The organism is Ectothiorhodospira marina, from assembly GCF_900109495.1.
GTDB classification, from domain to species: Bacteria; Pseudomonadota; Gammaproteobacteria; order Ectothiorhodospirales; family Ectothiorhodospiraceae; genus Ectothiorhodospira; species Ectothiorhodospira marina.
The window spans coordinates 114,146-171,816 of the sequence record NZ_FOAA01000001.1 but is presented as its reverse complement, the minus strand read 5'-3'; the positions used below and the strand labels follow the sequence as shown (position 1 = coordinate 171,816).

Annotated in this window: 48 protein-coding genes and 1 tRNA gene (2 of these 49 running past the window's edge); 18 read left to right on the top strand and 31 right to left on the bottom strand. The window is 61.6% G+C overall.

Annotated features, from left to right (window positions below):
• Positions 1-1,509, bottom strand: partial view of a chemotaxis protein CheB gene (locus tag BMY52_RS00825; protein ID WP_090249673.1) — the 5' portion only. It extends 1,506 nt beyond the left edge of the window; only the first 1,509 of its 3,015 coding nucleotides appear in the window; the start codon lies at positions 1,507-1,509; its stop codon lies off the left edge, out of view.
• A 98-nt stretch (positions 1,510-1,607) separates the two neighbouring features.
• Positions 1,608-3,896 carry a putative bifunctional diguanylate cyclase/phosphodiesterase gene (locus BMY52_RS00820; RefSeq protein WP_090249670.1) on the bottom strand — a complete coding sequence of 763 codons (2,289 nt, stop codon included), beginning with the start codon at positions 3,894-3,896 and terminating at the stop codon, positions 1,608-1,610.
• A gap of 153 nt (positions 3,897-4,049) precedes the next feature.
• On the opposite strand from BMY52_RS00820, the gene BMY52_RS00815 reads away from it, so the two are divergent.
• Both BMY52_RS00815 and BMY52_RS00810 read left to right on the top strand, forming a co-directional pair.
• On the top strand, positions 4,050-5,198 hold the full coding sequence (locus tag BMY52_RS00815; protein ID WP_090249666.1) for a cation diffusion facilitator family transporter: 1,149 nt from the start codon (positions 4,050-4,052) through the stop codon (positions 5,196-5,198).
• 99 nt (positions 5,199-5,297) lie between these two features.
• A complete protein-coding gene (locus BMY52_RS00810; RefSeq protein WP_090249663.1) occupies positions 5,298-7,169 on the top strand; it encodes a sensor domain-containing diguanylate cyclase in 1,872 nt (623 codons plus the stop codon).
• Between the two features lie 14 nt (positions 7,170-7,183).
• Here BMY52_RS00810 and BMY52_RS00805 read toward each other — a convergent pair whose 3' ends face one another.
• Genes BMY52_RS00805 through BMY52_RS00755 form a run of 11 tightly spaced genes read right to left on the bottom strand, consistent with a single transcriptional unit; the run spans position 7,184 to position 19,979 of the window.
• Positions 7,184-8,365 (bottom strand): EAL domain-containing response regulator, encoded by a 1,182-nt coding sequence (locus BMY52_RS00805; RefSeq protein WP_090249661.1) that lies wholly within the window; start codon positions 8,363-8,365, stop codon positions 7,184-7,186.
• Positions 8,343-11,207 carry a PAS domain S-box protein gene (locus tag BMY52_RS00800; protein WP_143050390.1) on the bottom strand — a complete coding sequence of 955 codons (2,865 nt, stop codon included), beginning with the start codon at positions 11,205-11,207 and terminating at the stop codon, positions 8,343-8,345. Before BMY52_RS00800 ends, BMY52_RS00805 begins: the two co-directional genes overlap by 23 nt.
• The gene (locus BMY52_RS00795) at positions 11,204-12,295 is read right to left on the bottom strand and encodes a protein-glutamate methylesterase/protein-glutamine glutaminase (RefSeq protein WP_090249655.1); all 1,092 of its coding nucleotides are present in this window, start codon (positions 12,293-12,295) and stop codon (positions 11,204-11,206) included. Before BMY52_RS00795 ends, BMY52_RS00800 begins: the two co-directional genes overlap by 4 nt.
• Positions 12,296-12,323: 28 nt before the next feature.
• The gene (locus BMY52_RS00790; protein WP_177169786.1) at positions 12,324-12,833 is read right to left on the bottom strand and encodes a chemotaxis protein CheD; all 510 of its coding nucleotides are present in this window, start codon (positions 12,831-12,833) and stop codon (positions 12,324-12,326) included.
• Positions 12,823-13,662 carry a CheR family methyltransferase gene (locus BMY52_RS00785; protein ID WP_090249651.1) on the bottom strand — a complete coding sequence of 280 codons (840 nt, stop codon included), beginning with the start codon at positions 13,660-13,662 and terminating at the stop codon, positions 12,823-12,825. The genes BMY52_RS00790 and BMY52_RS00785 overlap by 11 nt, the downstream gene beginning before the upstream one ends.
• A gap of 7 nt (positions 13,663-13,669) precedes the next feature.
• Positions 13,670-14,224: a chemotaxis protein CheW gene (locus BMY52_RS00780; protein ID WP_090249648.1), complete on the bottom strand. Its 555-nt coding sequence runs from the start codon at positions 14,222-14,224 to the stop codon at positions 13,670-13,672.
• A gap of 15 nt (positions 14,225-14,239) precedes the next feature.
• Positions 14,240-15,880 (bottom strand): methyl-accepting chemotaxis protein, encoded by a 1,641-nt coding sequence (locus BMY52_RS00775; RefSeq protein ID WP_090249645.1) that lies wholly within the window; start codon positions 15,878-15,880, stop codon positions 14,240-14,242.
• Between the two features lie 17 nt (positions 15,881-15,897).
• Positions 15,898-18,081: a chemotaxis protein CheA gene (locus tag BMY52_RS00770; RefSeq protein WP_090249642.1), complete on the bottom strand. Its 2,184-nt coding sequence runs from the start codon at positions 18,079-18,081 to the stop codon at positions 15,898-15,900.
• Entirely contained in the window at positions 18,078-18,416 is a 339-nt protein-coding gene (locus tag BMY52_RS00765; protein ID WP_090249639.1) for an STAS domain-containing protein, read from the bottom strand. Before BMY52_RS00765 ends, BMY52_RS00770 begins: the two co-directional genes overlap by 4 nt.
• A gap of 16 nt (positions 18,417-18,432) precedes the next feature.
• Positions 18,433-18,801 carry a response regulator gene (locus BMY52_RS00760; protein ID WP_090249637.1) on the bottom strand — a complete coding sequence of 123 codons (369 nt, stop codon included), beginning with the start codon at positions 18,799-18,801 and terminating at the stop codon, positions 18,433-18,435.
• An 11-nt stretch (positions 18,802-18,812) separates the two neighbouring features.
• Positions 18,813-19,979: a methyl-accepting chemotaxis protein gene (locus tag BMY52_RS00755; RefSeq protein ID WP_090249634.1), complete on the bottom strand. Its 1,167-nt coding sequence runs from the start codon at positions 19,977-19,979 to the stop codon at positions 18,813-18,815.
• A gap of 306 nt (positions 19,980-20,285) precedes the next feature.
• On the opposite strand from BMY52_RS00755, the gene BMY52_RS00750 reads away from it, so the two are divergent.
• Complete coding sequence (locus tag BMY52_RS00750) at positions 20,286-20,423, top strand: DUF3096 domain-containing protein (RefSeq protein ID WP_090249632.1); 138 nt, start codon at positions 20,286-20,288, stop codon at positions 20,421-20,423.
• Positions 20,424-20,532: 109 nt separating this feature from the next.
• On the opposite strand, the gene BMY52_RS00745 is transcribed toward BMY52_RS00750, so the two are convergent.
• Positions 20,533-20,622: transfer RNA gene (locus tag BMY52_RS00745), tRNA-Ser, on the bottom strand.
• Between the two features lie 57 nt (positions 20,623-20,679).
• On the opposite strand from BMY52_RS00745, the gene mltF reads away from it, so the two are divergent.
• Positions 20,680-22,143: a membrane-bound lytic murein transglycosylase MltF gene (gene mltF / locus BMY52_RS00740; protein ID WP_245740463.1), complete on the top strand. Its 1,464-nt coding sequence runs from the start codon at positions 20,680-20,682 to the stop codon at positions 22,141-22,143.
• Here the strand turns inward: mltF and tadA are convergent.
• Positions 22,138-22,602, bottom strand: coding sequence for a tRNA adenosine(34) deaminase TadA (tadA, locus tag BMY52_RS00735; protein ID WP_090249630.1), 465 nt, complete (start codon positions 22,600-22,602; stop codon positions 22,138-22,140). The two genes, mltF and tadA, sit on opposite strands and share 6 nt — an antisense overlap.
• 68 nt (positions 22,603-22,670) lie before the next feature.
• Here tadA and BMY52_RS00730 point away from each other — a divergent pair, with 68 nt between their 5' ends.
• On the top strand, positions 22,671-23,534 hold the full coding sequence (locus BMY52_RS00730; RefSeq protein ID WP_090249627.1) for an HDOD domain-containing protein: 864 nt from the start codon (positions 22,671-22,673) through the stop codon (positions 23,532-23,534).
• A 499-nt stretch (positions 23,535-24,033) separates the two neighbouring features.
• Here BMY52_RS00730 and BMY52_RS15965 read toward each other — a convergent pair whose 3' ends face one another.
• The 4 genes from BMY52_RS15965 to guaB form a co-directional block, all read right to left on the bottom strand.
• Positions 24,034-24,456 carry a nucleotidyl transferase AbiEii/AbiGii toxin family protein gene (locus BMY52_RS15965; protein ID WP_425429213.1) on the bottom strand — a complete coding sequence of 141 codons (423 nt, stop codon included), beginning with the start codon at positions 24,454-24,456 and terminating at the stop codon, positions 24,034-24,036.
• Positions 24,440-25,444, bottom strand: coding sequence for a type IV toxin-antitoxin system AbiEi family antitoxin domain-containing protein (locus BMY52_RS00720; protein WP_245740462.1), 1,005 nt, complete (start codon positions 25,442-25,444; stop codon positions 24,440-24,442). The genes BMY52_RS15965 and BMY52_RS00720 overlap by 17 nt, the downstream gene beginning before the upstream one ends.
• Before the next feature lie 395 nt (positions 25,445-25,839).
• On the bottom strand, positions 25,840-27,420 hold the full coding sequence (guaA, locus tag BMY52_RS00715) for a glutamine-hydrolyzing GMP synthase (RefSeq protein ID WP_090249623.1): 1,581 nt from the start codon (positions 27,418-27,420) through the stop codon (positions 25,840-25,842).
• A 3-nt stretch (positions 27,421-27,423) separates the two neighbouring features.
• Entirely contained in the window at positions 27,424-28,890 is a 1,467-nt protein-coding gene (guaB, locus tag BMY52_RS00710) for an IMP dehydrogenase (protein WP_090249621.1), read from the bottom strand.
• 96 nt (positions 28,891-28,986) lie between these two features.
• Between guaB and xseA the strand changes: the two genes are divergently transcribed.
• Positions 28,987-30,324 (top strand): exodeoxyribonuclease VII large subunit, encoded by a 1,338-nt coding sequence (gene xseA, locus BMY52_RS00705; protein WP_090249618.1) that lies wholly within the window; start codon positions 28,987-28,989, stop codon positions 30,322-30,324.
• Positions 30,325-30,919: 595 nt separating this feature from the next.
• Here the strand turns inward: xseA and BMY52_RS00700 are convergent.
• A complete protein-coding gene (locus tag BMY52_RS00700) occupies positions 30,920-31,699 on the bottom strand; it encodes an HAD family hydrolase (RefSeq protein ID WP_245740460.1) in 780 nt (259 codons plus the stop codon).
• A 186-nt stretch (positions 31,700-31,885) separates the two neighbouring features.
• Here BMY52_RS00700 and dksA point away from each other — a divergent pair, with 186 nt between their 5' ends.
• The 10 genes from dksA to acs all read left to right on the top strand — a co-directional run bounded on the left by dksA (position 31,886) and on the right by acs (position 45,632).
• The gene (dksA, locus tag BMY52_RS00695) at positions 31,886-32,341 is read left to right on the top strand and encodes an RNA polymerase-binding protein DksA (RefSeq protein WP_090249613.1); all 456 of its coding nucleotides are present in this window, start codon (positions 31,886-31,888) and stop codon (positions 32,339-32,341) included.
• 88 nt (positions 32,342-32,429) lie between these two features.
• Positions 32,430-33,332 carry a tRNA glutamyl-Q(34) synthetase GluQRS gene (gene gluQRS / locus BMY52_RS00690; RefSeq protein WP_245740458.1) on the top strand — a complete coding sequence of 301 codons (903 nt, stop codon included), beginning with the start codon at positions 32,430-32,432 and terminating at the stop codon, positions 33,330-33,332.
• A 33-nt stretch (positions 33,333-33,365) separates the two neighbouring features.
• Entirely contained in the window at positions 33,366-33,608 is a 243-nt protein-coding gene (locus tag BMY52_RS00685) for a hypothetical protein (protein WP_090249608.1), read from the top strand.
• Positions 33,598-36,558, top strand: coding sequence for an ATP-binding protein (locus tag BMY52_RS00680; RefSeq protein ID WP_090249606.1), 2,961 nt, complete (start codon positions 33,598-33,600; stop codon positions 36,556-36,558). Before BMY52_RS00685 ends, BMY52_RS00680 begins: the two co-directional genes overlap by 11 nt.
• Positions 36,555-37,877 (top strand): sigma-54-dependent transcriptional regulator, encoded by a 1,323-nt coding sequence (locus BMY52_RS00675; protein ID WP_090249605.1) that lies wholly within the window; start codon positions 36,555-36,557, stop codon positions 37,875-37,877. The genes BMY52_RS00680 and BMY52_RS00675 overlap by 4 nt, the downstream gene beginning before the upstream one ends.
• 165 nt (positions 37,878-38,042) lie before the next feature.
• Positions 38,043-39,968: a putative nucleotidyltransferase substrate binding domain-containing protein gene (locus tag BMY52_RS00670; protein WP_245740456.1), complete on the top strand. Its 1,926-nt coding sequence runs from the start codon at positions 38,043-38,045 to the stop codon at positions 39,966-39,968.
• A gap of 137 nt (positions 39,969-40,105) precedes the next feature.
• A complete protein-coding gene (locus tag BMY52_RS00665; RefSeq protein ID WP_090249602.1) occupies positions 40,106-40,372 on the top strand; it encodes a DUF4212 domain-containing protein in 267 nt (88 codons plus the stop codon).
• 18 nt (positions 40,373-40,390) lie between these two features.
• A complete protein-coding gene (locus BMY52_RS00660; RefSeq protein WP_090249600.1) occupies positions 40,391-42,163 on the top strand; it encodes a sodium:solute symporter family protein in 1,773 nt (590 codons plus the stop codon).
• A 210-nt stretch (positions 42,164-42,373) separates the two neighbouring features.
• Positions 42,374-43,441, top strand: coding sequence for a DUF294 nucleotidyltransferase-like domain-containing protein (locus BMY52_RS00655; protein ID WP_090249597.1), 1,068 nt, complete (start codon positions 42,374-42,376; stop codon positions 43,439-43,441).
• A 247-nt stretch (positions 43,442-43,688) separates the two neighbouring features.
• Complete coding sequence (acs, locus tag BMY52_RS00650; RefSeq protein WP_090249593.1) at positions 43,689-45,632, top strand: acetate--CoA ligase; 1,944 nt, start codon at positions 43,689-43,691, stop codon at positions 45,630-45,632.
• A gap of 68 nt (positions 45,633-45,700) precedes the next feature.
• Here acs and BMY52_RS00645 read toward each other — a convergent pair whose 3' ends face one another.
• On the bottom strand, positions 45,701-46,300 hold the full coding sequence (locus BMY52_RS00645; protein WP_090249591.1) for an NUDIX domain-containing protein: 600 nt from the start codon (positions 46,298-46,300) through the stop codon (positions 45,701-45,703).
• Positions 46,301-46,550: 250 nt separating this feature from the next.
• On the opposite strand from BMY52_RS00645, the gene BMY52_RS00640 reads away from it, so the two are divergent.
• Positions 46,551-46,835, top strand: coding sequence for a hypothetical protein (locus BMY52_RS00640; RefSeq protein WP_245740454.1), 285 nt, complete (start codon positions 46,551-46,553; stop codon positions 46,833-46,835).
• Positions 46,836-47,227: 392 nt separating this feature from the next.
• Here the strand turns inward: BMY52_RS00640 and kdsB are convergent, their stop codons facing one another.
• The 8 genes from kdsB to BMY52_RS00600 form a co-directional block, all read right to left on the bottom strand.
• Positions 47,228-47,992: a 3-deoxy-manno-octulosonate cytidylyltransferase gene (gene kdsB / locus BMY52_RS00635; RefSeq protein ID WP_090249588.1), complete on the bottom strand. Its 765-nt coding sequence runs from the start codon at positions 47,990-47,992 to the stop codon at positions 47,228-47,230.
• A gap of 31 nt (positions 47,993-48,023) precedes the next feature.
• Positions 48,024-48,221 (bottom strand): Trm112 family protein, encoded by a 198-nt coding sequence (locus BMY52_RS00630; RefSeq protein ID WP_090249585.1) that lies wholly within the window; start codon positions 48,219-48,221, stop codon positions 48,024-48,026.
• 5 nt (positions 48,222-48,226) lie between these two features.
• The gene (gene lpxK / locus BMY52_RS00625; protein WP_090249582.1) at positions 48,227-49,228 is read right to left on the bottom strand and encodes a tetraacyldisaccharide 4'-kinase; all 1,002 of its coding nucleotides are present in this window, start codon (positions 49,226-49,228) and stop codon (positions 48,227-48,229) included.
• Positions 49,225-50,373: a hypothetical protein gene (locus tag BMY52_RS00620; protein ID WP_143050389.1), complete on the bottom strand. Its 1,149-nt coding sequence runs from the start codon at positions 50,371-50,373 to the stop codon at positions 49,225-49,227. The genes lpxK and BMY52_RS00620 overlap by 4 nt, the downstream gene beginning before the upstream one ends.
• Positions 50,354-52,138, bottom strand: a complete 1,785-nt coding sequence (msbA, locus tag BMY52_RS00615) for a lipid A export permease/ATP-binding protein MsbA (protein ID WP_090249577.1) — start codon at positions 52,136-52,138, stop codon at positions 50,354-50,356. The genes BMY52_RS00620 and msbA overlap by 20 nt, the downstream gene beginning before the upstream one ends.
• The gene (locus BMY52_RS00610) at positions 52,135-52,554 is read right to left on the bottom strand and encodes an ExbD/TolR family protein (RefSeq protein WP_090249574.1); all 420 of its coding nucleotides are present in this window, start codon (positions 52,552-52,554) and stop codon (positions 52,135-52,137) included. The genes msbA and BMY52_RS00610 overlap by 4 nt, the downstream gene beginning before the upstream one ends.
• The gene (locus BMY52_RS00605) at positions 52,551-53,183 is read right to left on the bottom strand and encodes a MotA/TolQ/ExbB proton channel family protein (protein WP_090249572.1); all 633 of its coding nucleotides are present in this window, start codon (positions 53,181-53,183) and stop codon (positions 52,551-52,553) included. The genes BMY52_RS00610 and BMY52_RS00605 overlap by 4 nt, the downstream gene beginning before the upstream one ends.
• An 80-nt stretch (positions 53,184-53,263) precedes the next feature.
• Positions 53,264-55,555 carry a DNA internalization-related competence protein ComEC/Rec2 gene (locus BMY52_RS00600; protein ID WP_245740451.1) on the bottom strand — a complete coding sequence of 764 codons (2,292 nt, stop codon included), beginning with the start codon at positions 55,553-55,555 and terminating at the stop codon, positions 53,264-53,266.
• A gap of 82 nt (positions 55,556-55,637) precedes the next feature.
• Between BMY52_RS00600 and BMY52_RS00595 the strand changes: the two genes are divergently transcribed.
• Positions 55,638-56,171 carry a DUF2062 domain-containing protein gene (locus tag BMY52_RS00595; RefSeq protein WP_090249569.1) on the top strand — a complete coding sequence of 178 codons (534 nt, stop codon included), beginning with the start codon at positions 55,638-55,640 and terminating at the stop codon, positions 56,169-56,171.
• 30 nt (positions 56,172-56,201) lie between these two features.
• On the opposite strand, the gene lolD is transcribed toward BMY52_RS00595, so the two are convergent.
• Entirely contained in the window at positions 56,202-56,921 is a 720-nt protein-coding gene (gene lolD / locus BMY52_RS00590; RefSeq protein ID WP_090249566.1) for a lipoprotein-releasing ABC transporter ATP-binding protein LolD, read from the bottom strand.
• An 11-nt stretch (positions 56,922-56,932) separates the two neighbouring features.
• Positions 56,933-57,671 carry the 3' portion of a lipoprotein-releasing ABC transporter permease subunit gene (locus BMY52_RS00585; protein ID WP_090249564.1) on the bottom strand. 509 nt of this gene lie beyond the right edge of the window, so the window shows 739 of its 1,248 coding nt (coding positions 510-1,248); its start codon lies off the right edge, out of view; it ends in the stop codon at positions 56,933-56,935.

The following is a 57,671-nucleotide window of genomic DNA, read 5'->3' as shown; positions in this document are numbered from 1 at the left end:
CTTGTACTTGCTGCTCACCGGCGTGAAATCGGGACTGAGTTCGCCCAGGGATTCACTGCTGCCCAGGAACATGTAGCCGCCCGGAGCCAGGGCATATTGCAGCCGTCGCAGGGCTCGCTCCTGGGTGGCGGGCAGGAAATAGATCAGCACGTTGCGGCAGGACACCATGTCCATGCGGGTGAAGGGTGGATCCTCCACCAGATTGTGACGGGCGAAGACCAGGGTCTGACGCAGTTCCGGCTTGACCACGAAATGACTGCCCCGCTTGATGAAGAAACGCTCCAGCCGTTCCGGGGAAACCTCTGCCATGATGGCCTCGGAGAACGTGCCTGCACTGGCGGCATCCACATTCTTCTGCTCCACATCGGTGGCAAAGATCTTCAGGTCAGGCCAGCGGTGGGCGCGCTCGAAGGCCTCGGCAAACAGGATGGCAATGGAGTAGGCCTCCTCCCCGGTGGACATGCCCGCCACCCACACCCGGATGGCATGGTTGTTGGAGGACTGGCGCACGATGTTCTCCACCGCCTTGCTGGCCAGGGTATCGAAGGCCTCCGGGTCGCGGAAGAAATTGGTCACCGGGATGAGGATCTCCCGGCGCAGCACCGACACCTCCCCGGAATCCCCCTCGAGCAATTCCAGATAATGCTCGAAATCCGGCACATGCCGCACCTGCATGCGCCGCTCGATCCGGCGGAGCACCGTCGCCGGTTTGTAATCCCGGAAATTCACGCCGCCATGGTTGTGCAGCAGGTGGAAGATGCCTTCCAGGGCCGAGCCGGTATCCAGATCAGAGGTGGTCTTGGGGGGCGGCGTGACCTGGGTATCGGGCTTTTGCAGGATGTGATCATGGATACGCTCGCCCAGGGTATCCGGGGGCAGCACCTCGTCCACCAGACCGGTGGCGATGATGCTGCGCGGCATGCCGTCGAACTTGGCACTCTCCGGGTCCTGAGCCAGCAGTAGACCGCCGGCATCATTGATGGCGACCGAGCCTCGGGTACCGTCGGATCCCGTGCCCGAGAGGATCACACCAATGGCGCGGTGACCAAATTCCTTGGCCAGGGAAGAGAAGAACAGATCAATGGGCAGGGAGAGCGCGCGCGGGTTTTTGGGGCTGAGGCGCAATTGACCGTCGGAGACGGTCATCAGGTTACCGGGCGGGATCAGGTAGATGCTCTCCGCCTCCAGTTCCATGGCATCACGCACCGTGATCACCGGCATGCGGGTGTGGCGGGCCAGCAGGTTGGCCATCAGACTCTTATGATCCGGGGAGAGGTGCTGGACCACCACAAAGGCCGCACCGGTCCCCTCGGGCATGGACTCAAACAACCGCTCCAGAGCCTCCAGCCCGCCCGCCGAAGCGCCAACACCCACCACGTGACCTGCAAATTCGTGGAGCCCGTCAGCCTTGACCCCATGACCGGTCACTTCCTCGGAGGCATCCTGTGGTGCGTCCGGAGAGGCGTCCTGGAGTTCGCTGCTGTCTTGTGGGGTCTGGTCGGATGACATGGTGGGCTTACCGTGTGGGCCGGGATGAATTTTCGGTTCCACTATAAGGCCATGACCGACTCACTACCAGAAGCCGGCCCCTTGATCGTTTGCCTTGGCTATTCCCCGATGCGCTTCGACTCTTCCGGGATCAGGCTCGGACGGCGCAGGATCCCGGGGATCGCCTTGGCGTCCACCGGATGGCTGAAGCGATAGCCCTGAGCCCGGTGGCAGTCCAGCGCCAGCAGTGCCTCCTGCTGCTCAAGGGTTTCCACACCCTCGGCCAGCACTTCCATGTTCAGATGCCTGCCCAGGGTGGTGATGGCGCTGGCAATGGCCGCATCGTGGGGATCGAGAGAGATGCCGCGAATAAAGCTCTGATCGATCTTCAGGGCATCAAACGGCAGGGACTTGAGATAAGACAGGGAGGAATACCCGGTGCCGAAATCGTCCACGGCCAGGGTGACACCCAGGGACTTGAGCTGGCGCAAGAGTGCCTCCGAGCCCCGGCGGCGGTCCATGACGAAGCTCTCGGTGATCTCCAGCTCCAGCAGGGCCGGATTCACCCCCGTCTCCCGCAACACGGCGGCCACGGTCTCCACCAGATCGCTGCGCTGCACCTGCACGCCCGACACATTCACCGCTACCGTGCCAAAATGAAGCCCGGCCTCTTGCCAGGCCTTCGCCTGCACACAGGCCTGGCGCAATACCCAGCGCCCCAGGGGAAGGATCAGGCCGGTGTCCTCCGCCATCGGGATGAACCGCCCCGGCGAGATCATGCCCCGGGTGGGATGCTCCCAACGAACCAGGGCCTCCAGACCCACCACCACACCGCTGATCAGGTCCACCTGGGGCTGGTAATGCAGGACCAGTTCGTTGCGTTCCAGGGCCTGACGCAGGTCCGCCGCCAGGAGCACACGGTCCCGGGCATAATCGGTGAGATCCTGAGTGTAGTGGGCGTAGGTGTTGCCACCCGCCTGCTTGGCATGATGCATGGCCGCATCGCTATGCTGCAGCAGTTGATCCTGCTCGCGCCCGTCCTGGGGAAAGCGGGCAATGCCGATGCTGACGGTGATGAATACGTCGTTATTGCGTATCGTGATGGGGGTCTGCACCGTCTGGATGATGGCCTCCGCCAATTGTTCCACCCGGGCTGCCTCATCGGCGCTCTGCTCCACCAGGATGGCGAATTCGTCCCCGCCCATCCGCGCCAGGGTCTCACCCCGCTGCAGGATCGTGGTCAACCGCTCGGCCAGGCTGGAGAGCAGTTGATCCCCCATGCGGATGCCCAGGCTGTCATTGATATGCTTGAAGCCATCCAGGTCCAGCAGCAGCACCGATACCTGTGCCGCATGAGATCGGGCCCTCAACAGAGCCTGTTCCAGGCGGGTACGGAACAACAGGCGATTGGGCAGATTGGTCAGGGGATCCCGGTGGGCCAGACGTTCGATCTGTTCCTGGGAGCTCTTGAGGTCGGAGATATCGGAGAAGACGCTGACGAAGTGGGTCAACCGGCCCTCGGCATCGCGCACGGCGTTGATGGTGGTCCATTGTGGATAGAGCTCGCCGTTCTTGCGGCGATTCCACAACTCGCCTCGCCAGCCGCCTGTCAGGCTGATCCTATCCCACAGGCGACGATAAAACAGCCGAGTGTGGCGACCGGAACCGAGCAGACCGGGATTACGCCTCAAGACCTCCTCACGGCCATAACCGGTGATTCGGGTAAAGGCCGCGTTCACCGTCAGGATGCGGGCCCGTTGATCGGTGATGATCATGCCCTCGCCGCTGGATTCGAACACCGTGGCCCATTGGCGCAATTTTGCCTCATCGCGCTTACGCGAGCTGATATCCTGAAAGGCCCCCTGGACCTGGGTGATGCGCCCATGCTCATCGCGCACGGCACGACCGATGATGCGTACCCACACGGAGGTACCCTGGCGCGTGAGGATCTGCATCTCCTCGTCGAAGGGAATGCCGTCCTCGGCACATGCCCGGAACACCTCGCGAATCCTCTCCCGGTGGGCCGGGGCATAGAACTTGATGCCCTCTTCCAGCTTGACCGTGGTGCCAGGGGGCATGTCGTGGATGCGGCAGACCTCCTGAGACCAGCGCACCACACCCTTGTGCAGATCCACCTGCCAGCCGCCCACATGAGCCAGGCTGGCAGCCATGTTCATGAGGCGCTCACTGTCCTCAAGGCGATGGGCCCAGGTTCGCAGCAGCCCATAGAGCAGCGTGGACGTGACCAGCACGAACAACAGGCCCTTGGCGATCTCCAGACGCACCTGGGCCGTACCATTCTCCAAGGCCCATTCCAGTAGCCAGCCCGACGCGATGATCCACACGCCGGCGATCAGGGCGTAGATCAACACCACGTGGCCGGCACTTGGATGGAGACGTTTTCGCATGACGTGAACCTCCAATGTCTCCAGGACCGGGAAATATCGTCGTTTGGCGTATTCGGGTTATCATGATCGCACCTGTCACCCGGGATATCCACCGGGGCCGTGCGGGTTGGCGGAGCCTGCCAATCGCGGCCGATGATGTCCCACGGAGCCCCTATGTCAGACACCCAACCCAGCGAGCAAAGGTACCAGATCACGCGCCGGGTCACGCTCGTGGGTGCCGCCACCAATGCCAGCCTGGCCATGGCGCAATTGGTGGGGGGGGTTCTTGCCCAGTCTCAGGCGCTCATCGCCGACGGGGTACACACCCTGTCAGACCTGCTCAGTGACTTCATGGTGCTGTTCGCTGCGGGCAAGGCGAATGCCCCGGCGGATGACAACCACCCCTACGGCCATGCCCGTATCGAGACCCTGGCCACCGTGATCGTCGGACTCGCCCTGATCGGTGTGGCCCTGGGCATTGCCCTGGATGCCTTCCGGCGCCTGCAGTCGCCGGAAGAGTTGCTCAGCCCGGCCCCTGCAGCCCTGGTCCTGGCGGCGTTGGCCATCGTCTCCAAGGAAGGGCTTTACCACTACACCGTGCGGGCAGCCCGACGTATAGACTCCAGCCTGCTCCACGCCAACGCCTGGCACCATCGTTCCGACGTGGTTTCATCGCTGGTGGTACTGGTGGGCATTGGGGCCACCCTGGCGGGCTTCACCTTCATGGATGCCGTGGCCGCCGTACTGGTGGCTCTACTGATCAGTTTCATGGGCGCCAAGCTGATCTGGAACAGTGTCAGTGAGCTGATCGACACCGGCGTGGGCCCGGAAGGGCAGCGGGAGATGCTGGATGCAGTCAGACATCTGGACGGCATTCGTGGTGTTCACGAACTGCGTACCCGGCGCATGGGCAGCACGCTGCTGGCCGATGTGCACATCCTCGTAGGCCCACGGATCAGCGTCTCGGAAGGGCATCGCATCAGCGAATTCGTGGCCAAGACGCTACGGCAGTCACGCCCTGAGTTGCGCGAGGTGCTGGTGCATGTGGATCCGGAAGACGACCGGACACACGCCCCCAGCAGCCACCTGCCCTGCCGATCCGAATTGATGCGGCAACTGAACCTGCAATGGCAGTCTGTCCCGGGTGCCCTACCGATGGAAAACGTGGTGCTCCATTACCTGGATGGCCGCATTCACCTGGACCTGCACCTCTCACCCGGAAGCTTCGAAACCCTGGAAGGGGCACGGGCGCTGGCACGACAACTCACCCGCGTCACCCAGGAGGTCAAGGGGGTGGGGGAAGTCATGGTGTACTTCAGGTGATCGGCCTTTAGCGCCAATAGCGAAAACTGATCAACCTCGCCCAGGAGGGATGGCGTACAATCGTGGATTTACCCCGTTCGCGGGGTCGCGAGGTTTTCTGTGATCATCAGTCGCCTGCAAACCAAGACCATGGGCGCCCTGCTCGTGGTCATGCTTGCCATGATGCTGGTCATTGGCCTGTCCAGCATGGCGCTGATCCGGGACTTTTCCGTGCGCTCGGCCACCGAGCATACCCGCACGGCGGCGGAGATGATCCGTGTCTCCCTCACCGAGGCCATGCTCAATGACACCATTGACCGCCGGGCCTCCATGCTGCGTCGACTGGCTCAGGTGAACAGCCTCAACGAGGTGCGGGTCATCCGCGGGGAACAGGTGATCGCGCAGCACGGCGAGGGATTGCCGATGGAATCTCCGAGTGACGACATCGACCGCCAGGTACTGGAAAGCGGGGAGCCCTATTTCGGGTTGATTGGCGGGCTGTTCGGCACAGAGTTCCGCGCCACCATCCCCTATATCGCCTCATCCAACGAAGACATCAACTGCCTGGCTTGCCACCAGGCCCCCGAGGGTGCGGCCCTGGGCGCGGTGACCCTGACCGCCTCCGTGGATCACATGAAGCACGCAGGTATTGCCACGGCCCTGTTCCTGGTGGTCATCATGGGTCTATTCGCCGTGCTGTCCATGTTCTTTATGGGTCGCCTGCTGCGCCCCCTGGTCAAGACCACCCAGGAAATTCGCAAGGCCGCCAGCCTGGCCAGCGGTGGTGATTTCAGCCAACGGGTGCGCAGTCGCAGCCGTGACGAGATCGGGCAGATAGCTGTCCATTTCAACCAGATGGCCGACGCCATCACGCACAAGCTGACCGAGATCCGTGACCATGTGGCTCAACTGGTCAACACGGTACCAGACCCCCGAGCCAATCTGCTGGAGGAAACCGCCAGTACCGTCTCGGGGCTGGTGAAGGTGGCCCAATTCAAGCAGGCCATCGAGGAAGACCAAACCACCGAGGAGGTCTTCTTCCGCCTGAGCGAGGTCCTGCGCGCCGAATTCGGCCTGGCGCATTTCACCATCTACCAGGTGGACCCGGACAAGCGTCTGATGGAGACGGTGATCGTGGATGGGGTGCTGCACGATGCAATCCGCTGGTGCCATCCCGACATCCTGGAACACTGCACCACCTGCCGGGCCGTGCGCACCGGCCATGCCATCGATGGCCTGGAAAACCGCAACCTGTGCCGCGCCTTCGATGAGGAGGCCCTGGCCGATGGCCGCAGCTATCTGTGCCTGCCCATCATCCAGTCCGGTGGCGTGGGCAGTGTGGTGCAACTGGTGGTTGCGCCTCAGAACATCCCCGCGCTCATCCGCGCCCGCCCCTTGATCAGTGCCTATCTGCGAGAGGCGGCACCGGTGCTTCAGGCCAAGGGCCTGATGGCCAGCCTGCGCGAATCCAGCCTCAAGGACGCCATGACCGGCCTGCACAATCGCCGCTTTCTGGAGGAGTATTCCGAAAGCCTGGTCGCCCAGTGCAAGCGCCGTCAAACGCCCATGACGCTGATGATGCTGGACCTGGACTATTTCAAGACGGTGAATGACACCCACGGGCATGATGTGGGCGATGAGATCCTTCGGGAGCTGGCCAGCATCTTCCAGGCCCACTTGCGCGAATCAGACCTGGTCATTCGCTACGGAGGGGAAGAGTTCATCATCATCCTCCTGGATACCGGCGCCGAGGCGGCGATGGCAGTGGCCAACAAGATCCGCCTGGCCGTGGAGGCGCACCCCTTCAAGGTGGCCGGCAGCGACCTGCACAAAACCCTCTCCATCGGCCTGGCCGCCTATCCGGACGATGCTCAGGCCTTTTGGCAAGTGCTCAAATACGCTGACGTGGCGCTATACGCGGCCAAAGAGAACGGCCGCAACCAGGTGGTCCGCTTCACGGCGGAGATGTGGCCCTCGGGTGGGGAGTATTAGGCAGTCCTCATCCGTCAACTTCCCTGATCCTGCCACTGCGCTCGCCAGTGCAGTAGCTGATCAGCAGGCATTGGCCTTGAGACAAAGTACCCCTGAACCAAATCGCATCCAAGGGCCTTCATCAGATCCCAATCCTTACGAGTTTCAACGCCCTCGGCCACAGATCGCATACCCAGTTTCTTGGCCATCCGTAGACTCGCCTCCAGAATGGCACGTTTGGACATATCCTCGCTGGCTCCCGTCACAAACGAGCGATCCAGCTTCAACTCATTGAAGGGGGCCTGCAGTAATTGACCCAAAGATGAGTGGCCCGTGCCGAAATCATCGATCGACAGCCCAGCCCCCTTGAGCCTGAGCCGCGTCAGGATATCCAAGGAGACCATCAGATCCTTCGCCAACATGCTCTCGGTCAATTCCAGACATAGACTCCCCACCTCCACACCCGCCTCGCGAGCCAAGTGTTGCACAACATCCGGAAAACCCAGCACATTCAGGTTTGAAGCCGAAATATTGACGGCCACGGACACATCCAGCCCCTCGTCATGCCACTTGTGGCAGTCGCGTAGCGCTGTGCGCAACACACGCATGGTCAATTCATCCATGAGCCCACAGGACTCTGCCGGCTCGATAAACCGGTCAGGGTAAACCAATCCTTGTTCGGGGTGCATCCAACGCACCAAGGCCTCCACGCCCACCAACGATCCATGATGGATATCAACCTTGGGCTGATAGTGCACCACCAACTCATCTCCATAGATCGCCTGCCACAATTCATCCGGTCCAAAGCTCATCGCCAGGGGTGGGCGAGTGGCTTGTTCCATTGGCGCGGCAGCAGCAAGTATCTCCTTGAGCCGTTCCTGCTCGATGGGTTTTCGGAGTACGTCCGTCACGTGGAGGCCTCGAGAGTTTGCAACTCTGTTGGCGGTTCGGAGGATTCGGTCCTCCGTGCCACTCATCAGGATCAAGCGGCCAGCATAATTCAGGCTCGCCAAGTTACGTAATACCTCAACGCCATCCATCCCCGGCATCTGCAAATCCAGGAACACCAGATCAGGCCATTGTGCGCGGTTTTCCATAGCCTGAAGAGCGAATTGTGGTTGATCAAAAACCGCCCAATCAATAAATCCCAAATCCGTGAGTTGATGCCCCAGTAGACGCAGAAAAAAAGGATCGTCATCTACGATATGTATTCTCATTAAACACCTTAACACACCCAGATGGGTGATGGACCGAAAATTGGTTAATTACCTCGTTCAACTGCCTCGTTTCTCGCTCCAGCCTCAGCGACAATTCCAGCCATTCGGATAGATCACCAGACCGGCTTTTCGTCTCCAGTTCCTGACAGACTTCACTCACCCGCATTCCGCCAATCGCACGCGCGGCAGACTTCAACTGATGAGCCGATGTTGCAAGAGCAGAAGCATCCTCCAACGCAAGGCCTTCATGAACTTTTTCAAGGTGTTTCTTAGCTGCGTGTTTGAACAACGAGAGAAACTCATGGACTGCCTCTGGATCTTCTCCAACGACAGCATGAAGGACGTCTGGATCAAAAACCTTAACGTCATTGACATCAGTCGCTTCGGCGACCGTCGACTTCAACGGTGCGCGGATAACCGTCTCCCGACAGGCCAACACACTGACCAATGTATCGCGCAATTCATTAAGGGTGAGGGGCTTCGGGATATAACCATCAATATCGCTTTCCCAGTTACCCCAGTCCTGAGCCATGAGGACATCCGCTGTAATGAAGACCACGGGCGTGCGCGCCAGTTGACACTGTCTCTCTTCCTGTCGGATCGCGCGAACCAACCCATGACCATCCATATCGGGCATATGGAGATCCGACAACACCATGTCATAGCACCGCTCACGCCACCGGCAAAAGGCAGCAATTCCATCACTGGTCACATCCACATCATATCCCAGCAGACTCAACTGATACCTGATGACTCGTTGATTGATCGGATCATCCTCAGCAACCAGGATCCGCGCAACCGTCGCACTGCCAGGATTGACTGAAGGCTGGTGAATGTCCAATTGAGATTCGGACTTGTCCACATGGTCATTTGGACTTTCCAAGGCGATGCGCCCCGCCGCCATGGCCACCGCCCGGAGTAATGTCTCACGACGGGCAATTGGCAGCTCTGCGATCAGCAGTTCCATGTTGTGTCTACGCACTTTCAGACCCGCCCCAGGGAGCACGGTTACCGAACTGATCTGCACTTCATTCAACTCATCTTGATCACCGTGGGTTGTGGACATCGAAGCCGGCGCCAATGAGTGAACCAATACCCAATCAGGGTTCTTCTGGCATCGAGCGATCCCCGCCAATAACGAAGGCTCACGATACACTTGGGCTTCGGCTTGAGTCAGGCTGAGCTCGATCATATCCGGCTCTTCTCCAGACTTAGCCACTATCACGCAGTTGAGTTTTCCAAGCGGTGCCACACGGATGGACGCCTCACCCTCATTGACTGATTTCAAGGGTAAATAAACGCGAAATTCGGAACCCCACCCCAACCGACTTTCAACGTTGATGTACCCTTGCATCAAGCGGGTCAGTCGGTCACAGATCGAGAGGCCAAGACCGGTCCCTCCATATCGACGCTTAGTGGATGAATCAGCCTGACTGAACTGCTCGAAAATCCGGCTCAGTTGATCATCAGAGATCCCAATGCCGTTATCCCGGATGGAGAATTCCACCCCAGTACGGCCATCATCGGCTATCATGGGGCCCACGATGACCTCGACCTTTCCACGCTTACCCGCGAGCTGCCCACTGAATTTGATGGCATTACCCAAGAGGTTGTACAGGATCTGTCGCAAACGGACTGGATCAGACCATACATAATCCGGCACCCGAGGGTCGATTTGCAGCGTCAAATCCACCTTTTGCCCCTGTGCCATTACCGCCATGGATACACAGGTTTCTTCCACAAGTTCAACCAATGGCACGGGCAATGACTCCAATTCCAAATGCCCAGCTTCTGCCTTTGAAAAATCCAGCACATCATCGATGATTCGCATCAGATTGAAGGCTGATTGGCGGGCCGTGTGAATCATGTCCCGTTGTTTTGCATCCAGCCGGTCGTGCTGAAGGACCTCAAGCATGCCGATGACACCGTTCATTGGTGTGCGTATTTCATGGCTCATGGTGGCAAGAAAAGCCGACTTGGCCTGATTTGCTCGTTCCGCTTCCTGAATGGCCTGTTCCAACTGTAAGTTACGGTTTTCCAGAATCGACGCAAATTCATTGAGCGTATCTTCTGCGCGCTTTCGCGCCGTCACATCCAGAATAAATCCATCCAGATAGCGATCTCCCGTATGCACATCCCGAACCAGGCTACCTTTCTCATACGCCCAGACAATGCTACCGTCACGATGCCGTACACGATATTCCACCTCCCAAACACTATTATTGAGGATGGCTGTATCGACCACATCCCGGACATAGTCACGATCCATCTCATGAATCACGCTAGTGTAAGTGCGTATGCGATTCCAGATGAAGTCACGGCTTGAATATCCAGTGAATGAGAGGATATTGGAGGTCACGAACATCATCGTCCAATGTTCGTCATAACGGCAGCGGTAGGTGATTCCGGGAATGTGTCTGACGAGTGACTCAAATTGGTCACGGCTTTCCTGAAGCGCCTTTTGCAATTCCTTTGTTTCAGTGATATCCACTCCTACTGCCTGAATGTATTCAAGATCCCCCTGCTCGGAGAAAAACGCGCGCTTGGTCCACAGGATCCATTTCAAACACCCATCACGATCACGAATTGGACTTTCAAAAGACGCCACGGGTGATTCCGGCGAAAGGCCCGCCAGGAGCTTGCTGGCCGCTGAATTCTCGGCCTCCGGCAACATCTCGGGCCAATTGCGCCCCAGCAATTGTTCGGCCTCAACACCGACAAATTCCGCCAGGGATTGGTTTACAAACAGCAACTCACCACTTCTGGTATAGCGGGTAACCAGTTGGGGATGATTTTCCACCAATTCCTTGTACATTTGTTCTTTTTGCCCGCGAGCAGTCACACGCGCCCCCCCTTTGAACTACGCACCTTATCGGCAGCGAAGGTCATCAAACGTGCAGGCAGATTTTGCAAGGATAGAGATTCGTCCACGCACTGCAGCCTGACCGCCTCCCGTGGCATCCCGTAAACCACGCAGCTGGCCTCATCCTGAGCCAGCGTGACAGCCCCGGCCTTGCGCATTTCGCCAAGCCCTCGTGCCCCGTCGTCCCCCATTCCGGTCATGATCACCCCCATGGCGTTGGACCCGGCACAGCGAGCTACTGAGCGAAACAGAACGTCCACCGATGGCCGATGCCGATTCACCACGGGGCCGGACTCGACCCGCACACGATACTGCGCGCCACTACGATAGACCTGCATATGGAACCCCCCCGGGGCAATCAGGGCCAGACCGGGGATCACCCGATCTCCTTCTCTCGCCTCTCGCACCTGTAATTCGCATAACGAATCGAGACGAGCAGCAAAGGCGGCAGTGAATTTCTCAGGCATATGCTGCACGATCACGAGGCCTGGCACCGTACGAGGTAATCGGGTTAGCAGGAACTCCAGGGCCTGAGTCCCCCCGGTAGAAGTTCCCAGGGCAATGAGCTTGTCGGTGGTGTGCTCCAGACCTGTCACTGATGGTGTGGCCAGGGGCTCCACCGCCAGCGCGGGTATTGTTCTTGCCCCGGCGACCATCGACCGCAGTCTCGCTTGCGCGGCCGCTCGAACCGCTCGAACAAGATCATCACCGGCACCGATCAGAAACTGCTTGAGCCCCACCCGGGGCTTGGTCACCACCTCCACCGCACCTGCCGCCATGGCATCGATCGTAATCCGTGCTCCCTTTTCGGTCAGAGAAGAGCAGACCACCACAGGCGTCGGATGCTCCGCCATGAGTTTTTTGAGGAAGGTGATGCCATCCATGCGCGGCATTTCCAGATCCAGCACGATGACGTCAGGCCATTCACGATTCATTTTCGCCAGGGCGAATAAGGGGTCTGGTGCGGTGGCGATCACTTCCATATCCGGTGGCCTGGACAGCACCTCCGTGAGCACCTGACGAACGGTGGCCGAGTCATCCACCACCATGACACGAATGGCTTTCATGAGCCGTACCTCCCCGTGAGATCCATGGTCAACTCACCATCAAGGGTACGTGCTTCACCCACACATCACCGGTCGCAATATCAAAGATGATCTGTCGATAACCCGCGCCACCTACATGCTCAGCAACCACCGCAATTTCATGCCTTGCCAACCAGGCCTGAGCGGCACTGAGATTATTTGACTGCACAAGCAGGCTACCTTTACAACGTCGCCGCCCACTGTCCCAGAACATGCATCCCCCTCCGAACACCTTTGCGATCAACCTTCCTCTTTGACCTCCCGCAGTCAGGATCCGTTTCAAAAGAAGATCGAGTGCCGTTTCGGAATACCAGCCATCCATCGCTGAACCAGAGGCACTGGGTTTTTGACGGGTGGAATTCATGTAATGACACATGCCACCAATGCGCACGAGGGGATCCCACAAGGTCACGGCGATACAGGAACCCAGCCCGGTTTTCAGACGTCGGCCGGCCGCGGCGACCTTGACTTCACCCGCCACCAACTCAATCTCGCATCGAGCAAGGGAATCAGTCTCCATAAGCGTTCTCCGGCTTGCGATAGACCGATGGGGCATATTGCTCAAGGCCATGGGCAATGCCATTGAGACTCTCCGAGTGGCCCATGAACAACCACCCACCGGCACGCAGGCGGCCAACCACGCGTTGCAACACCTGAGATTTGGTGGGTTGTTCAAAATAAATCATCACATTGCGCATGAAAATCACATCGAAACGACCGATATCAGGCAAAGTGACGTTAAGATTGACCTGATGGAAATGCACTTTTTTCTTCAACGAACGATCCATCAGAATCCGGCCCGACTGCGGGCCAATGCCTTTCAAGCAATAGGCCTTCAGATAGTTAACAGGTATGCCATCGATGCGGGTCATGTCATAAAGCCCCTGGCGGGCCCGTTCCAGAATGCGTGTACTGATATCCGAACCCAGAACCTCCCAACTGCTGGATGGCCCCAACACCTCAGCACAAGTCATCGCCAGACTATAGGCCTCCTCTCCACTGGAAGAGGCAGCGCTCCATAAGCGAAGTGGATCCATGCCGACATGACGACGGGAGGCTTTCAGTTCGGCTAGAACGTGGGTTCTGAGGAAATCGAAATGCTTGGGTTCACGAAAAAAATAGGTCTCATTGGTGGTCAGAAGATCCACTGCCACCTGTCGCTCAACCGAATCCTTCTCCAGATGTTTGCAGTACTCATGAAAGCCATCAAACCGCAGGCGTTGTACCCGCGACGAAAGACGCCCACATACCATGGCCTTCTTGCTATCGGCCAGACTGATACCAGCCACGTCGGCCATCATCCTCTGCAACCAGAGGAACTCACTTTGCGGCAAGGTCAACTCGCTCATACGGCGATCAGTTGGCGTCAGCTTTCAAAGCTGAATGGTCCAGCTGATTCACCCACTCCATATCTCCCCGAGACAGGATTCGCGGCACGTTCAGGACAATGATGAAATCATCCGCGAGCTTTCCCATTCCAAGAATGAAGTCGCTACGAATACGTGAACCAAATGCCGGAGGAGGTAGCACTGCCTCCGGCGGGATATCCACAACTTCGTTTACCGTATCCACCAGGAGCCCGAGAAGTTGAGTTTCATTCTCGCCACCCTCATTAGGCAATTCAATCAATACAACGCAGGTCCGACGATTGATCTGGGTGGCTGACTTCCCAAAACGTCGGGCCAAATCAATCACCGGAACCACCGCACCCCTCAGATTGATCACACCATGAATAAAGTCCGGCATCATTGGCACAGAAGTCACACGACCATACTGGATAATTTCTCTGATGGAGAGTATGCCGATGGCATAGCTCTCTCCCTTGATCTGAAACGAGAGATACTGGCTCAGGGCATCAGCATTGTCTTCCCCTGATTCTTGGTGGGTATCGTGAGACTTGACCAGGTTCATCCCTCGGCCCCCTTCCTAGAAACGCACGAAGTCTTTTTCATCGACACTGCCGGACAGGCCCACCGCGGATGTCTGCCGGGGTTGATTTTTCACCTCAGCAGCGTTCCGGGGGGACACGCTCTTGCGGCTACCCTGTACGCCCTCATGCAATTGAAAGAAGCCCATGCTATTTTGCAGTTGTTCGGCCTGCGCACTCATTTCCTCAGCGGTAGCCGCCAATTGCTCGGAGGCCGCGGCATTCTGCTGTGATACCGTGCTCAGCTGAGTCATGGAGGTATTGATCTGTGCGACACCCGTGGCCTGCTCCTCGGAAGCTGAAGTAATCTCCTGCACCAGATCAGAAGTGCGCGTGATGGAGGGAACCATTTCTTCCAGAAGGTGCCCGGCACGTTCCGCCAGTTCCACCGAATGGCCGGCCAGATCGCCGATCTCACGTGCAGCCACCTGACTGCGCTCGGCAAGCTTGCGCACTTCTGTCGCCACGACCGCGAAGCCCTTACCATGCTCTCCGGCTCGAGCGGCTTCGATGGCCGCATTCAAGGCCAGCAGGTTGGTCTGATAGGCGATATCATCAATGATACTGATCTTGTCGGCGATGCTTTTCATGGCTGTCACTGTTTGCTGAACAGCCTGTCCTCCATCTGTTGCCTCTCGCGCGGCCTTGGCTGCCATACCATCGGTCACTTTGGCGTTCTCGGTGTTCTGATCGATGGATGCACTCATCTCTTCGACCGCCGCGCTGGTCTCTTCAACGTTACTGGCCTGCTCCGTGGCCCCCTGACTCATAGACTGAGAGGTACTGCTCACCTGCTCCGAAGCACCCGCCAACGAATCGGCGGCCGTACGCACCTCATAAATAATTTGAGATAGTCGATCCACCATATTGCGCATGGCATTGAGCACCTGCCCCGTTTCATCACGGGTGGCGTTATCTATCTGGACACGCATATCGCCCTGTGCCAGCTGATTGGCCACACCCGCAGCCCGCTTGAGAGGTCTTGAAATGGAATTGGCAATCATCAGGCCAAGCCCCATTCCGGCGAGAACACTGATGATCACCAATGCGCTCATCTGAAACATGCCTCGCTGATAGACCTGCGATGCCTCCTCTGCCAAATCGGCGGCATTGGACTCCTTGAGACGACTGAGCTCTGTCATCAAGTTGTCCAGCGCATCGCCAACGGGGCGCAATTCAGCATTTACAAAGTTCACTGTCTGCCGGTTTGCCTCCAGGGCCTCCTCCCGCACCATGGCAATCAGCTGATTTGTCAAACGGTCACGCTCGGTGGTCATTGCCTCATAGCGGGTGAACAGTTGTTGAGCTTCGCGACTGTCAAATTGCTCCCGGGCGCGTTGGACATGCTCCGATTCCGCCGTCGTATAATGCGCGATCTGCTGAACCAGAGCTTGTCGTTCCTCCGGTGAACCTGCCAGTAGAAGATTGCGAATGGCCCGACTGCCATTGAGCATTTGCACGTTGGCCTCCTTGATTTCGGACAGCCCGGTCAGCTCGCGCTGATACATCTCACCCGCCAGTGTGTCCACACGAGCCGTGTTGGCGATACCCACCCAACCCACGATGGCGGTGATCAGCGCCATCAATGCGAAGGCCACGAGCAATCTGACGCCCACCCTGAGGTTGTTGATCCAAGCCATGCTTATGCTCCTGCTCTTTATTGAAGGTACGACGCGGAGTCGACACTGACCACGCGTTCCAATAGACCCGGCACATCCAGAACGAGGGCCACTTCCCCTGAACCCAGGATGGTGGAACCGGAAATCCCGGGTAGCCCCTTGAAGAGTGGCCCAAGAGGTTTGATCACCGCCTGGAGTTGCCCCTGAAGCTCATCCACCAGCAGGCCGGCGGATCGCCCTCCCCATTGCACCACAACGATATTGCGCCGGGTCACGGATGCTTTGGGCAGGCCGAAAAACGCCCCCAAGGGCAAAAGAGGAAGGACATCGCCACGTAGATTGAGGTGTGGTGTCTCGCCTTCTGTCAGATCGCGAGGCATTTCCATGCATTCCAACACCATATCCAACGGCACAACATATTCATTGCCGGAAACAGACACCCGGAAGCCGTCAATGATGGCTAACGAAAGGGGAAGACGTATTCGAAAAGTACTGCCCTGTCCCGGCGAACTCTCGATCTCGATGCCGCCCCGCAGGGCATCGATGGCCTGTTTGACCACATCCATGCCGACACCACGGCCAGACAGATTGCTGACACTCTGAGCCGTGGAAAATCCTGGCTCGAAGATCAGGTTCCAGACCTCTGCATCGTCAGGTTCAGCATCGGAGGGCAATAGACCTCGCTCCTTTGCCTTGGCCAGGATACGTTCCCTGTCCAGCCCCCCCCCGTCATCCATGATTTCAATGACCACACTGCCAGCCTCGTGACGCGCCCCCAGATGCAATTGTCCCTGGGATGGCTTGGAGCGAGCCTGGCGGATCTCGGGCGATTCAATTCCGTGATCAATGGCATTACGAACCAGATGCGTCAGTGGGTCGGCAAGACGTTCGACGACGGTCTTGTCCAGTTCCGTTTCCGCCCCTTCGATCCTTAATGCAATGTCCTTGCCGGTCTCACGAGAGACATCGCGCACCACGCGTCCAAATCGGCTGAATGTTTCACCAATTTCCACCAAGCGCAGATTCATGGCACCATCCCTGATGCCATCCACCAGTCGTGCGATTTCTTGAGCAGACTCGTGTAGCGCCGTATCCCCTTGGCCCTGGACCTGTGCCTGCAACCCAGCGCCGGCAATCACCAACTCCCCCACCAGGTCAATCAGCGAATCCAGTTTATCCGCGCGAACCCGTAGCAGGCGTGATTCCTGGGCTTGGCGTCGGCGCACTTCCTGCTGTCGCCGCAGGGCCGCCCCCACGAGTTCAGGCTGGATGCGCTCTTCCTGAACCAGCGCTTCTCCCAAACGAGGCGCGGAGGTGGGGGATGCGTCGGACTTTTGCCGGGCCTGGGCGTCAAGCATGTGCTCAAGCTCTCGCTCGGTGATTGCACCGCATCCCACCAGGATCTCGCCAAGCCGGTGATTGTCCTCCGGCACCGCCTGCATGAGAGCCAGGAACTGCGGGAAGTGCGCACCAGGAGGCAGAATGCGAATCTGGCTTTCCTCTCGCACGAAGTCGAACACATCCTCGATGCACTGCTTGTCGGCCTCGCTGTGCAAGCGGATCTCGAATCCCAGATAGCAGCTTTCCGGGTCCATTTCCTCGGCTGGCGGCAGGGCATCGGTGACGGTGTAGACTTGGCGCACTTCCCCCAGGGTGTTCAGATAGTGGATAAAAGACAGGGGATCCATGCCATGACGAAGCACATCGCGCCCGAAACGCAGCGAAAGGTGCCAGAGCGTGTCACCCTCGGTTGGATCCGAACCCAGATTCCGCACAGGATCGTCCCCTGTGACGGGCGCCCAGTGAATGGGATCCGATGGGGAAGCGGCGCTGGCAGGCAGATCCTGGCGGAGCCGTGCCGTGAGTTCTTCCCCTTGCGTCAATAAGGCCTCATCGGGTTCGGAGCCAATTTCCACCACTTCCAGCAAACGATCGATATGGTCGCGACACAACAGCATCAATTCGATCCGAGAGGAATTCAGGGACAGGGCACCGTCCCTCACCCGGTCCAGGACACTCTCCATCTCGTGGGTGAAATCGACGATGTGATCCAGGCCAAAGAGACCAGCCGAGCCCTTGATGGTGTGGGCGGCCCGAAACAGGGAATTGATGGCCCCAGTATCGTTGGGATTCCCATCAAGGACTCCCAAGGCCGTCTCCATTGCCTCCAGCAACCCCCGGGCCTCGGCAAGGAAGGTGGGCAGGGCATCGGACAGGCTCATGGATGATCTCCGTCGGCGGCCTCGCCAGGGATCAGCATCGGATCACCAAGGGTACCCGCGAGTTGCATCGTCTCCACCACGGTGCGAACCGCGCTGGTGTGATCCTTGAGTCGCAATGCCACCCCCTGCTCTTCTGCCGCGCGCTTGATCATCAGGAGTAGTTGAGCACCCGCTGTATCCATTTCTGTCACACCGGCAAGGCTGATCTCGATCGATTCACTTTGCGCAAGCACCGATAGCAAGGCCTGTTTCATGTCCAGGGCATGATGGATCGTCAACTCCCCCTCCAGGACAAACGATCCTCGGCGATCTTGCTGGATCAGTCTGCATTCCATACTCGTGACCCCCGCATCATGGCCCAACCAGTTTGCTGACGGCCTCCAACAACTGTGCCGGCTGAAAGGGTTTAACAATCCAGGCCCGCGCGCCCGCTTCCTTGCCGGCTTGTTTGCGCGAGTCCCCGCTCTCGGTGGTCAACATGATGACCGGGGTGAACTTATTCGCCGGTCGGGCCTTCATTTCCTTGAGAAAGGAGATGCCATCCATACCCGGCATATTGACGTCGCTGATAACCAGGTTCACGCGGCTATCGCCAAGCTTGCCCAGAGCATCCCGTCCATCACTGGCCTCCAGCACGGTGTAACCGGCCCCTCTCAACGTCATGCCAACCACCTGCCGAACGGACGCGGAATCATCAACGATCAAAACACTCTTCCCCATATCTGTCTCCTTCAGAAATACTCAATGCCGGAAGGCGCCGGTTCGCGACTGGATCGGGCCTGATGGTTGGCGTGTTCTTCCAGCGTGGTGTAGCCCCGCTCCAGATTCTTGAGCCAGCGGCGAGGGTCGATCTGCGAGGCATCACCAGCGCGCAGGTGCGTAGTCAATTGATCGATATCCTGGGTGACATGTTCAAGCACCTGGGAGACACGATCCTGGAATTGAAGGGACACGATCACCCGGGAGACTTCATCGCGCACATCGGAACTCTCCTTCCGAAGCAACTCCGTAGAGGCCTCCAGGTTCTGTGCAAGATCACGGTAGCGCTCCATCACCTGGTGAATCGTCTGCTCTGCGTCTTGAGCGAGGGAACGATCTCGATTGGCGAAGGCCTCAGCAGCATCACGAGTGCCATTGATTGCATCATTGACTGCATGCACGTGGGCGGCAATTTCCTTGCCGGCTTTGTCCGATTGACTGGAAAGTGCACGCACCTCGGAGGCCACCACCGCGAAACCCCGGCCCGCTTCACCGGCGCGAGCCGCTTCAATAGCGGCATTGAGTGCCAGCAGGTTGGTCTGGGATGCCACAGCGGACACCGAGGTCGCCATGTTCTGCATCTCATGGGTGAACTTTGCCAACTCCCCGATACGAGAAAGGAGTTCTTCCTTGACACTCAGTGCGTCTTGCATCCCTCGCAAAACCTGCTCCAGCTGAGCGCCGCACTCACGCAAGGCCGTGGGAACATCTTCACGACTGTTCGGCTCCACCGTTGAAGAAGTCAACGCTTGCTCCAGCCGCGTATTGATATATTCAAAACGTTGCGCAAGGTCAGCCACTGAACCCTCAGTGTGCTGTCTCGCCGACGCCACCTGACGACTCCATATGGGTGCCACGGCGATGCAAAGATCCTTGAGTTGTCCTTCAGCCGGATCATTGTCTCGTTGGATGGGTTGGTCAGTGCTCTCTGGCCTTTCCTGAGTCCGTTTGGGGGGGAGGCCCTGCAAACCCCAAACAGCTCCGAGGACACCCAGTCCCGTGACGCCAAACGCAGCTATCCAGGTCATGCCCTCCGACAGGGGCAACACGAGCAAAACGGCGCCTACGATGCCCGTGATCAAAGGGGTGAGGAACTGTAATTCCTGGCTGATGAAGCCGAAGCCAGCCGATGTCGCCATGCAGAACCCTCTCCCTAACACCAAGACTGACAACCTGGATTGCCCGAGGTCAATAATTCACGGGAACAAGGATAGAGTGACAACATCAGTCACTGAAAGAGCGCTTGTCGGCATTTTTGGCGTGTTTTACAGAAATCCTTGTAGGGATTTTCCTACAGCCCGTCGTCTGGACCTGGCCAGGGACCAAATACTGGAGGGGGCATCGGGCACATGGCGCCCAAGCGAGTCTTACCCACAAAGCGCTCGCTTCATGTCAGAGGACGGTTCTGCTAGTGTGTTCCGACACGAGGACCAAGGGCAAAACCGATGACCATACATCTTGAAATCGTTCCCATCCTGTCACTGATTGCCGGCATTGCCATCCTGATCGTGCCCAGATTGCTCAGCTACATCGTGGCCATCTACCTGATCGTGGTTGGCGTGACGGGTCTCTTCAACCTGTAATCGCTCCTCGGCCTCGAATGGAAGACCTTTCCCATTCGCGAGGGGGGGGGAGTGGGGTGGAGTAAAGACACAAAAAAGCCCCTGATGGCAGGGGCTTTTTTGCTGATCATGGCGGAGAGGGAGGGATTCGAACCCTCGGTACGCTCGCGCGTACAACGGTTTTCGAGACCGCCCCGTTCGACCGCTCCGGCACCTCTCCTGACGGTCTGGGCTAAGTCAGGCATTATAGCCTATCCGCCCCTGTCTTTTTAAGCCCTTGAAACGCCGACGCCCCCTATTGACCCTGGCCCAGCGCATGGAGATTGTTGCCTTCCTCCTGCTGGTGACCATGACCCTGCTGTTTCTCTTCCTGCGCCCCGTGACCGAACTGGAGCGGGTGCGAGCCAAGGGCGAACTGGTGGTGGCCACGCGCATCGGCAACACCACTTACCAACCCTGGGGTAACGGCACCAGCGGCTTTGAATATGACCTGGCCTCGGCATTTGCCGAGCATCTGGGGGTGGAACTGCGCATCCTGGTGCCCGATCGCTTTGAGGCGATCCTGCCTCTGGTGAGCGCCGGGCGGGCCGACATGGCTGCCGCAGGGATCACCATCACCCGGCCACGACTCAGCCAGGTGCGCTTCGGGCCCCGTTACATGCAGGTGACCGAGCAGTTGATCTACCGCAGCGGTGGGCACCGACCGGAATCCCTGGCCGATCTGGACGGTCGCCGTATTCTGGTGGTGGCCGGTAGCAGTCATGCGGCCACGCTGGCGCAGTTACAACCGCTCTACCCAGGGCTGCAATGGGAAGCAGTGGTGGACGCCACTCCGGAGGATCTACTACGCCAGGTATGGGAGGGCGAGGCCGAACTCACGGTGGTGGACTCCATGGAACTGGCAGCCACATTGCGTTTTTTCCCGGAACTGCGGGTGGCGCTGGAACTGTCGGAGCCCCGGCCACTGGCCTGGGCCTTCAAGCGCAACGCGGACTCCACACTATTAAAGGAAGCGGAGGTCTTCTTCGAGCAGATCAGGGAGGACGGTCGTCTGGAACAGATTCTGGAGCGTTATTTCGGCCATGTGGAGGTGCTGGATTACGCTGGTATCCTCACCTTCATGCGTCGCATCCAGGATCGACTGGGACGTTTTGAGCCCCTCTTTCGCGAGGCGGCAGAGGCTCATGATATGGACTGGCGCCTGCTGGCCGCAATCAGTTACCAGGAATCCCACTGGGATCCCCGGGCCATTTCCCACACGGGGGTCCGGGGCCTCATGATGCTCACCCGGGCCACCGCCGGACAACTGGGCATTCAGGACCGCACGGACCCCCGCAAGTCCGTATTCGGCGGGGCGGAGTATTTCACCCACCTGCGCGAGCGCTTGCCCGACGACATTCAGGAGCCCGATCGAACCTGGATGGCCCTGGCCGCCTACAACGTGGGGCTGGGCCACTTTTACGATGCCCGTCGGATCACCCGAGCCCAGGGGGGGGATCCCGATCGCTGGGTGGACGTGATGGACCATCTGCCCCTGCTCAGCCAGCCTCAGTGGCACCGACAAACCCGCTATGGGTACGCCCGCGGATGGGAGCCAGTGCATTATGTGCAAAACATACGCAGTTTCTACGACATTCTCACCTGGCTCAATGGCAGTCATGAAACGCCCGATGAAGCCCCCCCTCCTCCTCCTCCCCGCCGGGGCATAGCCCCGCTGGAAATCCTGCCCCCGGGCCTATGAGCGCCGCCCACGCCGTGTGCGAAAGAAATCCCGCAGCAAATCACCGCAGGCTTCAGCCAGCACACCGCCGGTGACCTGCAACCGGTGGTTATGCATGGGCAGGTTGACCAGATCGGCGGCGCTGCCAGCGGCGCCGGTCTTGGGGTCATGGGCGCCAAATACCACCCGCGCCACACGGGCATGGATCATGGCCCCGATGCACATGCCGCAAGGCTCCAGGGTGACGTAAACCGTGGTGCCCGGCAGCCGGTAGTTGCCTTCCCGCCGGGCGGCCTCGCGCAACGCCAGGATCTCCGCATGGGCCGTGGGGTCGGCCAGACCAATGGGCTGATTGCCGCCCTGCCCCAGGCATTCTCCCTCACGAACCACCACGGCCCCCACGGGCACCTCGCCATGTTCAGCCGCCTGCCGGGCCAGTTCCAGGGCCTGATGCATCCAGTGGATGTCCTGCGGATCCATGTCTGCGCTCCTTAGTCTCGATCTGATATGTCATACTGCAGCCACTCATTCACTCGTTCACATCCCCCGTGAAAAGAAATCTCGATTCCAAAGAGATCGTCGACGAATTTGTGGCGGATCTTCGCGCAGATCTTCAGGGAAAGGGCATCCAGATTCCGACCCTGCCGGATGTCTCTATCCAGGCCCTGTTTACCATCAATCGCGAGGACAGCTCCATTGATGATGTCACCTCCGTGGTGGCCCGCGACACCGCCATGGCGGCGCGGCTGATCCGCTACGCCAACAGCCCCGTTTACCGGGGCCTGACCCGTTGCGCCACCATCAAGTCTTCCATCACCCGACTGGGGCTGGAGAAGACCAAGAATGTGCTGCTGTCGCTGGCCATGCGGGATGTATTCAGCACCGGTCACCGAGGCATCCGCCAACGCATGGAAACCCTCTGGGAGCACAGCGTGGAGGTGGCCGTGATCAGCACCCTATTGGCCCGTCGCCACCGCCACCTGGACCAGGAGGAAGCCATGCTGGCCGGCCTGATCCACGACGTGGGTGTGATCCCCATCCTGAACAAGGCCAAGAACGTGGATGTGATTGTCCAGAACGAGAAGCATCTGAACCTGATCATCGCCTCGCTGCACATGGCGGTGGGCAAGGCGGTGCTCAAGGCCTGGAACTTCGAGCAGGAACTGATCGACGTGGCCGCGGAACATGACAACCTGGGTCGGGATCCGGGGGATGAGGCTCCCATCGACTACGTGGACATCGTCCAGGCAGCCAACATCGAGAGCTATCAGTCCACCCGCCACCGGCTGGCTTCGGTGGACCGAATGAAGGTCGCCTCCCTGCGCCGCCTGGGGGCCACGCCAGAGGACCCGACACTGCCCTGGGACGAAGATCCGACCGCCATGCAGCAGATCAGCCGGATCTTTGTGTGATGAGCGGGTAATCATCCCCTCTCAATCATCAACGAAGGCTTTACCCCATTGAAGGTAAAGTTTTCATTAAAGGCTGATTTTGGACTTTACCGTCGCTTTTACCGTCAGAATCACCAGCTCTTTGTTTACGCGGGTGATGCAGCGATTTTTCCGGCAGCGGTGCTTTTTCACACCATGATCAACCAGAAAGTATGATATCAGAGCCGCGCATACAGCACGACGGCTCTACCTCTGCGCGGCACGCCTCCCACCGGCGCACCAACTGGAAGCAGTCTACCTGTCTAGGGCTGCCCTGTACCCACATCTTCCGCTGGACAAACGCCTGCCGGGGCAGCGTGTCGAGCGGCGACTGGGTGAGCCGGTGGCGGCGCCGGTGGGCAAGTCACCGAGTTGGTGGATCTGGCCCTGGTGCGCGTGGACGATGCCGCGCATCGGGCCATCTGGAACGAGTTGATGGCGTGCGACACTTGTGGGTAAAGGGCAGGCTTAGCTTGCAATCCTAAACGGTCGATATTTGTTCTTCGGCCAATTTTACGCTCATACTCCCCACAACTCGCCCCAGCGGGTTGGCGCAATTGCCCTCGATAGTCATCATAACTTCACTGTCATAAAACCGCTTTACAGCACCGGAGTTATGCATGGAAGTCCAGCAACGACCGTCTTTGCCGCGGCCAGGAACGGCAGAATATGAGGAGCTGCCACAATATGCGGAGAAGCCCCCACTGCCCTTCCGCAGGACCATTCGCCGACAGGAGCTGCACCAGGTCAGGTCGATATCGACCGACAGCCTCGGAAGATCGTGCTCGAACAAGTTGATGGCCGTCCCGCCTTTCAGGGCAAAGCGGGTTTCCTTTGCCAGCACCGGCAGGATATCCACCAGCAACTGCACCCGATCGCTGTAGCGTTTATCCCAACTGTTCATCGAGGTCTCCCGGCAGGGTGATCTGATATCGGGGATGCAGATGACCACCGGAAACCAGGGACCGTTTACCACGTCCGAGGTCTACACCATCGAGCGATAGATGCGAAAACCAGGCATGCCCATGGCGTTCGGCCAGGGCAAGAAACAAGCGCTTGGCCTTGATGCTGCGGCAATAGCTCAGCAACATTTCAAGCCGTTGTGGACGCAGAGTGGCCACGCCCTGCATCAATGCGTCGACCTCATAGACTCCACTGGCATCAGACGCCTCGTCACACAATTCCAACATGGCCCGCTCCGGTGTCGAACATACCAGCATCCCGCTCGGCGCTGCTTCACGCCGCTCCAGGCCTTGGTCCAGCAACGCCTGATCCGATGTCTCATCGGTAAGAGGAAGCACTGGCAGATCAAAAGGCCCCTTGCCGCAGTACTCGACACCTTCCACCAACGGCAACTTGCCCACCCACCCGGGCACACGATCCGGCCCGTAGAGGGTGATCACGGCAGCTTCGCCCAAGCGCAGGTAGTGCTCATGTCCCAACCAGGCCAAGGCAAAGCGTCCGCCGACATGCAGTGACAAACCCTCCATCCATTGCAGCGTCCGCACCACGCCTTCCCACCGCAGGGAGCCGCCTTTGCGCATGTACACGCCACGAGCCGGTGATACCAGCCAACCGCTGTCCACATAGCGGACCACCAGGCTGCTGGAATAGCCCTGCGCTCTTAACCACCGGCTGGAAACCACGCCGGTATCGCTGAGTCCAGCCAGCAGACGGTTTAGTTTACTCTCATTTCGGTCACTCATAGTGACTAAAATACACTTTTTATAAACCCACGCCAATACCTGGTAGTTTAAATTATCCAATAAAGACTCACTTATAGTGACTTTATCAGGATTTTTATAAACTGTGCGGGCAGGTTCCTCACCTGCCCACCAGGGAATCGGGGCTTGCGTATTCTCCCCTACATGCGCTGTATAGGACGTATTCATACCGACGCCCTCAACGACGGCACCGACATGCTCGATGGCAGCAGCGTTGGCGTGGCTTTGGGCTTGAGTTTGCGTAGTGCTGTATCGGTCAACATATCAGGTTTCTCCTGTGTTTTTGCGGTTTGTTACCGTCAAGGGTCAGGAGCCCTGATGATGTCCCTAAGTTCTTGATTTCAAAAGAAGTCAGGGCGTAGTTTTACCGTCATGCCGAAAAAAGGCGTGACGGTAATTGGGAGAGTCTTAATTCCGGGAATTTGCGATACCGTCGCTTTTACCGACAAATGTTTCTGCTTGCCGCCGATAGCCACCGACAGGTAATGAGACGTAAATTTATATAAATCATGAAGTTACGCCACATTTCCGATAACCGCCGATAGTCCCCGAAAGACCTTATTTCACTCCCACTCGATGGTCGCCGGCGGCTTGCCGGAGATGTCGTAGGTGACCCGGGAGATGCCCTTGATCTCGTTGATGATGCGGCGGGAGACCTTATCGAGGAACTCATAGGGCAGGTGAGCCCAACGGGCGGTCATGAAGTCGATGGTCTCCACGGCGCGCAGGGCCACCACGTAGTCATAGCGGCGACCGTCGCCCATCACGCCCACCGACTTCACCGGCAGGAACACCGCAAAGGCCTGGGAGACCTGGTCGTACAGACCGGCGGCGCGCAGCTCTTCGATGAAGATGTGGTCGGCACGACGCAGCAGGTCCGCATATTCCTTTTTCACCTGCCCCAGGATGCGCACCCCAAGCCCCGGCCCCGGGAAGGGATGGCGGTAGACCATCTCCGTGGGCAGACCCAGTTCCACGCCGATGCGGCGCACCTCATCCTTGAACAACTCCCGCAGGGGCTCCACCAGGCCCAGCTTCATGGTCTCGGGCAGTCCGCCCACGTTGTGGTGAGACTTGATCACATGCGCCTTGCCGGTCTTGGAGCCGGCGGACTCGATCACGTCCGGGTAGATGGTGCCCTGAGCCAGCCAACGGGCATTGGTCAGCTTACTGGCCTCCTCGTCGAAGACTTCCACGAACAGGCGGCCGATGATGCGGCGTTTTTCTTCCGGGTCCGCCTCTCCTTCCAGGGCCGACAGGAAGCGATCCTCGGCATCCACGCGGATCACGCGCACGCCCATGTGGCGGGCGAAGGTGGCCATCACCTGGTCACCCTCCTGGTGTCGGAGCAGGCCGGTATCCACGAACACGCAAGTGAGCTGGTCACCAATGGCCTTGTGCAGCAGGGCGCCCACCACGGAGGAATCCACCCCACCGGAGAGACCCAGCACCACGTGGTCATCTCCCACCTGCTCACGCACGCGGGCAGTCATGTCGTCGATGATGTTGCCCGCAGTCCAGAGGTTTTCGCAGCCACAGATATCGTGCACGAAGCGGGACAGGATGCGCTGCCCCTGGGTGGTGTGAGTGACCTCCGGGTGGAACTGCACGCCATAGAAGCCCCGGACCTCGTCGGCCATACCGGCGATGGGAGCCGACTCGGTGGAGGCCATGAGCTTGAAGCCCTCGGGCATCTGCGTGACCCGGTCACCATGAGACATCCACACATCCAGCATGCCGAAGCCTTCCGGCGTGGTGTGGTCCTCGATATGGGTCAGCAGCGGTGTATGGCCGTGGGCGCGCACCTGGGCATACCCGAACTCCCGGTGATCCGAACCCTCCACGCGCCCCCCCAACTGGGCGGCCATGGTCTGCATGCCGTAGCAGATGCCGAGCACCGGCACGCCCAGCTCGAACACGCACTGGGGCACGCCGGGCGGATCGCTTTCGTGCACCGACTCGGGGCCACCGGAGAGGATGATCCCCGTGGGGGCGAAGCCCCGAATGGCGGCCTCATCCATGTCCCAGGGATGAATCTCCGAATACACCCCGGCTTCGCGGATGCGCCGCGCAATGAGCTGGGTGTACTGGGAACCGAAATCGATAATCAGAATGCGGTAGGCGTGGATATCGGCAACGGTCATGGATCAGTCCATCCGGTAGTTGGGGGCTTCCTTGGTGATAGCCACGTCGTGCACGTGGCTCTCACGCATCCCCGCCGCGGTCACCCGCACAAAACCAGGGCGCGTGCGCATCTCTTCGATGCTGGCGCAGCCCACGTAACCCATGGAGGAGCGCAGCCCACCCACCAGTTGATGGATGATGGCGACAATGGTGCCCTTGTAGGGTACCCGCCCCTCGATCCCTTCCGGCACCAGCTTGTCCACGTTGGCATTGCCTTCGTTGTCCTGGAAGTAGCGATCCGAGGACCCTTGCTGCATGGCGCCCAGCGAGCCCATCCCCCGGTAAGACTTGTAGGAGCGGCCCTGGTAGAGTTCCACTTCCCCGGGGGCCTCCTCGGTACCGGCAAAAAGACTGCCCAACATCACTGAATGGGCACCGGAGGCCATGGCCTTGGCAAAGTCTCCAGAGAACCGCACGCCCCCGTCGGCAATCAGCGGTACGTCCGTGTCCTTGAGGGCCTGGCGTACATTATCGATGGCCGTGACCTGGGGCACACCCACACCGGCCACGACGCGCGTGGTGCAGATGGACCCGGGGCCAATCCCCACCTTGACCGCATCGGCGCCCGCATCCACCAGCGCACGGGCGGCTTCGCCGGTGGCGATGTTGCCCCCCACCACCTGCACATCCGGGAAGTGCTTCTTCACCCAGGCCACACGATCCAGCACGCCCTGGGAATGCCCATGGGCGGTGTCCACGATCACCGCGTCCACGCCCGCGTCCACCAGCGCCTCGCAACGCTCCTCGGTGCCGGCCCCCACGCCCAGGGCCGCCCCCACTCGCAGACGTCCCTGGGCGTCCTTGCAGGCAATGGGGAAGTCGGTGGATTTCTGGATGTCCTTCACGGTGATCATGCCGCGCAGGTGAAAGTCGTCGTTCACCACCAGCACCTTTTCGATCCGGTGTTCATGCAGCAGATGCTGCACCTCCTCACGATCGGCCCCCTCACGCACGGTGACGAGGCGCTCCTTGGGCGTCATGATCTGAGAGACCGGCGCATCCATCCGGGTCTCGAAACGCAGGTCGCGACTGGTGACGATGCCCACCAGATCCTTGCCATTGACCACGGGCACGCCGGAGATGTCATTGGCACGGGTAATGGCCAGCACATCGCGAATGCTGGTATCGGGGGTTACGATAATGGGATCGACAATCACCCCGGTCTCGTATTTCTTGACGATGCGCACCTGCTGCGCCTGCGCCTGAATGCTCATGTTCTTGTGAACGATGCCGATACCGCCCTCTTGGGCGATGGCAATGGCCAGGCGGGCTTCGGTGACCGTGTCCATGGCGGCCGACACCAGGGGAATGTTCAGAGTGATGCCGCGGGTGAACCGCGTGCTGAGGTCGACTTCCTTGGGCAATACCCTTGAGTGAGCGGGTAGCAGAAGGACGTCGTCGAAGGTGAGGGCTTCCTGGACGATGCGCATGACGATTCTCGGGAGGGACACGGTGATTAATCTTCCCATTATAAGGATGCGACGGGGGGTGGTAAACCTGAGTGCTGTGGTTGTATCTTCACGCGCATGCCCCCGACCCTTACCGTCTCTGCCCTGAACGAAGCCGTCCGCGCCGAACTGGAAGGCAGCTTTCCGCTGATCTGGGTGGAGGGGGAGCTCTCCAACCTGGCCCGCCCCGCCTCCGGGCACCTGTATTTCTCGCTCAAGGACAGCGGTGCTCAGGTTCGCTGCGCCCTGTTCCGCAATCGCGCCCGCCTGCTGGGATTCCGCCCCACCGATGGCACCCAGGTGCTGGCTCGGGCCCGGGTGAGCCTGTATGCGCCCCGCGGCGACTACCAGTTGATCGTCGAGCACATGGAGACATCCGGCGACGGCGCCCTGCGCCAGGCCTTCGAGGCCCTGCGGCGCCAACTGGAGGCCGAAGGGCTGTTTGACCCGGCGGCGCGACGCCCCCTGCCCGCCTTCCCCCGGCGCGTGGGTGTGGTTACCTCCCCCTCCGGCGCTGCCATCCGTGACATCCTTTCGGTGCTCCGGCGCCGTTTCCCCGCCCTGCCGGTGCTGATATTCCCCGTGCCAGTGCAGGGCACCGAGGCCGCCCCGGCCATGGTGCGGGCCCTGGAGCAGGCCGCGCATCAGGGCAACTGTGATGTGCTCATCCTGGCCCGAGGTGGCGGCTCACTGGAGGATCTGTGGGCCTTCAACGAGGAATCGGTGGCCCGCGCCATCCGCGCCTGCCCGGTGCCGGTGGTCAGCGGTGTGGGCCATGAAACCGACGTGACCATTGCCGATTTTGCCGCCGACCTGCGCGCCGCCACCCCCTCAGCCGCCGCCGAACTGGTGAGCCCCAATGGCCAGGACCTGATTCAGCGCGTGGCGCATCAGCAGGCGCTGCTCCAGGAGCGCATGAATCGTCGGCTCCACGCGCTTCGTTTGCAGCTTCAGACCCTGGAACGCCACCTGCGTCAGCAGCATCCCGAACGACGACTGCAGGATCGCAGCCAGCGCCTGGACGAGCTGGAACAGCGTCTGCGTCAGGCCATGGTGCGTCGACAGCAGGACCAGCGCGCCCGGCTGCAGGTGCTCTGGTCCCGCCTGCAACGCACCTCGCCGGCGGCCCGCGTGCTGACCGGACAGGAACGCTGCGAGCAGTTCTCGCAACGTCTGCACCGGGCCATGGACCTGCGCCTGGAACGCCTGAACACCCGCCTCACCGGCAATGCCCGCACCCTCCACACCGTCAGCCCCCTGGCCACCCTGGGCCGGGGCTACAGCATCCTGGCGGATGAATCCGGCCAGGTGATCCGCACGGCCAGCCAGGTTCAGCCAAATCAACGCCTGCAGGCCCGCCTGGGCGAGGGTGAAATCCACTGCCGGGTGGAAAAGCTCCGGGAACCTTCACCATGATCAAGCCCCTCTCCCCCTCGGGGGAGAGGGGTTGGGGTGAGGGGCGAGGATCGGCACGGTGCCTGCCCCAACCCCCTCATCCCCAACCCTTCTCCCCCGAGGGGGAGAAGGGAGTGTTTGTCGCTGAACCTTGCTCCTTTCACGTCAAGTGGAAGAGACCCAGGAACCTTCACCATGATCAAGCCCCTCTCCCCCAAGGGGGAGAGGGGTTGGGGTGAGGGGCGAGGATCGGCACGGTGCCTGCCCCAACCCCCCTCATCCCCAACCCTTCTCCCCCGAGGGGGAGAAGGGAGTGTTTGTCGCTGAACCTTGCTCCTTTCACGTCAGCCTCCGTGGGACTGACCCCGTCTACCGGGAGGCCTCTCGAAAAAGACTCCGATGCGTCCGGACCTCGGGGGGGCGGGTTCCTGTAAGCGGGCTTCAGCCGCAGGAAGCGGCTGCAGAGCCTACAAGGATGTATTCATGGCGTCCCGCTGGAAGGAAGCCGGTCGCCCCGAGGTCCACTCCGGCCTCTGGCATGGATGCACAGCCGAGGGCTCAGCCATTCGCGGCCAAGGGCCGCTCCCACAAGGGCTGCGGCAGGGGACGGCCGGCCTCAGGGGTGTGCCGCACGCCGTTCATGCAGGGCCTGCAGCCAGGACAGGGTGACAACACCCTGCTCGGGCCCCTCCCCGCGCAGGACCTGACAGGGCCGCCCCGCTTCACCCAGGTGATCCAGCACCGCCAGGGCGCCGGTGAAATCCTCATCGGCCGTGTACTCATTCACCGTCACCACCGTCCCGATACCCGCCCCGTGAGCGGCCGCCAGGCCATGACCCGAATCCTCAATGGCCAGACATTCCTCCGGCGCCAGGTCCAGCCCTTCCAGCACATGGTGGTAGATATCCGGGGCCGGTTTCTTGTCCGGCACCACATCCCCGGCGCCGATCACCTTGAACCAGCCAATGGCGGACTCACCCAGATTGGCCCGCAGCAAACCCTCCACATTGGCCGGCGAGGTGGTGGTGGCAATCGCCAACCTCACGCCCGACTCCCGGGCCTCATGGAGCAGACGCGAGACGCCCGGACGCAACGGAATATGCCCCTGCTCCAGCATGGCCGCGAAGCGGGCCGTCTTGCGGGCATGCAGCCCCGCCACGAAGGCATCCATGTCTTCGGATGGCTCGAACGTAGGCCCATCCTGCTTGAGGAAATAACGGATGCGCTCCTTGCCGCCGGTCACGGCCAGAAGCCCCGCGTAGCGCTCCACCGACCAGTGCCAGTCCAGCCCAGCCTCGGCAAACGCCGCGTTGAAAGCAACGCGATGCCCGTCGCGTTCGGTGTCCGCCAGCGTTCCGTCCACGTCCCAGATCAACGCCTTGAGTGAATGACTCACCGGTACTCCCCTCTGGTCGACTAACGATGCCCGGAAGATTACTATGTCAATCCACGGGCAGACACCCGGGGCGCCCGCGCCCATCCACGCCCGCCGGGGCTTCATGCAACCGGTTTTTAGCTTGCACCCCTGGGGATTCTCTGGTATCTACATTCGCCTTTTGGACAGTCAGGAGTGTGCGCAGCGATGGCCTCCAGCAGCAATCAGCCCAATAAATCCGGCAAGATGTCCCGACCGGATGATGGAATTGCCCCTTACCAGCCCACGGAGGGCGAGGAGTACATGAACCGGGATCAGAAGGAGCACTTTCGCAACATCCTTCTGGCCTGGCGCCAGCAGCTCATGGAGGAAGTGGACCGCACCGTAGGTCACATGAAGGAAGATGCCGCCAATTTCGCCGACCCGGCCGACCGTGCCACCCAGGAAGAGGAATTCAGCCTGGAACTGCGCACCCGCGACCGCGAGCGCAAGTTGATCCGCAAGATCGAAGAGGCGCTCACGGATCTGGATAACGGCGACTACGGTTACTGCGAAGCCTGTGGCGTCGAGATCGGCATCCGTCGTCTGGAAGCCCGTCCCACCGCCACCCTGTGTATTGACTGCAAGACCCTGCAGGAGATCAAGGAAAAGCAGATGGCCTGATGCACCCCGACGCCCCACCTGCGGGTTGGGGCGTCGGATGCCGCGCACTGAAGCTCCCGCGCGCCTTGTCGCGCCCAAGACCGTACGCTTGAACCCCGCCTACACAGGTCGTTTCGCCCCCTCCCCCACTGGCCCGCTGCATTTCGGCTCCCTGGTCGCGGCCGTGATTTCCTGGCTGGATGCCCGCGCCCAAGGCGGCACGTGGCGGGTTCGCATGGAGGACCTGGACCCTCCCCGGGAAGAGCCCGGCGCCGCCGATCGCATCCTCCGCACCCTGGAAGTCCACGGCCTGCATTGGGATGGACCGGTGCTCTACCAGAGCACCCGGCTCGACGCCTATGCCGACGCCATGCAATGCCTGCGGGATCGGGGCTGGGCTTATGACTGTGGCTGCACCCGTCGGGAGATGGCTGCCCTGGCCCAACCAGGGCTGGAAGGCCCGGTCTATCCGGGCACCTGTCGCGACGGTCTGCCCGCCGGCAAGTCGCCCCGGGCCCTGCGGGTCCGTACGCACGATGACCCCATCCGTTTTTGCGATCGAACCCAGGGCGAGGTATGCCAGCAACTGGCGAGCCAGATCGGTGATTTTGTCATTCGCCGGGCTGACGGGCTCACGGCCTATCAGCTGGCCGTGGTGGTGGACGATGCATTCCAGGACATTACGCATGTGGTTCGGGGCATGGATTTGCTGGCTTCGACGCCACGGCAGATTCATCTGCAACGTTTGCTGGGGTATCCCACGCCCATCTATCTGCATCATCCGGTGGTTCTGGATCACGGGGGTGCCAAACTGTCCAAACAGACCCACGCCCCGGCGGTGGATGATGCCACGCCGGGGGAGAACCTGGGACGCGCCCTGGACTTTCTCGGGTTGGGAGGGGATGGGGTCAGGGTTGGTGTGGAAGACATGCTGAGTGAGGCCCTGGCAAGATGGCCCCCATCCACCCCAGCCTTCTCCCTTCTCCCTCTCAGGGAGAAGGGCCGGGGATGAGGGGCACCGTGCGGGAGAGGGGTTCTTATTGGCTTGGCCAAAACCGCCTGCATCCGGCATGCTTACGCCCTGCCACCCGTTACCATTGGTTACACCATGTCGGCCCTGGACAAGACCCTCATCCTGTTTCTGTTGGGCGTGCTGCTGTTTGCCTCGCCCTTGGTGGACTGGTGGTCGCGACCGGGGATGCCCTGGTATCTGCCCTATCTCCTCTGGGGCGGACTCATCGGGTTGGGGATTCTGATCCAGCTGGGACGTGGGCGTCATGATCTCTGAGATCGGCGTGCTCTATGCAGCGGGCGTGGCCTATCTGGCCCTGCTGTTCTTCATCGCCCACGCCACTGAACGTGGCTGGTTGCCCACCGCTCTGGTGCGCCATCCCATGGTGTATGTGCTCTCCCTGGGCGTGTATGCCACCACCTGGACCTATTACGGCAGTGTGGGCTTCGCCCAGAGCGAGGGCTACAACTTCCTCACCATCTACCTGGGAGTGACCCTGGCCTTCATCCTGGCCCCTTTGTTGCTCGCCCCCATCCTCAGACTGGTACGCGACTACCAGCTCACCTCCCTGGCGGACCTGTTCGCCTTTCGCTATCGCAGCCAGTGGACCGGGCTACTGGTCACCCTGTTCATGCTGGCCGGGATCCTTCCCTACCTGGCCCTGCAGATCAAGGCGGTGACCGACTCGGTTTCGGTACTCACCCAGGAGGCCCCACCCAATCTGCTGGCCCTGGGTTTCTGCGCCACCCTGGGCCTGTTCGCCATCCTGTTTGGCGCCCGCCACATCACCCCCCGGGAAAAACACGAGGGCCTGGTGGTGGCCATCGCCTTCGAATCCGCCGTCAAACTGGTGACCCTGCTGATGGTGGGGGCCTTTGCCCTGCTGGGCATCTTTGGCGGCTGGGGTGGGCTCAATACCTGGCTGACCGAACACCCCGAGGCCCTGGAGGCACTCTATTCCCCGGTCAGCGAAGGCCCCTGGTTCACCCTCATACTGCTCGCCTTTGCCGCCGCCTTTCTGCTACCCCGGCAGTTCCACATGCTGTTTGTGGAAAACATGGATCCCCACGCCCTGCGCGTGGCCACCTGGGGTCTGCCCCTGTTCCTGCTGCTGCTCAACCTGCCCATCCCACTCATTTTATGGGCCGGTCAGGCCGTCGCCCTGGAAACCCCCGCCGACTATTTCGTGCTGGCCCTGCCGGTGGACGGTGGCGCGGGCTGGCTGGCCCTGTTCACCTTCATCGGCGGAGTCTCCGCCGCCAGCGCCATGATGATCATCACCACCCTGGCCCTGGCCGCCATGTGCCTGAATCACCTCATCCTGCCCGCCCATGTGAATCAACAGACCCTCCCCCAAAGCAACCTGTACGGTTGGTTGCTTTGGGGGAGGCGGTTGCTGATCCTGCTCATCATTGCCCTGGGCTACGGCTTTTACTGGCTGCTGGAGTTCAACCAGGGCCTGGTGCAGGTGGGGCTGATCTCCTTCGTGGCCGTGGCTCAGTTCCTGCCCGGTTACCTGGCCCTGCTGTTCTGGCCGCGCGCCACCCGCATTGGCTTCATTGCCGGCCTGCTGGGAGGCATCACTGTCTGGGTGCTGGCACTGATCATCCCGGTCATCCACGAGTCCGGCCTGCCCATGATCAACTTCAACCTTGCCGTATTCATGGGCGCCGAGGACGAAAACCGCTGGGCCTTTGCCACCTTCTGGTCACTGGCCGTGAACAGTGTGCTGTTCGTGATCGGGTCCTTGCTGACCCGGCCGACCCGGGAAGAGACCGAGGCAGCCCAAGCCTGTCGTCGGGAACAATTCTCACCGACCGGGGTGAGCGCCGATGCCCGCAATGTGGCGCAACTGGAGTCTCACCTGGCCCAGGTGATCGGCCCTCAGACGGCCCACCTGGAGATCCAGCGGGCCCTGACAGACATGGGCATGCAGCCCTCGGAAAAGCGCCCCGGCGAGTTGCGCCGACTGCGCACCCATCTGGAGCGCAATCTCTCCGGGTTGATGGGCCCACTGCTGGCACGGATGATCGTGGATAACCAGCTGAACGTGGCCCCCCAGGCCCAGGTGGCCCTGGCCGACAGCCTGCGGTTCGTGGAGGAACAACTGGAGCATTCCACCGTGCGGCTGCGCGGCCTGGCGGCGGAACTGGACACCCTGCGCCGCTACCATCGGCAGGTGCTGCATGAACTGCCTCTGGGCGTCTGCTCCATCGACCCGGGGGGAGACATCCTCATCTGGAACAACACCATGGCCATGATCTCCGGCATCGAGGCCGCGCATGCCGTGGGTCAGCCCCTGAATGCCCTCAAGGACCCCTGGGAGGGGGTGCTGCGTACCTTCATCAATGGCGATGACAAGCACCTGTACAAACTGCAGATCTCCGTGGATGGCCGCTACCGCTGGCTCAATCTCCACAAGGCCGCCATTGAATCCCCGACCCTGGGCCACTCGGCCACGCATGGTCTGGGGGGCATGGTGGTCCTGGTGGAAGACCTCACCGAGTTGCACAACCTGGAGAGCGAGGTGGCCCATAATGACCGTCTGGCTTCCATTGGCCGCCTGGCCGCCGGCGTCGCCCATGAGATCGGCAATCCACTCACCGGCATCACCTCGCTGGCCCAGAACCTGCGCTATGAGCAGGACCCCGCCGAGGTGGACCTGACCGTCAAACAGATCCTGGAACAGACCCGGCGCATCAATGACATCGTGCAGTCACTCATCACCTTCAGTCATGCGGGCGAGGCACCGCGGCCCCTACCGGTGGCGGTGAACCTGAACGCCTGCGTGGATGAGGCGCTGCAGCTGATCAAGCTCAGTGACGTGGGTCGCGAGGTCACCTGCATCAATGAGGTGCCCAAAGATTTGAAGGCCCGCGGCAATCATCAGCGATTGCTGCAGGTCTTCGTGAACCTGGTGAACAATGCCCTGCAGGCCTCAAGCCCAGGCGACCGCGTTGCCATACGTGGCAGCCGCCTCCCCGGAGGTGTGGAAATCCACGTGGATGACGAGGGCGCCGGCATCCCCTCAGGCCTGCTGGACCAGATCTTCGAACCCTTTTTCACCACCAAGCCGCCGGGGGAAGGCACTGGCCTGGGGCTATCGGTGGTGTACAGCATCATTCAGGATCATGGTGGCCTGGTGTATGCCGACAGCCATGCCCAGGGAGGCACGCGCTTCAGCATCCGACTGCCGGCCATCGAAGAAGAGGAGACCATGGCTTGAACCGCATTCTTATCGTCGAGGACGAGGCGGTGATCCGCCGTGCCCTGGGGCGTCTGCTGGAGCACGAGGGCTACCGGGTGGCCGAGGCGGACAGCCTTTCCCAGGCACAGGTGCAATGCCAGCAGACATGTTTTGATCTGGTCATCAGTGACCTGCGGCTGCCTGACGGCGAGGGCATCGCCATGGTGGACCACTGCCCGGAAACGCCCGTACTGATCATGACCAGCTACGCCAGCGTACGCTCGGCAGTGGAGGCCATGAAGCACGGGGCGGCCGACTACATCGCCAAACCCTTCGATCACGACGAGATGCTGCTGTGCGTGGCCCGCATCCTCAAGCAGTATCAACTGGAGCGTGAGAATGCCCACCTTCAGTCCCAGATCGGACAGGCCTACCCGGTGGAAGGCATGGTGGGGGAATCCCCCGCCATGCAGCAGATCTGCAAGACCCTGGAGAAGGTGGCGCCCACCGACACCACCGTGTTGATCCGGGGCGAGTCGGGGACGGGCAAGGAACTGGTGGCGCGGGCCATTCACAAGAAGAGCCACCGTGCCCAGGCCCCTCTGGTCTCGGTGAACTGTGCCGCCATCCCCGAGGGCCTGCTGGAATCAGAACTCTTTGGTCACGAGAAGGGGGCCTTCACCGGCGCCGCCCAGACCCGCCAGGGTCTGGCCGAGGCGGCCGACAGCGGCACCCTGTTCCTGGATGAGATCGGCGAGCTGACACCGGCTGCCCAGTCGCGCCTGCTGCGCGTCTTGCAGGATGGCGAGATCCGTCGGGTGGGGGCCACCGGCAGCCGTCAGGTGGACCTGCGCCTGTTGGCCGCCACGCATCGGGATCTTGAAGCCATGGTCCGTGAGGGGAGTTTTCGGGAAGACCTGTACTATCGGTTGAAGGTGATGGAAGTGACCCTGCCCGCCCTGCGCGAGCGCCGAGAAGACATCCCGCGGCTGGCGGAATTCCTGCTGGATAAGGCCTGTCGGCGGCTCAAACGCACCCTGGTCAACCTGGATGCGTCAACCCTGGAGGCCATGCAAGCCCATACCTGGCCCGGCAACGTGCGCGAACTGGAGAACGCCATCGAACGAGCCGTCATCCTGGCCGATGGAGATCGCATCAAGCCCGAGCACCTGGCCCTGACCCCACCGGTGGACAAGAGCGACCCGGGCCACAGCAGCCTGGAGGACTATTTCCGGCGCTTCGTGCTGGACAACCAAGCCCATATGACGGAAACCGAGCTCGCCCGTCGCTTGGGCATCAGCCGCAAGGCCCTGTGGGAGCGTCGCACCCGGATGGGGCTTCCCCGGCCCAAGGGATGAACGCGGAGCCGACCCCGGTCCAACGCTACCAAAGGTAACACCCGTTACCCCAGGTAACACCCCGTTACACCACCGCCTCTGCTAACCCTTTGTTTCTACTAGTAACACCTACCCGGCACGATCTCTGCATAACCGGTTGCACAGCCACGGTTCATCCGGTTACGCATGCATACAGACCACAACAACGGCAAAGAACGCCCTCAGGGTGTACTGATCCCGGTGATGGAGTTCCTGGGGCGGCACTCGCCGTTCGACCAGATGGATCTCGTGCACCTGGAATTTCTTGCCAAGCGTCTCAAGCTGGTCTTCTATGCCCGCGATGAGCAGGTGACCGCACCCCAGATGGGGCCGGCCAACCGCTTCTACATCATCAAGCAGGGCCGGGTGCTGGGCGAACCGGTGGACGATGACGGTCATGTCATCAGCACCGCCTGGGAACTGACCCCGGGGGAGTGCTTCCCCGTGGGCGCCCTCGTGGGGCGGCGTGCCGTGCGTACCCGTTACCGGGCGGCGGAGGATACCTTCTGCTTTGAACTGGACCGGGAAGACTTCAATAAACTGTTCAAGATGTCTTCCGAGTTCCAGGACTTCTGCACCCGCCGTCTGGCCAACCTGTTGGACAAGGTGCGGCGTCAGGTGCAGGCCAGCGCCGCCGCCGGACTGGGTGGCGATACCTCACTCAATATCACCCTGGGGGAGCGCATCCGTCGCGAGCCCGTGGTCTGCCGGCCCGAAACCCGTATCCGCCAGGCGCTGCGGACCATGGACGATGAGCGCGTGGGTAGCGTGGTCATCACCGATGACGATCGACGCCCGCTGGGGGTGTTCACCCTGCACGATCTACTCAACCGGGTGTCCCTGCCCGAGGTCGGACTGGACGAACCCATCAGTGCCGTGATGACACGGGACCCGATCACCCTGCCCCCCAAGGCATTTGCCTTTGAAGCGGCCATGCTCATGGCCAGCCACGGCTTCCACCACTTGTGCATCGTGGAGCGAGGCCGCCTCACCGGTGTGATCTCCGAGCGGGATCTGTTCTCCCTGCAACGAGTGGGCCTGGTGAATCTGAGCCGCTCGGTCAGTGGTGCCGAGGACGTGGCGACGCTGGCTCGCCTGGGCCGGGACGTGCACCTGCTGGTGGGGCAGATGATTGCCCAGGGTGTGCGCGTGGATCAGATCACCCAGATCATCACCCTACTCAACGACCAGATCACCCGCCGGGTCATCCAGATCTGTCTGCAGGATGAGGGGTCGGATATCCCCGAATTCGACTGGCTGGCTTTCGGCAGCGAAGCCCGACAGGAACAGACCCTGAAGACGGACCAGGACAATGGCATCGTCTTCGTGCCCCCCGAAGGCATGACCGCCGATGCAGCCCGGCAGCGTCTGCTGCCCCTGGCCCAGCGCATCAATGAGGCCCTGGACCAGTGCGGCTACCCCCTGTGCCGGGGTAATGTGATGGCCTCCAACCCCGATTGCTGCCTCACGCCCGAGGAATGGCGTCAACGCTTCACCCAATGGGTGGATCAGGGCACCCCCAAGCATCTGCTCAACGCCAATATCTATTTCGATTTCCGGGTCATCCTGGGCAACGAGGGCCCCGCCGAGGAACTGCGCCAATGGTTCCTGGAAAAGACGGCAAAGAACAGCCGGTTCCGTCACCAGATGGCCGAGAACGCGCTGCGTCTGCGCCCCCCCCTGGGACTGCTGGGGGACTTCAAGGTCAGCTCACGGGGGGATCACCCCCGCAGCCTGGACATGAAGGTGAACGGCGCCACGCCCATCGTCGATGTGGCCCGGATCTATGCCCTGGCCCACCGCATCCCGGAGGTGAACACCAGCCGGCGCCTGGAGGCCTGCGTGGAGGCCGGCGTGCTCAAGCGCGAGGACGTGGCCGCCTGGCTCAATGCCTATCACTACATTCAACTGCTGCGCATGCGCACCCATCAGGAACAGGCGCAGGCGGGGCAGACACTGAGCAATTTCGTCAATCCGGAACGACTCGACGAACTGGAGCAGCGCATCCTCAAGGAGGCCTTCCGTCAGGTGCGCAAGCTTCAGTCAAGGTTGGCACTGGACTACCAGCTTTGACACCCACGGGGCCACATGACAAGAGCCCGAACACCCGCTGACGATGATTCAACAAAGAGTGAACGATGGAGGATTTACCGAGTGATGCAACATAAACCAGTGGTAAAAAACCAAGCTTTTGATAGGAGGAGTATCGAATGAACGCAAAACTACAGGAACAAAGAACGGCCTACTGGAAGGCTAACGTTCGTATCCTGGTGGGCTGCCTGACCGTGTGGTTCATCGCTGGATATATCCTGCCCATCTTCCTGGCACCGGTGCTGAACATGGTGTCGTTGGGCGGTTACCCATTGGGCTTCTGGATGGCACAGCAGGGAGCAATCTATGTCTTCCTGATGCTGATCTTCTTCTATGCCTGGCGCATGAACAAGCTGGATCGTCAATTCGACGTCCACGAAGAATAAGACTGGGGGACCAAGATTATGGATTTGAAACTCATGATATGGCTGGTGGTCGGCGCGACGTTCGCGCTGTACATCGGCATTGCCATCTGGGCCCGCGCGGGTAGCACGGGCGAATTCTATGTGGCCGGCAAGGGGGTGAACCCGGTCGCCAACGGTATGGCCACCGCGGCGGACTGGATGTCGGCGGCCTCCTTCATCTCCATGGCGGGCCTGATCGCCTTCCTGGGCTACAGTGGTTCGGTCTACCTCATGGGGTGGACCGGCGGTTACGTGCTCATGGCGCTGCTGCTCGCCCCGTACCTGCGCAAGTTCGGCAAGTTCACGGTGCCCCAGTTCGTGGGTGACCGGTTCTATTCGAACACGGCACGTATCGTGGCTGTCATCTGCCTGCTGGTGATCTCCATCACCTACGTGATCGGACAGATGCGCGGCGTGGGCATCGCCTTCTCGCGCTTCCTGGAAGTGGACCTGCTCTGGGGCCTGATCGCCGGTATGACCGTGGTGTTCATCTACGCCGTGCTCGGTGGCATGAAGGGTATTACCTATACCCAGATCGCCCAGTACGTGGTGATGATCTTTGCCTACACCGTGCCCGCCATCTTCATCTCCCTGCAGCTGACCGGGCATTTCCTGCCCCAGACGGGCCTGGGTGGCACCCTCAGCGGCCAGGACGGCGTCTACCTGCTCACCGCCCTGGACAACGTCCTGGTGGACCTGGGCTTCACCCAGTACACCACCAATGAATCGTTCAGTACGCTGAACATGTTCCTGCTGACCATGGCGCTGATGATCGGTACCGCGGGTCTGCCCCACGTGATCATCCGCTTCTTCACCGTACCCCGTGTGCGTGACGCTCGTAAGTCCGCCGGCTGGGCCCTGGTGTTCATCGCCCTCCTGTACACCACCGCCCCCGCCGTGGGTGCGATGGCCATGTACAACATCATCAACACCCTGCACCCCGGTGGCGTGGGCAACACCGCCGAAGCCATGGCCTATGAGGACCGTCCCGACTGGATGCGTACCTGGCAGGACACCGGTCTGCTGCAGTTTGAACAGCAAGGTGACGGTGAGCGGGTGCACTACTACAACCAGAGCAACCCGCCGGCCTGGGCCGACGATGTGGAAGGTCAGGGCTACCGTCTGGAGAGCTTTGACCGGGATATCCTGGTGCTGGCCAACCCCGAAATCGCCGGCCTGCCCAACTGGGTGATCGCCTTGGTGGCCGCGGGCGGGATCGCTGCGGCGCTGTCCACGGCGGCAGGCTTGTTGCTGGCCATTTCCTCGGCCATCTCCCATGACCTGTTGAAGAGCGTGTTCATGCCCAATATTTCGGAGAAGAACGAGCTTCGGGCGGGACGACTGGCCATGGTGGCTGCCATCGTCCTGGCAGGTTACCTGGGGCTCAATCCGCCGGGCTTTGCAGCCGAGGTGGTGGCACTGGCCTTCGGCCTGGCGGCCTCCTCCCTCTTCCCCGTGTTGATGCTGGGCATCTTCTACAAGCGGATGAACAAGCAGGGCGCCATCACCGGCATGCTGGTGGGTATCCTCAGCACCCTGCTCTACATCTTCCTGTACAAGGGCTTCTTCTTCTTCCCGGGGACCGCTCTGCTGGCTGACAACGCAGACGGCTGGATCTTGGGCATCGCGCCTCAGGGCTTTGGCACCATCGGTGCCATCCTGAACGTGATCGCTGCGGTGGTCGTGTCCAAGCTGACGGCCCCGCCGCCGAAGGAGATTCAGGATCTGGTGGAAAGCGTGCGCGTGCCGCGTGCCGATGCCGCCACTTCCTGATCGCAAGCCAACGTTGCCCTGCAACGTGAACAGGATGTGACATCGCAAGGATCGGGGCCCCGTTCTCGGGGCCCCTCGCTTTCACTGTAATGCAACGGTAGGATCTTCCCTTCAGGTCACGGAGTCCATGTCCTGAAGGCAGGGTCTTGCCCCCCATCCCGATCAGGAGGAGTCGACCCATCAATACACCCAGCCCTCATCCCGCACCGGATGCATATCCAGGCCACGTCCATCGAGCCACTGCTGACGCGGATCTTACAGGCGCCGGACCGTGCCGCGCTGCGCACGCTGGCCATGGGGGTACCGCGATACCAGGTGCAGTGGGTGGACGCCGGGGCCACGGGCGATCAGGTGGGATGGCGCATTGCCTCCATCAGCGATGCCCTCACACGTCGCGCCATCGAACTGGCCGAGTCGGAACTGGGGCCACCTCCCATGGCGTTCGCCTGGGTGGCTTGCGGCTCTCAGGGACGATGCGAGCAGACCGCGCACACCGACCAGGACAATGCCCTGATACTCTCCCAATCGCCCGGGGCCACCGCGCGGGACTACTTTCTCCAGTTGGCCAGACGGGTCACGAGGGATCTGGACCACTGCGGCCTGCATTTGTGTACCGGGGGCGTGATGGCATGCAACACGGATTGGCAGCAGCCCGTGGCGGTCTGGCAGGACTATTTTCTCGATTGGATACGCACGCCAGCCCTCAAATCCGTGATGCTGGCACAGAATTTTCTGGATCTGCGCACCATCCATGGGGAGCCCGCGCTACTGCAATCCCTGCGGGGGCGGGTGATGGTCGAAGCACGCAACAGTACCTGGTTTCTCTCAGCGCTGGCCCGCGAGGCCCTCAAGGACAGCCCGCCGCGCAGTCCGCTCTGGCGCCTGGGGTTGCGGTGCCCGGCCTGGTGGACATCCCGGGCCACTCCGCTGGACCTCAAACGCCGCGGCATCCTGCCCATCGTCAGCCTGGCCCGACTGCTGACCGTGGCCCATGGCCTGCCGGCGCTGCACACACGGTCACGCCTGGAAGCCGCCATCGAGGGCGGCGCCATCAGCGCTGTCGCCGGACAGGAACTGATCCAGGCCTGGGAGCTCATCACGACCTTGCGGGTGCGCCAACAAGCCCGCTTCATTTGCGCCGGACGACCACCGGACAACCTGATCGATGGCAACACCTTATCCGCCGACGAACGCAAGCGGCTATGCCACGCCTTTGCGCAGGTGCGTTTCATGCAACGCAGCAGCGGTCGGCATTACCTCGGGGGTCTACCCATTTAGACGGCTCCCGGAGGGCCTCCCCAGTGAATTTCAAGAACAGGAATCTCAAGACCAGGCGCCTGGACGCGGCGGACCGGCTGCCTGGAAGCTCCACCCTGGATCGTTGACACTGACCCCCTATACCGGGTCGAGATAGTCAGCGCGGGGTTGGCACGTTATGCTTGTTCGCCGAGACGTTATAATGAGGAATTAGCCGATCCATCGGCCCGATTTCATTCAATTCCATGCATTTGCAGGAGGAGATCTTATGTCGGAAGTGAAGGTTCACGAAGTACCCAAGGACTTTGCCGCCAAGGCCAACGTGACCGCCGAGCAGTACCAGGCCATGTATCGGCAATCCGTCGACAACCCGGACACTTTCTGGGCCGAGCAGGCCGAGAAATACCTCACTTGGTTCAAGAAGTGGGACAACGTCCGCACGGGCTCCTTCGAGGACGAGGCACGGGTCACCTGGTTCCAGGGCGGCAAGCTCAACGTGGCCTACAACTGCCTGGATCGCCACCTGGAAACCCGGGGTGATCAGGCCGCCATTATCTGGGAAGGCGACGACCCCTCCGACGACCGCACCCTCACCTATCGTGAACTGCATGAAGAGGTGTGCAAATTCGCCAACGTGCTCAAATCCAAGGGCGTGCAAAAGGGTGACCGGGTCTCCATCTACCTACCCATGATCCCCGAGGCCGCCGTGTCCATGCTGGCCTGTGCCCGCATCGGTGCCGTGCATTCCATCGTTTTCGGCGGCTTCTCCCCCGATGCCCTGCGCGACCGCATCCAGGACGCCGAGGCCAAGGTGCTCATCACCTCCGACCAGAGCCTGCGCGGTGGCCGCAAGGTGCCGCTGAAGGGTAACGCCGACAAGGCCGCCGCCCAGTGCCCCAGCATCTCCACCATGGTCGTGGTCAAGCGCGGTGGCGAACCCGTGGAATGGAATGAAGGCCGTGATGTCTGGTATCACGAGGAACTGGACAAGGCAAGCGCCGAGTGCCCTGCCGAGGAGGTGGATGCAGAGGATCCGCTGTTCATCCTGTATACCTCCGGCTCCACCGGCAAGCCCAAGGGCGTGATGCACACCACCGGCGGCTACCTCCTGCAGGCAGCCATGACCCACAAGCTGGTGTTTGACTACAAGGATGGCGAAGTCTACTGGTGCACCGCCGACGTGGGCTGGGTGACCGGTCACACCTACATCCTGTATGGCCCCCTGGCCAACGGTGCCAAGAGCCTGATGTTCGAGGGCGTGCCCAACTACCCGGACAACGGTCGCTTCTGGCAGGTGTGCGACAAGCACAATGTATCCATCTTCTATACCGCCCCCACGGCCATCCGCATGCTGATGGGCGCCGGTGACGACTTCGTCACCAAGCACAAGCGCTCCAGCCTGCGCCTGCTGGGCACCGTGGGTGAGCCCATCAACCCGGAAGCCTGGGAGTGGTATCACCGCGTGGTCGGCGACGGTCGCTGCCCCATCGTGGACACCTGGTGGCAGACCGAAACCGGCGCCCACATGATCGCCAACCTGCCTGGCGCCGTGGACATGAAGCCGGGCTCCGCCACCAAACCCTTCTTCGGGGTCGAACCCCTGCTGGTGGACGACAAGGGCAACGAGATCACCGAGAGCCCTGCCGAAGGCAACCTGTGCATCCGCAACTCCTGGCCCGCCCAGATGCGCACCCTGTGGGGCGACCACAAGCGCTTCGTGGAGACCTACTTCACCATCTACCCGGGCCTGTACTTCACCGGTGATGGTGCTCGCCGGGATGCCGATGGCTACTATTGGATCACCGGGCGCGTGGACGATGTGCTGAACGTCTCCGGTCACCGCCTGGGCACGGCCGAAATCGAGTCAGCCCTGGTGCTGCATCCCAAGGTGGCCGAGGCCGCCGTGGTGGGTTATCCCCACGACATCACCGGTCAGGGCATCTATGCCTATGTGACCCTGATGGCCGGCGAGGAGGGCGACGACGCCCTGGTGAAGGAACTGGTCAAGCTGGTGCGGGACGAGATCGGCCCCATCGCCAAAATCAACCTGCTGCAATTCGCCCCCGGCCTGCCCAAGACCCGCTCCGGCAAGATCATGCGCCGCATCCTGCGCAAGATCGCCGCCAATGAGCTGGAAAACCTGGGTGATACCTCCACCCTGGCCGACCCGGACGTGGTGAATGTGCTGATTGACAACCGTCTGAACACCTAAGGCAGTCTCAGGGGCCGACCCTCGGTCGGCCCCTCCCTCACCGACGTCACCTTTCGGGTGACTAGCTGCTATCCGTCCCCCCACTTCTCCTGCAACATCTCCCGATTCAGCCGCAGCCATTGCAGGGCGATGATCGGGAAGGCCGTGTCCACCTGCTGATGATCCAGCCAGTCGAAGGCCTCATCCGCTGACAACACGTGGGTGCGAATTTCCTCCCCCTCCTCCTCCAGCCCGTGGATGCCGCTGCTGGCGTTCGACAGATCGGCCTGGCCCACATAGACGGAAATACGCTCATCGGAGCTGCCCGGCGTGGAGAAATATTCATGCGCAAGGATCAACTCGCCCAGGGGGCATCCTGCCTCTTCCATGGCCTCGCGGCGGGCCACCTCCTCAGCGCGCTCCCCCGGCTCGATCAGACCGGCGATGGTCTCCATCAGCCAGGGCCCATGAGGTGATTCAATGGCCCCCACCCGGAACTGCTCCACCAGCAGCACCCGGTCGGTATACGGGTCATAGGGCAGCACCGCTGCTGCGGGGCCACGGCGGATCAACTCCCGATCGATCACCAGGGGTTCGCCGCTGGCGAAGCGCCCGTGGCTCAGGCGCAGCCGGCACAGCTTGAAGAAGCCCTGATAGAGGTCTTCTACCTTGAGGATGTCCCATTTCATGTGTTTAGGGTACCTTGGTTTTCCTCGTTGATTATGGGGTCCGACGGCCCTCACCCCAACCCCTCTCCCGCAAGCGGGAGAGGGGCTCGGCAGAGTCTGCGGGTTCTTCTTTGCGGTGCCATCCCTCTCCCACAAGCCAGGGCTCAGGCCCCTTCTCCCCGGCGGGGAGAAGGGTCGGGGATGAGGGGCGGCGGCGGGCACCATGGCATCCCCGGGCAGCATCGGTATACTGATCCCCATGGACAGACTCATGAAACTGCTCAGCCCCCTCATCGGCCAGCAAGCCGTGGTGGATGGCATCCGCTGTCAGGTGATCGAGATCCTCGACACCGAACCCGAGCCCCGACTGGTGGTGGGCGAGGTGGCGGGCCATCATGTGATCCAGCCTGACCAGCACGGCGAACCGCACCGACGCGTGGAACGCACCTTCACCCTGCCCCTGCTCAATGAGGATCACAGCGACATCCACCCCGTGATCCAGACCCTGGCCGGTGATGACCGGGTGGCCGAGATGCGGCGCATCCTGAAGGGGTGACGCCCCGGTGATGGATCAATCGAGCCCCTCTCCCAGCGGGGAGAGGGGTTGGGGTGAGGGGCGAAGACCGGCAAGGTGCCTGCCCCACCCCCCTCATCCCCGACCCTTCTCCCCCGAGGGGGGAGAAGGGAGTGTCCACGGCTTGACCTGGATGCTTTCACGAGAGGCTTTTCGAAAAGAACTCCGCAGCATCCGGACCTCGGGGTGCCCGGGTTCCTGTAAGCGGGCTTCAGCCGCAGGAAGCGGCTGCAGAGCCTACATGGATGTATTCACGGCGTCCCGCTGGAAGGAATCCGGGCACCCCGAGGTCCACTCCGACCCATGATCCTGCATGGGCAGCGGGGGCTCGGCCCTTCGCGGCCGAGGGCCGCTCCCACAGGGGACCCCAGAGGTCAACGGGGCTGGGCGCGGGCCAGCATCATCTCCACCCGCTCCACATCCTCCTGGGTATCCACGCCCGCGGGCGGGGCCTCCAGGGCCACGTCCACATGGATGCGGGCACCGTGATACATGGCCCGCAACTGCTCCAGGCGCTCGATGCGCTCCAGGGCGCAGCTCTCCATGCGGGTGAATCGCTTCAAATAGCCCACCCGGTAGGCATACAAACCAATGTGCCGCTGACACACCTGCAAGGCTGGCGAGACCTCCATATCCAGTGCGTCCCGCTCCCAGGGGATGGGGGCACGACTGAAGTACAGGGCAAAATCCCGGGCATCCCGCACCACCTTCACCGTATGTGGATCGTAGAGGTGCGCGGCCCGGGTGATCGGCGTGCACAGGGTGGCGATCACCGCCTCCGGGTGGTCTGCCAGGTTATCCGCCACCTGCCTGACAATCGCCGACGGGGTCAGCGGCTCGTCCCCCTGCAGGTTGACCACAATATCGTCATCTTCCCAGGCCATACGGGCAGCCACCTCGGCAATGCGATCACTGCCGGAGGCATGGTGCACTGACGTCATGCATACCATGGCCCCGAATGCCTTCACCGCCGCCTCAATGCGGGCATCATCCGTGGCCACCACCACCTCATCGGCACCACTGGCCAGGGCCTGTTCATGAACATGCTGCACCATGGGCTTGCCACCCAGCACCACCAGAGGCTTGCCCGGCAGCCGGGTGGAAGCATAGCGCGCCGGTATGACGACCTTGAAGCCCATCAGACCACCTTCCCCGTCAGCGGACTCCAGGTCATTTCTTGTCCTTCCACTTCTCCGCTTCCTCCTCGCTGAGGGTGCGGGCCTCCTCTTCCAGCATCACCGGGATGCCGTCCCGGATCGGATAGGCCAGGCGGGCCGCCCGGGAGATCAGTTCCCCCTTGTCCTTGTCGAAGACCAACGGACCCTTGGTGACGGGGCATACGAGAATATCGAGTAAACGTTTGTCCATGTCCTTTACCTCATACTTTGAATGCGGTCCACAGCCTGGACCGAGCGAAGAATTGCCAAAGCCAGTGCCTGATCAGGCACGGCACTCACGGGGACAAACCAGTGCTCGGGGCCGGCGATACCCCGACATTTTACGGCATCTTTCTCGGTCATCAGCACCGGACTGGCGTCCCCGAAGCGGATATCGCAGTTGCCATACACATGATGATCGGGAAAGGCATGTTCCACCACCTTCAGCCCCCGTTCGCGCAACATGGCGAAGAACCGGGGCGGATGTCCAATACCAGCCATGGCATGCACGCGCTGGCCGGCAAAATCACTCAATGGGCGGGTGCGGCCCGGATCCCGGACACTCATGGCCACCTGGGATACCAGCCGCATCGCATGTTCCCCGGGCTGGGCCTGCCCCCCGGTCACCACCACATAATCCGCCTCGCGCACACGCTCCAGGGGTTCTCTCAGTGGCCCGGCCGGCAGGCAGAAACCATTACCGAAACGACGCGCTGCGTCCACCATGACGATCTCCAGGTCCCGACGCAAGGCATAATGCTGCAGGCCGTCGTCGGTGATGATCACATCACAGTCATGCTGGGCCAGCAGCCACCGCGCCGCCCGGTTGCGGTCTGGCCCCACATAGACCGGACAGCCGCCACGGGTGGCGATCAATACGGGTTCATCACCCACCTGAATGGGGTCACTACGGGGGGTGACCTCCCGTGGCCAGGTCCGTGATCGTCCGCCATAACCCCGACTCACCACCCCTGGCCGATACCCATGCTCGCGCAGCCAATTGCACAACCAGACCACCATGGGGGTCTTGCCGGTGCCCCCCACGGTGACATTGCCCACCACCACCACGGCGCGCACAGGCAGCCTTGGCCGCATGCGCGCAAGCCACTCCAGGCGCCAGCGGTTGAGCAGGGCCAGGCCACAGTAAAGCAGCGACAGCGGATACAGGATGAGCGCCACCGGATTGCGGTTTACCCAATAATCCTCGAGCCGTTTCACCAGTCGAATACCCGCTGCAGAAATGCATCCATCACCCCCTGAACACGGCGGCGCTCCTCCCAGAAGTGACGCCGACCCACATCCGCGCGCCGGCGGCTCCCGATCGGGTCCGCGGCCTCTGCCTGCCAATGCGCGATCACCTGCCCGGGTTCGCGCCACTCACGGGCCATCTCAGGCAACCAGGGGAAGTCGGCCATCAGGGCATCATCGCCGCTCAGACTGACCGAGCCCGCCAGGACCTGCCAGAGCAGATCCCGACCCGCGCCCTGTAGATGCACCCCCAGGGCCGCGCTGGCCACCGCCGGCCACCAGGCCGGATCATCCACCCATAGCAGGGTACCGGCAGTCAGGGACGTGCGCGTCCACTGGGTCAGGGCCAACCCCTCCCCGGCTGGCAAGGCATCGGAAGGTTCCACGGACACACACAGCAGCGCCGATTCCCGCAATGGCGATGCCTGCCAGGCCTCATGCATGGCCGGCCACTCCCGAGCCGGACCGTGCCACCAGAAGAGGGGCATGCCATCGGGCACCAGGGATAACAGGGTGGCCTGATTCTGGGACGCCACCAGCAGGGTGGCCGGATCGGCGGGTTCTGCCAGGGTCCCGGCCGATCCGGCCTCGCGCCATTGCGCTGCAGTCATCTCGTCGCGAGGATAGGCAGCCTCCACGGGGGCCCGGGTGGGTGGGGTATTGAAGGCCACCAGATGCACGCCCTGATGCGTCGCCTGTTCCACAAGATGCCGGCGCGGTGGGATGTCCACCAGGATCAATCCTTGGGGCTTGAGTCGGTCCAGCACCCGAGACACCACCCGAGGTCGATCACAGGGTCCGAAACCCAGACCAAAACGGTTCATGCCACGCAGGCGCGGCAGTACCTGGTCCCGGTATTCCTGCTCAAAGGTCAGCACCAGCCGCGCATCCAGGCGCTTGCGTCGAATGGCCCCCATGAGTTCGGCACCCAAGCGTACCGAGGCCTGAGTGTCGCCCGTCTTGAGCCAGATCAGCGGGCTCTTGCCTTCCGGGGCGTGCAGCCGCCCCATGCGGGCACGGGCCCGCCCGGAACGCCGCTGGAGATGATCGCGGAGATTGGCCTGCAGCACTGGCCAGAGGGCGCTGCCGTAGGGGTCACGGGACATCGGCTTCATGGAATTGCAGCTGATGCAGCCGGGCATATACCCCTTCGCGCCGGATCAGTTCCTGATGACTGCCCACCTCCTGGATGCGACCCGACTGCATCACCACGATACGGTCGGCGTTCTCGATGGTGGAGAGGCGATGGGCGATCACCAACGTGGTCCGGTTGCGCACCAGGTTTTCCAGAGCCGACTGGATGTGACGTTCAGACTCGGTATCCAGTGCGGAGGTGGCCTCATCCAGGATCAGGATCGGGGCATCCTTCAGCAGGGCTCGCGCAATGGCGATGCGCTGCCGCTGCCCTCCGGAGAGCAGCACACCGTTGTCGCCCACCTGGGTGTGAACCCCCTGAGGCAGGCGCTGGATGAATTCCATGGCATGAGCTGCTTCAGCAGCCGCGATGATCTTGTCCTCGTCCGAGGGGTCCACGGTGCTGCCATAGGCAATATTGTGGGCAATGGTGTCGTTGAACAGGGTCACCTGCTGACCCACGTGGGCAATCTGCTGACGCAGATCCGCCAACCGCAATTCACGGACGTCCAGACCATCCAGAAGGATCGCCCCCTGCTGAGGCTCATAGAACCGAGGCAACAGATTGACCAGGGTGGTCTTGCCGCTACCGGAGCGCCCCACCAGGGCCACGGTCTCCCCGGGCTGAATGTGCAGATTGATGGCCTCCAGGACGTTGCCCTTGGCCTCGTCATAGCTGAAACAGAGGTCACGTATTTCGATCTCGCCCCGGGCCCGTTCCAGGGTGAGCGTACCCGCATCCGGCTCCAGGGGCTCGTCCAGCAAGCCGAAGATGTTCTGACCGGCCGCGATCCCTTGCTGCAGGACCGCATTCACGGTCACCAGGCGGCGGATGGGCTGCAGCAGCAGCAGCATGGCAGTGATGAAGGAAACAAACGTACCCACGCTCACTTCCTGCATCATGGATTCGTGGGTGGCCAACCAGATGATCAGCGCCAGGGCGATGGCCACGAAGAACTGGATGATGGGCGTGTTGCTGGCCTGCAGAGCCACCTTCTTCATGTGCAGACGCCGGTTCTTCTCGTTGATCTGGTCGAAACGCGCCTGCTCGTAGGGCTCGCCGCCAAAGATCTTCACCTCCCGGGTGCCATCCATGATCTCCCCCGCCACATGGGTCACATCCCCCATGGACCCCTGGATGCGCCGACTCAGCTGGCGAAATCGACGGGTGACGCGGTCCACGGCAAAGGCCACCGCCGGGGCAATGATGAGCACCGTGAAGGTCAGCTTCCAGTTCAGGTAGAACATCCACCCCAGAAGCCCCAGCACGGTGACCGAGTCTCGTATCAGGATGGTGACGCTATCGGTGGATGCCTTGGCCACCTGCTCCACGTTGTAGGTGAGCCGGGAGATCAGTTGCCCGGAGGTATTCCGGTCATAATAGGCCACGGGCATCCGCAGCAGATGACGGAACATCTGGCTGCGCAGTTCCTTGATCACCTGGCGCCCCACCCACTTCATGGTGTAATTGGAGAGAAATTCGCCCAGGCCACGAAACAGAAAAATCACCAGGACAGCCACGGGAATCCAGCGAATCAGGGTTTGGTCCTGCTCCACGAAACTGCCATCCATCAGCGGCCGCATCAGCGCCGCAAAGCCCGTTTCCGTGGCCGCCGTCACAATCATGGCCAGCACGGCGATGGACAGATACCGCCAGTATTTGAGGGAGTAGCTGAGCAGGCGCTGGTAGACCTGCGTGCCCGACGTCTCGTAGGCCTCCTCGGCCGGGGGGATGTATTTCTTCATTCCGACTCCCCACCCAAGGTGGCGATGGACAAACGGGACAGCCCCAGGCGCTGGGCCACATCCATCGCTGTCACCACCGACTGATGCGGGGTGCGGGCATCGGCGCGGATCACCAGCGGTGTTTCCTGATCACCTTCGATGACCTCACCCAGGGCTGCGCGCAGGGTGTCCCGTTGCGTATTCACCAACTCGGCGCCATCCAGGAAGAAGCGACCATCGGCATTGATCACCAACTCCACGGTGCGGGGCGGAAACTGCTCATCACTGGCATCAGCCCGGGGCAGTTCCAGTTGGAGGACGGATTGGCGATCAAAGGTGGTGGACACCATGAAGAAGATCAGCAGCAGGAACACCACATCGATCAGTGGCGTGAGGTTCACCCCCACTTCCTCAGGCTGGCGGCGCCGGAAATTCAACGGTCTCGCACCCCGGGCGTCGGGGCCCGCTCGCCCTTGAGCACCTCCACCAGCTTGATGGCCTCCTGTTCCATGTCCAGCACCAACTCATCCACGCGGCCGCGGAAGTAGCGATGAAAGATCAGGGTCGGCACGGCCACGGAGATGCCGGTCGCGGTGGTGATCAATGCCTGGGAGATGCCGCCGGCCAGTTCACCGGGGCTGCCCACGCCCACGGCAGTGATGACGGAAAACACCTGGATCATGCCCACCACGGTGCCCAGCAATCCCAGCAGCGGGGTGATCGCGGCGATGGTGCCCAGGGTATTGAGAAAGCGTTCCAGCTCATGGGCCACGCGGCGTCCGTTCTCCTCAATGGATTCCTTCATCACCTCCCGGGAACTGCGGCGGTTCACCAGCCCGGCGGCCAGGATCCGACCCAGAGGCGAGCCTTCCCGCAGGGAGCGCAGGCGGGCATCGTCCAGTTCTCCGGCCTGAATCCACTGCCAGATCTGCACCACCAGTTGTGGTGGCAGCACCCGACGGCGGCGCAGGGTCCATAGCCTTTCGATGACGATGGCCAGCGCGATCACGGAACAGGCAATGATGGGCAGCATCAGCCAGCCACCGGCCTTGACCAGTTCAAACACGTAGCGGTGTCCTAGGTTGGGGAGGGGTTGATAAGGCGAGGGGCATGATACTGTACTCCCACGATCACGGGCAAAGGGCGTCAGTGACGATGCCAGTGGCGCCGCCCCTCGTGGCGATAGCCCGCACGGACCCTCACACCGGTGTCGGGATGCACGTCCACATGAAAGGCCCCCTCCCTGGCAGTATCCAGCAGGGGAATCTGGCGGCGCACCAGACGTTCAAGAACCCGCTCATCCGGATGCCCGAAGCGATTATCGAAGCCCGTGCTCACCAGGGCCAGTCGCGGCGACACCCGATCCAGAAACGACTCCGACAGGGAGCTGGCCGCGCCGTGATGCGGCAACACCAGTATATCCGAGACCAGCGCCGGACCCTGGCTCTGTCGCAGGACCGCTTCACCCAGGCCCTCCACATCACCGGTGAGCAGCAGACTGCCCCCCGCACCGCGCACCTGAAGCACGCAGGAAGAGGCGTTGTCTTCCGCCCAGAACGGGGGCGGATGCAGGATCCGGAAAGCCACCTGGTCCCACACCCACGCCTGACCAGCGAGGCATTCGATGCTCCGGGGGTGATCCAGTCGCGCCGGGTTCCTGCTGAGCACAGAGGTCACCGGCAGCCGCGACAGCACGGCATCAGCACCGCCGATGTGATCATTATCCCCATGGCTGATGATCAGGGTATCGATCCGGCTGCGTTTCTTGTGCCGCAGGTAAGGCACCACCGCCGCCTCACCCGCATCGAAGCGCGGGCTGAAACGCGGCCCGGTGTCGAACACCAGGGTGTGTTCAGCCGTCATGACCACCACGGCCAGGCCTTGCCCCACGTCCAGCATCGCCACCCGAAACGCCCCCGTCTCCAGTTCCACCCGGGGTGGCCAGAGCATGGGCAATAACAGCAACAGGCCCACCCAGCGATTGGGCCAGGGACGCGGGGCCATGAACCAGGCCAGGCCCAGCAAGGCGGGCAGCAGAGTCCATGCAGGCGGTGCGGCCCGCCATTGTCCTCCTGGCCAGCCCGCCAGGTGCTCCAGTACCGGCCACAGCCCCCAGACTGCCAGATGCGCCAGTCCCCACAGAGTCTCCGCCACCCAGGGGGTGAGCGGCGAGAGGCCCACGCCCACCAGCACCAGGGGCACCACCAGAAAACTCACCCAGGGTACGGCGATCAAGTTGGCCAGGGGCGAGATCAGCGAACCATGCTGGAACATCACCAGGGTCAGGGGGAGCAGGCCGACTCCCGCCACCCACTGTACCCGCAGCAGGGCATCGGCCTTGCCGACCGGCCCGATCCGGGCTGCCACGGCATACACGATGACCATCACCGCGGCAAAGGACAGCCAGAATCCAGGCGCCAGCACGGCACGGGGATCAATCACCAATACCGCCAGCAGGGCCAGGGACAGCGTATGGGAGGGCCGCGCGGTACGCCCCAGCCACAGGGCACCGAGGGCAACCGCCAGCATGATCAGGGCCCGCTGGGTGGGCACGGCAAAACCTGCCAGGGCGGCGTAAGCGGCGGCACAACTCAGGGCACCGATGACAGCGGCCCGCTGCGCCGGCAGACGCAAGGCCAAGGCGGGAATGCGTCGCCAGCCCCAGAGCATGAGACCGTAGCCCATGCCGGCCACCAACCCCACATGCAGGCCGGAAATGGCCATCAGGTGATTGGTGCCGGTATCGATGAGGGTGTCCCATTGCGCCTGGGGAATGGTGGAGCGATCGCCCACGGCCAGGGCCCTGAGGATGCCGGCATACGCCGCATCGCCCAGGGCGGCATCCATCCGTCCGGCCAGGGTGGCGCGCAAGCGGTCCACGGCCCGGGCCGGTGAATGCGCCATTCCCAGACGCCGCGCCGGGTGTCCGTCACGCACGTAGCCAGTGGCCCGAAAACCCTGCTGAAACAGCCAGCCCTCGTAATCGAACCCCCCGGGATTACGCAGACCATTGGGTTGACGCAGGCGCAGGGTGAGTTCCCAGCGCTCGCCAGGCTGCAGGGCGGGTGAGCGTCCATACCAGGCCACGCGAACCCGCACGGGCAAGGGTGTGGTGATCGACGCATCCGTCGCCGACTCGATGCGAAATCCGAAACGGACGCCCCGTTCCATGGGTTCGGGCAGGGAGTCCACCACGCCCACCACGGGGATATCCTGCCCCGAGAGCCGGGGATCCAATGGGGGACCCACCACCCAGTGGGCGTGGATCAGCGCCCATAAAAACCCGCCCATGGCCCATAGGGGCCATCGCGTCAGGGGAGCGAACCTGTAAAATAGGGGGGCAGCCAGCAGCAGCCAACCCCAGGCCAACGCGGGCAACTGGCCCAGGCCGTGCAACATCACCACGCCCGCAAGGAAGACCAAAGCCCGGATCTGCATCTTCCACTCCCTGGAAAAGCCTCCATAATGGGCGACCCCGCGATCACGATCGGGGGCCGCAACTCACGACCCTAAGCGCTCCATGCCCAAGAAGCTCATCAAGAGCCTGTTTCCAGGCTACCACACGGTGAGGGAGTTTGAGATCCTGCGGCTGTTCGGCGCGGTGCTCAACGACCCGAACCTGTGGCATTTGAACCGGCGCTCGGTGGCTGGAGCCTTCGGCGTAGGGCTGTTCGTGGCCTTTCTGCCCATTCCGGCGCAGATGCTTCTGTCAGCAGCCCTGGCCATCATGGTGCGCGTGAACCTGCCCATCGCGGTCACTCTGGTGTGGATCACCAATCCGCTCACCATGGCACCTATCTTCTTCAGCGCCTATCACCTCGGGAAGTTTCTGCTGGATGAGCCTGCGCGCGGGTTTTCCTTCGAATGGAGTCTTTCGTGGTTCACCGGGGAATTGCTGATGATCTGGCAGCCCCTGTTGCTGGGCAGTCTGCTCATGTCCACCGTGGCGGGACTGGTGGGCTATACCACCATCCGCCTGTCATGGCGCCTGCATATCCTTCGGCGCCTGGCCGACAAGCGCCGCCGTCTGCCGCGCATACACCGATCCCGCTAGTCTCGCTGACCTACCCACCCCGGCGGCAGCTCAGGCACTTTGGGCGGCGTTTTCCCAGGCCCTGAGTTGCCCACCCTCGAGCACCACGACCCGATCCATGCGCTGGGCCAGTTCCAGATCATGGGTGACGATGACGAAGGCGGTTCTCAGTTGCTTGTTGAGCCGCAACATCAATTGCAGGATTTCCTCCGCCCGCCCACGATCCAGGTTGCCGGTGGGCTCGTCAGCCAGCACGGCCTTGGGGTCAGTGATCAGGGCCCGGGCGATGGCGGCACGCTGACGCTCGCCCCCGGAGAGTTCGCCAGGCTTGTGGGTCATGCGGTTGCTCAGGCCCACCCGCTCCAGCAGGGACCTGGCCCGGTCGGTGGCAGCACTGGGGTTGGCGCGGCGGATCAGCAGGGGCATGGCCACGTTCTCCAGGGCCGTGAACTCGGGCAGCAGGTGGTGAAACTGGTAAATGAATCCCAGGTGCTGGTTGCGCAGTTGCCCACGACGGGCATCGGAGAGCCGGGCCATGTCCTGCCCCCACACCTGCACGCTGCCCGCGGTGGGCAGATCCAGCCCCCCCATCAGGTGCAGGAGGGTACTCTTGCCGCTGCCGGAGGTGCCGACGATGGCCACCTTTTCGCCAGGTTGCACGTCCAGGTCCACCCCTCGCAGGACCTCGACGGTGAGGCCGCCCTCGTCGAAGGTGCGCGACAGGCCCTGGCAACGTATCACGGGGCCGGAATCAAAATCGAAATCCACCATACGGTCTCTTGTTACTCGTAGCGAAGGGCTTCGGCCGGCTGGGTGCGGGAGGCGCGCCAGGCCGGGTACAGGGTGGCCAGCACGGTGAGCACGAAGGCCAGCGAGCCGATGCGGGCCACATCCCGGAGGTTGAGTTCGGAGGGCAGGTCGGAAATGTAGTACACGTCCGGGGAGAGGAACTGCCGCCCCAGCAGGGATTCGATGGCCGGGACGATGGTTTCCACGTTGAGGGCCAGAGTGATGCCACCCGCCACACCCAGCAGCGTGCCCACCACGCCGATGACGGTGCCCTGCACCATGAACACGCCCATCACGGATCGGGGTGAAAGGCCGAGCGTACGCAGGATGGCGATGTCGGCCTGTTTGTCGATGACCACCATCACCAGGGTGGAGACGATGTTGAAGGCGGCCACGGCCACGATCAGGGACAGGATGATGAACATGACGGTCTTTTCCGTCTGCACGGCGCGGAAGAAGTTGGCATGCTGGCGTGTCCAATCATTCACCCAGAAGCGCCCGTCCAGTTCAGCGGCCACTTGGCGGGCGATGGTGGGGGCGCGCATCATGTCATCCAGTTTGAGCCGCAGGCCCGAGATGGCGTCGTCGGTCTGATAGATCTGCCGGGCATCGTCCAGGTGGATGAAGGCGGTGCTGCGATCGTATTCGTACATGCCCACTTCGAAGATGCCCACCACGTTCATCCGACGCATTCTGGGCAGCACCCCCACGGGGGTGACGGCGGCCTGGGGG

Excerpts from the sequence above, each read along its gene's own strand:
- BMY52_RS00785 (WP_090249651.1), bottom strand. The coding sequence starts at position 13,662 with ATGAGCGAGTTGACCTTGCCGCAAAGTGAGTTCCTCTGGTTGCAGAGG.
- BMY52_RS00780 (WP_090249648.1), bottom strand. The coding sequence starts at position 14,224 with ATGAACCTGGTCAAGTCTCACGATACCCACCAAGAATCAGGGGAAGAC.
- BMY52_RS00680 (WP_090249606.1), top strand. The coding sequence starts at position 33,598 with ATGATCTCTGAGATCGGCGTGCTCTATGCAGCGGGCGTGGCCTATCTG.
- BMY52_RS00640 (WP_245740454.1), top strand. The coding sequence starts at position 46,551 with ATGAAACTGCTCAGCCCCCTCATCGGCCAGCAAGCCGTGGTGGATGGC.
- BMY52_RS00620 (WP_143050389.1), bottom strand. The coding sequence starts at position 50,373 with ATGAAGCCGATGTCCCGTGACCCCTACGGCAGCGCCCTCTGGCCAGTG.
- BMY52_RS00795 (WP_090249655.1), bottom strand. The coding sequence starts at position 12,295 with ATGAAAGCCATTCGTGTCATGGTGGTGGATGACTCGGCCACCGTTCGT.
- guaB (WP_090249621.1), bottom strand. The coding sequence starts at position 28,890 with ATGCGCATCGTCCAGGAAGCCCTCACCTTCGACGACGTCCTTCTGCTA.
- tadA (WP_090249630.1), bottom strand. The coding sequence starts at position 22,602 with ATGGATCCGCAGGACATCCACTGGATGCATCAGGCCCTGGAACTGGCC.
- BMY52_RS00750 (WP_090249632.1), top strand. The coding sequence starts at position 20,286 with ATGACCATACATCTTGAAATCGTTCCCATCCTGTCACTGATTGCCGGC.
- guaA (WP_090249623.1), bottom strand. The coding sequence starts at position 27,420 with ATGACCGTTGCCGATATCCACGCCTACCGCATTCTGATTATCGATTTC.
- BMY52_RS00775 (WP_090249645.1), bottom strand. The coding sequence starts at position 15,880 with ATGGCTTGGATCAACAACCTCAGGGTGGGCGTCAGATTGCTCGTGGCC.
- acs (WP_090249593.1), top strand. The coding sequence starts at position 43,689 with ATGTCGGAAGTGAAGGTTCACGAAGTACCCAAGGACTTTGCCGCCAAG.
- BMY52_RS00630 (WP_090249585.1), bottom strand. The coding sequence starts at position 48,221 with ATGGACAAACGTTTACTCGATATTCTCGTATGCCCCGTCACCAAGGGT.
- BMY52_RS00600 (WP_245740451.1), bottom strand. The coding sequence starts at position 55,555 with ATGCAGATCCGGGCTTTGGTCTTCCTTGCGGGCGTGGTGATGTTGCAC.
- msbA (WP_090249577.1), bottom strand. The coding sequence starts at position 52,138 with ATGAAGAAATACATCCCCCCGGCCGAGGAGGCCTACGAGACGTCGGGC.
- BMY52_RS00720 (WP_245740462.1), bottom strand. The coding sequence starts at position 25,444 with ATGAATACGTCCTATACAGCGCATGTAGGGGAGAATACGCAAGCCCCG.
- BMY52_RS00595 (WP_090249569.1), top strand. The coding sequence starts at position 55,638 with ATGCCCAAGAAGCTCATCAAGAGCCTGTTTCCAGGCTACCACACGGTG.
- BMY52_RS00765 (WP_090249639.1), bottom strand. The coding sequence starts at position 18,416 with ATGGAATGCAGACTGATCCAGCAAGATCGCCGAGGATCGTTTGTCCTG.
- BMY52_RS00655 (WP_090249597.1), top strand. The coding sequence starts at position 42,374 with ATGCATATCCAGGCCACGTCCATCGAGCCACTGCTGACGCGGATCTTA.
- BMY52_RS00760 (WP_090249637.1), bottom strand. The coding sequence starts at position 18,801 with ATGGGGAAGAGTGTTTTGATCGTTGATGATTCCGCGTCCGTTCGGCAG.
- BMY52_RS00755 (WP_090249634.1), bottom strand. The coding sequence starts at position 19,979 with ATGGCGACATCGGCTGGCTTCGGCTTCATCAGCCAGGAATTACAGTTC.
- xseA (WP_090249618.1), top strand. The coding sequence starts at position 28,987 with ATGCCCCCGACCCTTACCGTCTCTGCCCTGAACGAAGCCGTCCGCGCC.
- BMY52_RS00645 (WP_090249591.1), bottom strand. The coding sequence starts at position 46,300 with ATGAAATGGGACATCCTCAAGGTAGAAGACCTCTATCAGGGCTTCTTC.
- kdsB (WP_090249588.1), bottom strand. The coding sequence starts at position 47,992 with ATGGGCTTCAAGGTCGTCATACCGGCGCGCTATGCTTCCACCCGGCTG.
- dksA (WP_090249613.1), top strand. The coding sequence starts at position 31,886 with ATGGCCTCCAGCAGCAATCAGCCCAATAAATCCGGCAAGATGTCCCGA.
- BMY52_RS15965 (WP_425429213.1), bottom strand. The coding sequence starts at position 24,456 with ATGAACAGTTGGGATAAACGCTACAGCGATCGGGTGCAGTTGCTGGTG.
- lolD (WP_090249566.1), bottom strand. The coding sequence starts at position 56,921 with ATGGTGGATTTCGATTTTGATTCCGGCCCCGTGATACGTTGCCAGGGC.
- BMY52_RS00670 (WP_245740456.1), top strand. The coding sequence starts at position 38,043 with ATGCATACAGACCACAACAACGGCAAAGAACGCCCTCAGGGTGTACTG.
- BMY52_RS00815 (WP_090249666.1), top strand. The coding sequence starts at position 4,050 with ATGTCAGACACCCAACCCAGCGAGCAAAGGTACCAGATCACGCGCCGG.
- BMY52_RS00790 (WP_177169786.1), bottom strand. The coding sequence starts at position 12,833 with ATGGAGACTGATTCCCTTGCTCGATGCGAGATTGAGTTGGTGGCGGGT.
- BMY52_RS00665 (WP_090249602.1), top strand. The coding sequence starts at position 40,106 with ATGAACGCAAAACTACAGGAACAAAGAACGGCCTACTGGAAGGCTAAC.
- BMY52_RS00805 (WP_090249661.1), bottom strand. The coding sequence starts at position 8,365 with ATGAGAATACATATCGTAGATGACGATCCTTTTTTTCTGCGTCTACTG.
- BMY52_RS00660 (WP_090249600.1), top strand. The coding sequence starts at position 40,391 with ATGGATTTGAAACTCATGATATGGCTGGTGGTCGGCGCGACGTTCGCG.
- BMY52_RS00770 (WP_090249642.1), bottom strand. The coding sequence starts at position 18,081 with ATGAGCCTGTCCGATGCCCTGCCCACCTTCCTTGCCGAGGCCCGGGGG.
- BMY52_RS00820 (WP_090249670.1), bottom strand. The coding sequence starts at position 3,896 with ATGCGAAAACGTCTCCATCCAAGTGCCGGCCACGTGGTGTTGATCTAC.